This window comes from Bacillus sp. SIMBA_154, from assembly GCF_046536015.1.
GTDB lineage: Bacteria > Bacillota > Bacilli > Bacillales > Bacillaceae > Bacillus > Bacillus pumilus_P.
The window spans coordinates 230,687-288,357 of sequence record NZ_JAWJBV010000002.1 but is presented as its reverse complement, the minus strand read 5'-3'; the positions used below and the strand labels follow the sequence as shown (position 1 = coordinate 288,357).

Here is a 57,671-nt window from a genome sequence, read left to right as displayed (position 1 = left end):
TATCGAAGCCAGAAGTTATTGTAAAAGAAGTGGATGGTGTTCGATGTGAGCCTGTAGAACGCGTTCAAATTGATGTACCAGAAGAGCACACTGGCTCTATCATGGAATCAATGGGCGCAAGAAAAGGTGACATGATTGACATGATCAACAATGGTAACGGTCAAGTTCGCCTGATCTTTACAGTACCATCACGTGGTTTAATCGGATATACAACTGAATTTCTTTCATTAACTCGTGGTTTTGGTATTCTGAACCATACGTTTGACAGCTATCAGCCGATGCAGTCTGGTCAAGTTGGCGGACGCCGTCAAGGTGTACTTGTTTCAATGGAAACAGGCAAAGCAACTTCTTACGGAATCCAAGGCGTTGAAGAGCGCGGTGTGATTTTTGTTGAGCCGGGTACTGAAGTGTATCAAGGAATGATTGTTGGTGAGCATAACCGTGAGAACGACCTTGTTGTCAACGTTAGCCGTATGAAACAACAAACGAACGTACGTTCAGCGACAAAAGATCAAACGGTTAGTATGAAAAAACCACGTATTATGTCACTTGAGGAATCTCTTGAGTACCTTAATGAAGACGAATACTGTGAGGTTACACCAGAATCCATTCGTCTAAGAAAGAAAATTTTAGATAAAAACGAACGTGAGAAAGCGGCGAAGAAGAAAAAGCTAGCAGGATTATCATAATTCCATGAAGAATTAACAAAGATAGAACCCTGAAAGATAAGGGGAGGGAATCTTTTTGAATGATCAGGAAGTAAGTGAGAATCTATCCTTTTTCGCGATGCTGTTTCGTGTCGATGAAAATCCGCAAACAGGGATGTGGCTCCTATATGGCACCATCCTTGTTTTAGCGATTATTGTTTTTAAGCTCGGCTTTGCTAGACGTTTACCGATTTTAAAAGCGCTCGTGATTTATTTGTTTTTGATTTTTGGCTGTACGTTTCTCACATTTCTAGGAATCTTCTTGCCAGTAGCGGAAGGCCTGGTCGTGGCAGCTGCCATTTTGATTATTTATAAAATACGGCTGCATCGTGCGAAAAAAGAAGGAACAGTAAATACGTAAAAAAGACCTGAACATGTGTCAGGTCTTTTTTTATGTTTTTTGTTCTTTTTTTCCTTTTTTCTTCTTTTTCTCTTTCGTCGCAGGATCTTGATAAAGAGAGAATCTGCCAGTTTTGATGCGTGCTTCTGTCTTTACTTTAATTCTTTCTTGGCAGTCATCGCACATATATGTATGAATCGGTCGATTTCTTAACCGCTTAGCAACGAGTGTATCATCATCAATGGTTTCAAGCTTTTCACATAATGAGCACTTCACTCTCATCATTTTCACCTCACTTTATTGCATTCATTATAGCATGTTTTCTGGACCACTTGAAATCAGCGTAGTAAAAGGCTTATATCACAGGAGATATAAGCCTTTCTCATTATTTCTTCTGATTCATATGATGGTTTGATTGATCGTTTTGATTTTTGTCTAACTGCTTTTGATCGTTTTGTTTGAGCTGATCATTCGGATCATTTGTCGGGTCCTTTTCGCTACGATCGATTTCATTTCGCGGCATCTCTGGCATCACACGTCCGACAATGGCAGCTAGTTCATCCATAATACCACTTACAGGACGGCCTGCTTGAATTTCTTTGCCCATTTCTTTTAAACGGCTGACTGTATCTGGGTCAGCGACCACAACAGCATTCGCACCCTCTGGGTCATTTTTCAGCGCTTTTGCGACTGAATATTTAATGGTTTCAACTTTGCTTCTATCTAAATCATCTTTTACATCAATGCCAACAACAGCATAGCGGCCGATAACGATAGCCGTTGCATCATTTACATCTGCTACGTGCTCGGTCACATTGACAAGATGCTGCGCAACATCTGTTGATGGGCGGGCTTGATCGGTATTTTTCTTGGTTGAGTCTGACACCCGTACTAAATGCTGGCGTCCATCTTGCTTGTCCAAAGCCTCTGGCTTTTCCTGCTGCTGGCAAGCGCCCAACAGAAAAATGGTATGAATCATGAATAATGTAACAAATAGTCGCATGTGTATTCCCTCCTTCACAAACTGCATGATTTATTTTATTGTTGAATTAACCTTCTAACTTTATTCATGAAAACATATATTTTAACAATCGTTTTGGGAAAGACAAGGATGAATGAAACCCCGATCAGGAGGCGAAGGACCTGAGTAAAATTTATGTATTAGACACGAATGTGTTATTACAGGATCCGAATTCAATCTTTTCATTTGAAGACAACGAGGTCGTCATTCCGGCCGTTGTGTTAGAAGAAGTAGACTCTAAAAAGAGATATATGGACGAGGTTGGGCAAAATGCTCGGCGCGTTTCACGTTTAATCGACGGTTTGAGATCGAAAGGGAAACTGCATGAAAAAATTACGCTAGAGTCAAAAGGGACGCTGCGCATTGAACTGAATCACCGCTCTTTCCATGAGCTTCAAGAAATTTTCATTGAAAAAACGAACGATAATCGGATTTTGGCTGTCGCGAAGAATTTGAGCTTAGAGGAAGAAACAAAGCCTCATGGGCGGCCTGTCATTTTAGTCAGCAAGGATGTCTTAGTGCGAGTGAAGGCAGATGCTATTGGGCTGCAAGCAGAGGATTTCTTAAGTGATCGTGTGCTGCAAAATGAAGACATTGATAATGGCTACCACGAGCTCTATATTCCGACTGAGCAGTTGAATGCATTTTATAAGCAAAATCAGCTACACGTAAAAGACGTCACCAATGCCTCGTTAAACCCTCATCAATTCGTCATTATGAAGGGAAATGAAGGGGGGGCAGCTATAGGAATGCTTGATCAAAAAGGAGAGCTCGTCAAGCGTCTTATTTATGATCAAGAACATATTTGGGGAATCCGCCCGAAAAATGTCCAGCAGACAATGGCGCTAGAGCTACTTTTACGGCGTGATATCCCGCTCGTGACGCTCATCGGAAAAGCGGGGACAGGCAAAACATTGCTTGCACTTGCTGCTGGATTGATGCAAACAGAGGATTTCGGCATGTTTAAAAAGCTCATCGTGGCCCGCTCAATTGTTCCTGTTGGTAAGGATTTAGGCTACTTGCCAGGCGAGAAGGAAGAAAAGCTCAGGCCGTGGATGCAGCCGATCTATGACAATTTAGAATTTTTATTTAATACAAAAAAACCTGGAGAACTTGATGCGATCTTAGCGGGTATTGGTTCGATTCAAGTGGAAGCTTTAACGTATATCCGTGGAAGAAGTATACCTGATCAATTTATCATCATTGATGAGGCGCAAAATTTAACAAAACACGAAGTGAAAACATTATTAACGCGAGTTGGAGAGGGAAGTAAAATTGTGCTGATGGGGGATCCAGAGCAGATTGATCATCCTTATTTAGATAGCTTAAATAATGGGCTTACGTATGTCATTGAGCGTTTCAAAGGGCAACAAATATCTGGACATGTCAAGCTTGTCAAAGGAGAAAGATCTGGACTTGCACAGCTTGCAGCTGATTTATTATAGTCCAGATCCTCTATCTTATGTAATGATTAGCGCTTTTACACCTTTAATCGGCCGAGTTAAGTTGGACTGATCCTCGAAATAAACGTGGATTGGTCCTTCTTCTGTAATAGGCTTTCCATTTTGGCTGAAATGAGCAATGCTTTCCATTGCCTTAGAAAGCGGCACAGCAATTGTTTCCGTTTCTGTGACAAATTCACACGTTGCCGCCGCATCAAGCGGTTCTGCATTTTTCAGCATGTCGCCAAGCTTCATACCGAAGCTGCCTGTGACGAGTCTTTCTTTTTCGTACTTCTTCTCTGTTTTTAAAGTGGGTGGAAGTGTTTGACCTTCTCTTATGACCCGCTCTTGGTCAAGCTCCTGATCAAGCTGATTCTCTTCACTTGCTGCGCTTTTCTCAAAAAATGAATCCATTAAAAATTTGCGGTCATCAAAAATCCACACACTTGGATCAATGGTGATCTTGTACCGTACGTTCCCCTTAATTTGAATAATGCTCATGTTCAAGACAACCCCTTTCCATCATAAATTATAGAAGTTTTCGCCCGCTTTGTCACTTTCATAAACATGCTTCTTTTTGTACACACTAACTTTACATGAAAGATAGGGAGGATTTTGGGCATGGCGTGTCGTGACAATGAAGAGCTTCAGCGAATTGTAGAAGAAGCAAAAAAAGTCGCCAAAAATGGCAAAGTAGCATCCTATATTCCCGCTCTCGGTAAAGCGGATCAGACAGATTTATCTGTGGCTGTTTATCATGTGAGTAATACTTGCCACTCGGCGGGAGATGTAGATAAACGCTTTACCCTTCAAAGTATTTCAAAAGTATTAGCACTTGCGCTCGTGCTTTCAGAAGAAGGGCCAAAAAAAGTATTTCAATTTGTTGGGCAGGAACCAACAGGCGATCCATTTAATTCGATGATTAAACTTGAAACAGCAAGCCCGAATAAGCCGCTGAATCCAATGATTAATGCAGGAGCGCTCGCAGTCACAAGTTTAATAAAAGGTGCGACGCCGCAAGATCAGCTCAACCGACTACTTGCTTTTATTAGAGAGCTTGCAAATGACACAAGCATTACATACTGCAAAGACACAGCTGCTTCCGAATTTGAGACATCGATGATTAACCGCGCCATGTGCTATTACATGAAGCAATATCATATCATTAGAGGGAATGTAGAAGAGGTCATGGACGTCTATACGAAACAATGTGCCATCATGATGAACAGCTTGGATTTGGCGAAAATCGCTTGTGTTTTTTCATTAGACGGCAGGCATCCAGAGACGGGGAAGCAGATCCTTTCAAAAGATGTCGCTAGAATTTGTAAAACCTTTATGGTGACTTGCGGAATGTACAATGCAAGCGGAGAATTTGCCATTAATATCGGGATTCCTGCCAAAAGCGGTGTCTCCGGCGGGATTATGGGGGCAGCGCCATATGATTTTGGGATTGGCATCTTCGGGCCTGCGCTGGATGAGAAAGGGAATAGTATTGCTGGTATTAAGCTGCTTGAGCTCATGAGTGAAAAATATGAAATGAGTATCTTTTAACAACTCATGCCTTCTTTTTATTTTTACAAAGCGAACTGTACAAATCTGCTTGCAATTTTGGGCGTTTCGCTTTATGATAAATAGAAGAATTAGGTACTCGCCTGGGGAACGGAGGGATACTTTTGGCGTCAGAAATTTTAGTCGATCATCGGCAAAAAGCACTGTCTTTATTAAAATTGGATGCAGATAAAATTTTAAAATTGATCCAAGTGCAAATGGACAACTTAACGATGCCGCAATGTCCTCTTTATGAAGAGGTTTTAGATACTCAAATGTTCGGATTATCGAGAGAAATTGATTTTGCTGTCCGACTTGGATTAGTTGATCAACATGAAGGCAAGAAACTACTCGATAAACTTGAGAGAGAGCTTTCCGCACTTCATGATGCGTTCACAAAAAAATAATGATTGAAAACTCAAACTTCCACAACATAAGTTTGAGTTTTTTTGTCCTCCATTTCTTTTGATTGTTTGAGAAGAAACGGACTTGATTCTTTCATGAATGACGAACAATATAAAAGAGGTAAAACGGGATCAAACGGAGAAAATGTAGTAGAATAAGAACAGCTAAGAGGATATCAAGCAGAAGAAACAGACGTTAGGAAGAGGATTATATGTTAAAGAGAATGCTAAAATCGTATGACCACTCATTATTGTTCGCCATTATATTCATTAGCGCATTCGGTTTGGTGATGGTGTATAGCTCAAGTATGATAACATCTGTCATCAGATATGATGCCGCGCCAGATAATTTTTTTAAGAAACAGCTTTTATTTATGATTGTTGGGGCGGTCATCTTGATCTTTGCAGCCCTGGTTCCGTATCAGCTGTTTTCAAATAAAAAATTCCAGATCGGTATGCTGCTGCTTTCTGTTTTTTCACTCATCTATGTGTACTTTGGCGGTCACATTGCAGGGAATGCTAGAAGCTGGATTAAATTAGGACCTTTTAGTCTTCAGCCAGCAGAATTTGTGAAGATTGTCGTCATCATCTATCTTGCTGCTGTGTATGCAAAAAAGCAGCATTATATTGATCATATTTTAAGAGGAGTCACTCCTCCAATCGTGATTGTCTCCATCTTATGCGGCTTCATCATTTTGCAGCCAGACTATGGGACAGCCTTTATCATTGGCATGATTGCCCTTGCGATGATTTTATGCTCCGGCTTTAGCGGTAAAACGCTTGCGAAGCTGTTAGCACTATTTAGTGCGGTGATGGTTATCGTGACACCGTTTATTATGCTGTTTTGGGATAAAATTTTCACACAAAATCGTCTCGGACGTTTTGAAAGTTTCCAAGATCCATTTAAAGATGCAGGCGCCACTGGGCATCAATTGATTAATTCATATTATGCGATTGGATCAGGTGGTTTTTTTGGTCTTGGACTTGGAGAGAGTGTCCAAAAGTATGGGTATCTTCCAGAGCCGCATACAGATTTTATCATGGCGATCATCTCGGAAGAGCTTGGCTTTTTCGGTGTATTTTTTGTTCTAGCTCTGCTTGGCTTCATCGTCGTGAAAGGTTTTTATATTGCGAGAAAGTGTGAGGATCCGTTTGGAAGTTTGCTTGCAATAGGAATTTCCTCGATGATTGCGATCCAAACATGTATCAATTTGGGTGGTGTTTCAGGTCTTATTCCAATCACTGGGGTGACACTTCCGTTTATCAGCTACGGGGGATCGTCCATCATTTTATTAAGCGGATGTATGGGAATACTGCTGAATATCAGTATGTTCACTGAATATAAAGAGCGTTATAAAAAGAAAAAATCAATCAGTAAACCATCGCTTCAAAAAAATGGATTGCAGAAAACTTTGAATCTTTAGAAAACAAAAGTGTACAGTTTTCATTTCTTCCTTTATTATAGAGTACATATAAAATTTTAAGGGATATGGAGGAGTGAGAATGTCACAGAGAACAATTCAAAAGGTTCTAGTTGCAAACAGAGGGGAAATTGCTATCAGAGTCTTCAGGGCCTGTACAGAGCTTAATTTACGTACAGTGGCCATTTACTCCAAAGAAGACTCGGGCTCTTATCATCGCTATAAAGCAGATGAAGCATATCTAGTTGGAGAAGGGAAAAAACCGATTGATGCCTACCTTGATATCGAGGGGATCATCGAAATTGCAAAACGAAATGAAGTGGATGCGATTCATCCAGGGTACGGATTTTTATCCGAAAACATTCATTTTGCAAGACGATCCGAAGAGGAAGGCATTCAATTTATCGGCCCAACTTCTCAGCATTTAGATATGTTTGGAGATAAAGTAAAGGCGAGAGATGAAGCGAAAAAAGCTGGAATTCCAGTCATTCCAGGAAGTGACGGGCCAGTTGATTCGGTCAAAGAAGTCGAAAAATTCGGTGAAGAATACGGTTACCCGTTTATTATTAAAGCTTCACTTGGCGGCGGCGGCCGAGGTATGCGGATTGTCAGATCAAAAGAGGAGCTGAATGAAGGCTATGACCGTGCAAAGTCAGAGGCGAAAGCTGCTTTTGGAAATGACGAAGTATACGTTGAGAAACTGATTGAAAATCCGAAACATATTGAAGTGCAGGTGATTGGTGACAATCACGGCAATATCATTCATTTATATGAGCGTGACTGCTCTGTCCAAAGGCGTCACCAAAAGGTCATTGAAGTTGCGCCAAGTGTGTCTCTTACAGATCAATTACGTGAAGACATCTGCGAAGCGGCTGTTAAGCTGGCTCGAAATGTGTCGTATATTAACGCTGGGACTGTAGAATTTCTAGTCGCAAATGGTGAGTTTTATTTTATTGAAGTCAATCCTAGGGTACAGGTGGAACACACGATCACAGAAATGATCACAGGTGTCGATATCGTACAAACCCAAATTCTTGTCGCAAAGGGTCATGATCTCCATAGCAATGAAGTCGGAATACCAAAGCAAGAAGGTATCTTCACACATGGATTTGCCATTCAATCAAGGGTCACGACAGAAGATCCTTTGAATAACTTTATGCCGGACACAGGAAAAATTATGGCCTACCGTTCAGGCGGGGGATTTGGTGTACGCTTAGATGCTGGGAACAGCTTCCAAGGTGCGGTCATTACATCTTATTACGATTCATTATTGGTCAAGCTGTCCACATGGGCGCTCACATTTGATCAGGCTGCTGCTAAAATGGTCCGTAATTTACAAGAATTCAGGATTCGCGGCATTAAAACGAATATCCCATTTCTTGAAAACGTGGCAAAGCATGAGAAGTTTCTAAAAGGGGAATACGATACGTCGTTTATCGATTCATCACCAGAGCTATTTAATTTCCCTAAACAAAAAGACCGCGGAACAAAGATGTTGACTTATATTGGTAACGTGACCATTAATGGGTTCCCTGGTATCGCTGAGAAAAAGAAGCCTCATTTTGATAGACCAAATGTACCGAAGCTTCCTGTCCATGAAGAGGTTCCGGCTGGGACAAAACAGTTGTTAGATATGCATGGACCTGAGGGGCTCGCCAATTGGGTAAAAGAACAAAGCGATGTTCTTTTAACAGATACAACCTTTAGAGATGCGCATCAGTCTTTGCTTGCGACACGCTTCAGAACAAATGACTTGAAGAAAATTGCCCAGCCGACAGCAGGGTTATGGCCAGAGCTATTCAGTATGGAAATGTGGGGCGGCGCTACATTTGATGTTGCGTATCGTTTCTTAAAAGAAGATCCTTGGGAAAGACTGAAAGAGCTTCGTCAAGAAGTTCCGAACACGCTGTTCCAAATGCTTTTAAGATCATCAAACGCTGTCGGCTATACAAACTATGCGGATAATGTGATTAAAGCATTTGTCAAGGAATCGGCTGAGGCGGGCATTGACGTGTTCCGTATTTTTGATAGCTTAAACTGGGTCAAAGGCATGACGCTTGCCATTGATTCTGTTCGCGAATCAGGCAAAGTGGCTGAGGCAGCCATTTGTTATACGGGGGATATTCTTGATCCATCTCGTCCGAAATATGACCTTAAATACTATGTATCTCTTGCGAAGGAACTTGAATCCGCAGGCGCTCATATTTTAGGCATTAAAGATATGGCGGGATTATTAAAACCGCAGGCAGCTTACGAGCTTGTATCTGCTTTAAAAGATGAGCTGACCATCCCAATTCATCTTCATACGCATGACACGAGTGGAAATGGACTGTTCACCTATGCAAGAGCGATCGATGCAGGTGTTGATATTGTTGATGTTGCCGTCAGCTCTATGGCGGGGCTTACATCGCAGCCAAGTGCGAGCTCATTATACTATGCTTTAGATGGTCATGAAAGAAAGCCAGAAATGAACGTCAAAGCTTTAGAACGTCTTTCTCAATACTGGGATTCCGTCAGAAAATACTATCATGAGTTCGAAAGCGGCATGAATTCGCCGCATACAGAAATTTATGAGCATGAAATGCCTGGCGGTCAGTATAGTAACTTACAGCAGCAGGCCAAAGGTGTAGGTCTTGACGACCGCTGGAATGAAGTAAAGGAAATGTACAGACGTGTGAATGACATGTTTGGTGATATTGTAAAGGTTACACCATCCTCTAAAGTGGTCGGAGATATGGCACTTTATATGGTGCAAAATGATCTAACAGAAGAGGATGTCTATGAAAAAGGAGCAACACTGGACTTCCCGGATTCTGTTGTTGAATTATTTAAAGGCTACTTAGGTCAGCCGCATGGCGGATTCCCAGAAAAACTGCAAAAGCTGATTTTAAAAGGGGAAGAACCGCTGACTGTCAGACCAGGTGAGAAGTTAGAGCCAGTGGACTTTGAAGAAATTAAAAAACAATTCAAAGAATCACATGACCTGACGTTGACAGAACAAGATGCGATTGCGTATGCCTTATATCCGAAAGTCTTTTCTGAATTTGTCCAAACAGCAGAAAGCTATGGTGACATCTCTGTTCTTGACACACCGACGTTTTTCTATGGGATGAGACTTGGTGAAGAGATTGAGGTGGAAATTGAAAAAGGAAAAACCCTCATTGTCAAACTCGTGTCAATTGGAGAACCGAATCCAGATGCCACAAGAGTTCTTTACTTTGAGCTAAATGGTCAGCCGCGTGAAGTAGTGATTAAGGATGAAAGCATCAAATCCTCCGTTCAAGAAAAAATGAAGGCGGATCGCTCAAATCCAAATCACATTGCCGCATCGATGCCAGGCACCGTAATCAAAGTGCTTGTTGAAAAAGGGCAGAAAATCTCGCAAGGTGAGCATTTGATGATCAATGAAGCCATGAAAATGGAAACAACCGTTCAAGCACCATTTTCTGCGGTCGTAGATGAAATTCATGTTACGAATGGAGAACCGATTCAAACCGGTGATCTGCTGATTGTATTAAAGCCTGAATAATAAGGGAGACACATCCATCGTGATGTGTCTTTTTTGAGCGCATTAAAATGTGCAGCAGCCTGCGAGAGTGATTACACTATAGAGTGAGGTGAAGAAAGTTGGAAATTGTCGTGATTTGGTTTCGCCGAGATATGCGATTGGATGATCATATCGCCTTATCAAAAGCGGTTACATATGCAAAAAAACACGAGTATAAATTATTGGCTCTTTATCATCTAGATCCATTTTTTACTGAAATGGAACTGGATATAAACAACGAACATTTCTTTCAAAACTTGGCGCATTTCGTCAAGGAAGCGAGAGAATCTCAAATGTATGTTCACCTTCTCCATGATGATGTCCTGCGCGCCTTTCAGCAGGTCATGGATGTGTATGACATCAAAGCCGTCTTTTTTAATGAAGATGAAGTGGGTATCGGCCAAAGGCGTGACCAGCAAGTAACCGATTTTTTAGAAAAGAAGGGCATTCATGTATCAAAGTGGCAAGATACACACCTTCATGGGGCGAGAGACATTTTAAAAGCGGATGGGTCTCATTATCAAGTGTTCACTCCATACTATCAATCATGGCGGAAGCAAGAGAAGCAGCCTGTGATAAAAGTTGACAAATCATTTTTCAGTAGTGAGCATACGATTTGTGACGAGTCACTTTCGCAAAAAGGGGATAAAAAGCTACGAGGCATCATCAAGGGATCCTCAAGGAAATTTGATCAAATTGGTTCAGACAAAGCAATAAACACTCTGCACACCTTTATCCAAAAAAGACTGACGCGTTATCATGAGAAACGGGATATTCCGTCTGTTTTTGGAACGAGTAAACTATCGCGGTTCTTAAAAACAGGAACCATTTCTATCCGGACGATCTTTCATGCTATCAATGAAGAAACACTTTATGAAGACGAGGGCCGGGAAACCTTTATCAAAGAGCTGGCGTGGCGTGATTTTTATCATATGATTTTTGCGCACTATCCAGAGATGAAAGAAAAGGAAATCAATTCTGCATTTCAAGGGATGAAATGGAATGAAGATGAGATGCTTTTTGAAGCTTGGTGTAAAGGTGAAACAGGGTTTCCGCTCGTTGATGCAGGGATGAGGCAATTAAATGAAGAAGGCTGGATGCATAACCGCTTGCGAATGGTGACTGCTTCATTTTTAACAAAGGATTATTTGATTGATTGGAGAAAAGGCGAAGCGTATTTCGCAAAAAAACTCGTGGATTATGATGAGGCTTCAAATATCGGGGGATTTCAGTGGGCAGCCTCTGTCGGAACGGATGCTGTTCCTTACTTTCGTATTTTTAATCCAACGACCCAATCGAAACGGTTTGATCCAACCGGGGAATTTATCAGAAGATATGTACCTGAACTAAAACATGTCGAAGAAAAATGGATTCATGAACCAAGTAAAATGCCGATTGATGAACAAATGAAATCGGGATGTGTGCTAGGGGATGCATACCCACTGCCAACAGTCGATCATCAAGAAAGACGCAAAAAAGCCATTTCGCTATTTGAAAAAGCAAAACAACAATAAAAGAAATCCCCTTTCCGCATGGAAAGGGGATACAAACTTTTATCTAAATGGCTCTTTGCTTTCATATTTAAACCGTGCAATGAGTAGGCAGAAGTAGCATAGTACTCCAAACAAACAAGAAATAAAGAATGAATGAGCAAGCGCATAACCAAGTGCAAGGTGAGAATAAACAGACATCACACCTGAAATCGCTTGAAGTGTAATCAGAATGGCTGAAATGATCCATCCATAATACAACTGCTTCTGATCTTTATAATGTTTAATGGCATGGAACATAGCGACAAATATCCATACGAATAAAAGAAGTGCTGCTGCTCGGTGAGACATTTGGACCCACTGATTAAAGTACGCTGGAAGTGCGCCGTCTTTTGAACAAAATGGGAAGACAGAACAAGCAAGGCTTGATTTTGTATGTCTCACATAAGCACCCGTATACACCACGATATACGTATATGTGATCAGGCCATAAATATGGAACTGCATTCTTTTTCCGATATGAAGCGGCTTCACAAGCTTTGTTTCAGATCTGGTTGCCTCAAACACAAGAAGGGCAAGCAGTAAGATTGAAGCAAAAGAAATCAGTGAAATACCGAAGTGCAGTGCCATGACAAGTGCGTTCGAACCAAACACAACAGCGAGTGCCCCTAACAGCGCTTGAAGCAGTAAAAATATAATGGACATGATGACCAAGAATTTGGTTTCACGGAATACTGGACTAATTTTTTTCCAGCATAAGATCGCCAGTGCCAGTACAAGAATCGTGGAAACCCCTGTTGACATGCGGTGACTCCATTCGATGATGGAAGCAGGGGTCATTTCAGGAAAGAAACGACCGTGGCAAAGGGGCCACTGCCGGCCGCAGCCAAGACCCGAGCCGGTTTTTGTAACGAGCGCACCGCCAATCAGAACGATCAGCATCACAAACGTTGTGACAACGCTCAATAGCCTTAAAGCAAATTTCATCAAATTATTTCACCTTCTCTAAAAAACTTCTGATACAAATGAAAACCTCACATGCTCTCAAGTTTAAGCCAAATGCGTGTTCTGTTGCAATTCATAATCATCAAAGTTCACAAAAAAATGATATGTTAGTTCACAAAGTTTACAGATTTAGAGTGCTTGATCTTTCTTTGACAGTCTGATAGAAATAGAGGAGAGAATATTTCATTTTGCACCGCCTTCTGAAACACACATCTATCCTAATAAATTCACGAAAAGTTCACAAATAACTTCAAGTTTGTCGTTTATTATTTAATAGGATGTTTTTTTACAGCTGTTTATCTTGTATGATAGAGTTGTAACGATTTTACGTTTCATTTGTTCGTTTGAAGGTTTGGGCAAGGGAGGTTATACACATTGGCAAATTCCAAAACAGCCGCGGAAGCAGCTATTCATGGACAAATAGAAGAAACAACAGCTTGGAAAGATTTTCTTGCGCTTATTAAAATGGGCATCGTCAATTCCAACTTCATTACAACATTTACTGGAATGTGGCTTGCTTTTTATTTTACAGGTATGAGTTTCCTTGGGAATCTTGATATTGTGCTGTTAACAATGATTGGTTCTTCACTTATTATTGCCGGTTCATGCGCCATTAATAATGCGTTTGACCGTGATATTGATATATTAATGGAAAGAACAAAAACAAGACCGACGGTTACAGGAAAAATTCAGCCGGGGCAAGCGTATGCATTTGGCATATTGCTTGTTGTACTTGGACTCATTATGCTTCTGATGACAACTGTTACATCAGCAGTGATTGGATTTATCGGTGTCTTTACTTATGCCGTCCTTTACACGATGTGGTCTAAACGCCATTACACCATCAATACTGTTATTGGAAGTTTATCTGGTGCGGTTCCGCCATTAATCGGCTGGACATCTGTCACAGGCACAATCGACACTACGGCTTGGGTTTTGTTTATGATTATGTTTATCTGGCAAATCCCGCACTTCCTGTCACTTGCGATTAAGAAAACAGAAGATTACCGCAAGGCAGGCATTCCAATGCTTCCAGTTGTCTATGGCTTTGAAGTTACAAAACGCCAAATTATCATTTGGACAGCATGTCTTCTTCCACTTCCATTTTTCTTAGGTGGATTAGGTTGGCCGATTGTGGCACTTGGCACATTGCTAAACATTGGATGGCTCGTCATTGGCCTCATGGGCTTTAAAATGAAAGACGTCATGAAGTGGTCTACACTGATGTTCGTTTATTCATTAAACTACTTAACCATCTTTTTCGTTGCGATGATTATTATTACACTATTCTAGAGTGAAATACACTTTGATCACATCAAAACAATGGCTATATCTTATAACACAACATTTTCTTACAACTATGAAAGCCGCCTGATATTCAGTTCTATTTAGGCGGCTTTCTGTTTATACATAGATGGTATTTTGAGTAAAAACATCACTTTTTTATGAAAAGAGGAAATGTAAGTGCTTTTATAAGGGGCGGGGGTTATTGATGGGTGAAAAGTGATTTTATAAATAAGAGGTAAAAAGCGAAAGGCAAAGGAGATCAAGCAAAAGGGGTTGGGACAAATTATGATAAGAAAATGGCGTGTTTATTCACTGTTTCTCTTACTGACGCTCGTTTTAGCGGGCTGCGGTGAACCATACTTATCAACACTCAAGCCAGTTGGGGAAGTAGCAGATAAACAGTTTTTCCTAACGGTACTGAGTACACTCATTATGGTTCTTGTCGTCATTGTTGTATCGATCATTTTCTTTTACGTCATCATTAAATTCAAACGTTCTAAAGTGGGAGAAGATACGATTCCAAAACAGGTGGAAGGGAACCGTAACCTAGAAATTACGTGGACAGCGATTCCAATTCTTCTACTCATTATTCTCGTTGTACCTGTTGTGGCATACACGCTTGAGCTAGGGGATACAAGCGCTATGGATAAGAAAAAACGAGATCCTGAAAAGACACTTGTTGTGAATGTTAGAGCCAGCTTATATTGGTGGGAATTTGAATACCCTGATTATGGGATTGTCACAAGTCAGGAATTGATTGTACCGACAGATCAAAAGGTGTACTTTAAGCTGAAAGCATCCGATGTTAAGCACTCTTTCTGGATTCCAGCGGCTGGCGGTAAAATCGATACTAATACTGACAATGAGAACAAATTTTATTTGAAATTTGATTCGAAACGAACGAAAGATGCAGGAGAATATTTCTACGGGAAATGTGCGGAGCTTTGTGGTCCATCACATGCTTTAATGGACTTTAAAGTTAAAACGCTTTCTCAAGATGAGTTTTTAGGGTGGACCAAAAAAATGGCAGATTACAAGAAGCCTACATCCACGTCAGACCTAGCCCTAGAGGGTGAAAAACTATTTAAAGAGAAAAACTGCTTGAGCTGTCACGCAGTAGAGCCTGGGGACGAACGGCCTGAAGCGGCAAGGACTGCTCCAAACCTTGCGACCTTCGGAGAGCGAACGAAAGTTGCTGGAATTAAAGACATGAACAAAGAAAATGTGAAAGCATGGCTGAAAGATCCAGAAAGCTTTAAACCAGGTAATAAGATGACAGGGACGTATCCTAAATTAAATGACTCAGAAGCAGATGCACTCTACGAGTATTTAAAAGGTCTTAAAATAGAGTAATATCTAGAGCGTATGTTCAAATGGATATGTGATCTATGTGAAGTTTTTGTTAAGAGCTCCCGAATATGTCTCTACAACCGAGAAGTAGTCACCTGTCAGACGCAGTCTGTTTGAAAGATCGTTAAGATAGACATCTATATGAAAAGGGGCAAATGGGAGATAAGAGGGGGATTTCATGGTGAGTACAATAGCTAAAAAGCGGGGGTTTGGCGCTGTCTTATGGGATTACTTGACGACGGTTGACCACAAAAAAATTGCCGTACTATATTTAGTGGCAGGGGGATTTTTCTTTTTGGTTGGCGGCCTAGAAGCGATGTTTATCCGTATTCAGCTAGCCATCCCTGAAAATGATTTTGTTAGTGCAGGGGTTTACAATGAAATCATGACGATGCATGGAACGACAATGATTTTCCTTGCAGCAATGCCGCTTTTATTTGCATTAATGAATGCGGTTGTACCAATTCAAATTGGTGCACGTGACGTAGCATTTCCGTTTGTAAATTCACTTGGTTTTTGGCTATTCTTTTTCGGAGGAATTTTCTTAAACCTTGGCTGGTTCTTAGGCGGATCACCTGATGCAGGCTGGACTGCATACGCTTCGCTCACGCTGAATTCAGAAGGGCATGGCATGGATTTCTATATTTTAGGTTTGCAGATAGCGGGGATTGGTACGCTGATTGCAGGTATCAACTTTCTTGTGACGATCATTAATATGAGAGCGCCTGGTATGACGTATATGAGAATGCCGCTCTTCACTTGGACGACATTTGTCGCATCTGCACTCATTTTATTCGCATTCCCGCCGCTCACAGCAGGGCTTGCGATGCTGATGCTTGATAGAATGTTTGATACGAGCTTTTTCAATCCAGAGCTTGGAGGGAATACGATCATCTGGGAGCATTTGTTCTGGATTTTCGGACACCCGGAAGTATATATCTTGATCCTGCCAGCATTCGGAATTTTCTCTGAGATCATTCCAGTGTTTGCAAGAAAAAGATTGTTCGGCTACTCGTCAATGGTGTTCGCCACTGTATTGATTGGTTTCCTAGGGTTCATGGTGTGGGCGCATCACATGTTCACTACGGGGCTTGGACCTATTGCAAATGCGATCTTTGCCGTAGCCACTATGGCGATTGCGGTGCCAACAGGAATTAAAGTATTTAACTGGCTGCTCACCATATGGGGCGGTAACGTGAAGTTTACGACAGCGATGCTGTATTCCGTTGCATTCATTCCGTCATTCTTACTTGGCGGGGTAACCGGTGTCATGCTTGCAGCAGCTGCAGCTGATTATCAGTTCCATGATACGTACTTTGTTGTGGCGCATTTCCACTACGTGATTATCGGTGGTGTGGTATTCGGTATATTAGCAGGTGTGCATTACTGGTGGCCTAAAATGTTTGGAAAAATACTCAATGAGAAGCTTGGGAAAATTGGCTTTGTGCTCTTTTTCATCGGTTTCCATTTAACCTTCTTTATCCAGCATTTCTTGGGGTTATGGGGCATGCCGCGCCGTGTCTTTACGTTCCTGCCAGGGCAGGGCCTTGAGCTTGGGAACTTGATCAGTACAATAGGTGCTTTGTTTATGTTTGTAGCAGTTGTCATCATGCTGATTAACGTCATCTGGACAACAGCAAAAGGGGAGCGTGTATCGAGCGATCCTTGGGGAGATGGAAGAACGCTTGAATGGGCAGTGTCTTCACCTCCGCCAGAATATAACTTTAAACAGCTTCCACTAGTTAGAGGACTTGATCCATTATGGATTGAGAAAATGGATGGTAAAAAAGGAATGACAGCATCTGAACCGCTCGATGATATTCACATGCCGAATAATTCCATCTTACCTGTCATTATCTCATTCGGTCTATTTGTGTCAGCGTTTGGCTTCATGTATCGTCAAGAGCACAGCTGGGGGCTTCCGGTGATCTTCATTGGCCTTGGCATTACGTTTGCGACCATGCTGGTCAGGTCTCTTAAAGATGATCATGGATATCATATTCACAAAGAAGATTTGACCGATGATGATGATAAAGGGGTGAAAGCATAATGGAACCACAAAAAATGACAGCGGAAACCTTTCCGGCTTCGCCTGAGAAAGCCACGTTAGAAGGAAAGAATAAGTTCGTCGGGTTCTGGTTGTTTCTTGGGGGAGAAACTGTTCTGTTTGCATCTTTGTTTGCCACTTACTTGGCGCTGAAAAACTCAAATGCAGGCGGAGCAAAAACCACTGATATGTTTGACATCACAATTGTCTTTATTGCCACAATGCTCCTGTTAACGAGCAGTTTAACGAGTGTGTATGCAATGTATCATATGAAAAACTTTAACTTTAAAAAAATGCAGCTTTGGCTCGGCGTGACCGTTCTATTAGGTGCTGGATTTTTAGGGGTCGAGATTTATGAGTTTTATCACTATGTGCATGCGTACGAATTTACGATTACCAGCTCTGCACTTGGCTCTGCCTTCTATACACTTGTAGGAACTCACGGAGCTCACGTCGCCTTCGGACTTTGCTGGATTACCGCTCTTATGATTCGAAATATGAGACGCGGACTGGATTTATACAATGCGCCAAAATATTATGTGGCAAGTCTTTATTGGCACTTCATTGATGTTGTGTGGGTCTTCATCTTTACCGTTGTATATTTAATGGGAATGGTGGGATAAGAATGGGAAATAAAAACACAAATCAGTCCAAAGTCGATCTTGTATACCGTAAAAAGAAAAATGCCGAAGAAATGAAGCATCAGCTCATTTCTTTCGGCTTGATGATTGGATTAACATTTGTTGCATTTTTAACGATCGCCTCTGAAGACGTCGGGAATTGGTTCGCAGTACCATTTATTTTACTGCTTGCAGGTATTCAGGTGGCCTTTCAGCTTTATTATTTTATGCACATGAACCAAAAAGGGCATGAAACACCCGCGTTGTTTCTTTACTCAGGTGTGTTTGTCGCGTTTATTACCGTTTTAGCCTTTTTGACCATTATTTGGTGGTAAGCCCGCTTTGCCCTTGAAGGAGGCGCAGCAATGGAGAACTTAGAGATATTCGGATTTCGAGCATTATGGAGTCCCTACTATTTGATTTGTATTGTATTAGCAGCTGCTTTTTATCTACTTCTCGTTACAAAGGGAAAGCACCGTGCGACGGTGAAAGAGAAAACGCTATTTCTGACTGGGCTTGTTCTGTTATATGCCGTGAAAGGCAGCCCAATTGATTTAATGGGGCATATTATGTTCAGCGCACATATGGCGCAAATGGCGGTACTATATTTAGTCATCCCGCCACTCCTGATCACAGGTTTACCTGCGGCCATTTGGGAGCGGATCATTCAAACACGAGGCATTCAGGCTATTTTCCGTTTGTTTTCCAAGCCTTTGATTGCTCTGCTTGGGTTTAACGGGTTGTTTTCGCTTTATCACATCCCGCTTGTGTTTGATTTTGTGAAAACAGATCCGTTTTATCATGCGTTGATGACGGTTGTTATTTTTATCGCTGCCTTTTTCATGTGGTGGCCGCTTGTCCATAAAGTCCAAAGTCAGCCGCAGATCACAGGCATTTTAAAGCTTGGTTATATCATGGCAGACGGTATATTGATGACACCTGCCTGCGCACTCATCATGTTTAGTGATGCACCGATCTATGCGACCTATTCAGATGCCGGCGCGTGGATACAAGCTCTGCATCTATGTGTGCCAAGCGATATGCTTGCAGGTCTTGCACTAACTGGCCCTGATATGTTTCATACCTTGCCGCTGCTGGAGGATCAGCAGCTAGGCGCTATTTTGATGAAAATTATTCAGGAGATCGTTTATGGATCTATTCTTGCTGTTGTGTTCTTTGATTGGGCAAGAAAAGAAAGAGCGAAAGATGCCGTGCCAGATGCGCTCATTCCGAAATATGAATAAATCTAAAGCACAGCCATATGGCTGTGCTTTAGATTTGTCTTCTGTTCAGCGCAATAGAAAACCATTGAAGTCTAGGAAGGACGAGTACCGGAGCGAATGAATTTGACATTCGTGAGCACCGTAATGCAGATCTGACAAAGAATGTGAGGGTTTGTCTACACGCAGAAGCACAGCCGCTTGGGCTGTGCTTTGTTTTATGCTTCAGCAGTCATTGATTCTAGTTTTTCTTTCAGTCGGTCAAGCGTTTGTTTGCTTGATTGGATAAGAGATTTAGGGAAATCTTCGCCTTCACCGTATTCTACACCATGCGGATAATAATGTTTTCCAAGTAAAGGTGTCAGAAGCTGAATGTGTGCCTTTTTGGAACCGACATCACCTTCAGTGGCGTAGCCAGAGATCCGTAAATAAAATGTCCCTTCAACCATGCTATACTTTCTGTCATACGTCACACGCTCATAATCCCATTGATCGGCTCGTACAAATCCTTCACTTTCCATGATGAAATCTAATTTATTTAAGTCAGCTGCTACCTTTTCAATCCCCGTACCTTCAAACTTCACCCAAAACCCCTCCTTATAAAAATTCCCTTTACTGACAATCATAGTATGAAAGCGTTAAACTTTCAACTGCGAAAGGTATGTTCTTTTATAAGCTGGTTACAGTAATAAAGAAAATAATAGATGGAGGAATCAACGTGAAAACGAAAAAAATCAAAGATATTATGACAAAAAAAGTAGTGACGTGCCAAAAGGACGACAATTCTTATGAAGCGGCAGTAAAAATGAGAGATGCTGACATCGGTGCCATTCCAGTGGTTGACGGAGATCAGCTTGTTGGAATTGTGACAGACCGTGACCTTGTACTCAGAGGCATTGCTGAGAAAAAGCCAAACTCACAGGAAGTTGGCGCACTCATGACGAAGGAAGTACTGACAGCCGAAGAAGATGCGACGCTTGAAGAAATTGTCCGGTTGATGTCAGAGCACCAGCTCCGCCGCATTCCCGTCGTTAAAAGCGGAGCATTAACGGGGATTGTAGCTCTTGGAGATTTATCAGTTGAAGATTTGTCAAATGATCGTGCGGGAGATGCACTTACTGAAATCTCTCAACAAGATCAAGATCACAGGCAAGGATTTTTTCATTAACAGGGGCATATTTTAAATTCGTGTTAAATAGGCTGTATTGTCGTTGATAAATGGAGCAAGTTTTGTTTAAATGACAGTAGAAGGTACTTTTTGTACCTTGCCAATTTAACGGAGGTGTTTATTTGAAAACTGTGCTCAAAACACTCTTCATCCTCCTGGTTATATCCGGAACGTACGTTCTGTTTATTCAATATGGATCTTCACCAGAAAAAGAAAGCAGCAATGAATCGAAGGTGTCTAATGAAGAAACATCTAGCGATAAGCCGATCAACATCCCAAAAAAGGGCCTCATGTCCTTTATGGGAAAATCATCAAACGAAGTGCTTAAACAGCTGGGAGAACCAGATCGCATTGATCCTTCCGCATATGATTATGACTGGTGGATATACAACCAATCGAAGAAGCACTATATTCAAGTCGGGGTAAAGGATAGTAAAGTGGTGACTTTGTTTGCAACAGGAGACGGGCTGAATGTTGAACCATTTAAAATCGGTCAAGCCACAAGTGAAGTGTTTAAAAAAACACAAATCGCGCCTTACATTCATGTAGAGGATGAACAAAATTCATACCGCTTTGAATTCTCAGAAGATGATATGAATACAAGGCCAACCGTGAAAGTGGGAGATGATGTCTATGTCCAGCTATACATGGATAAGTTTGAAAGCACCCTTTCGAGTATCAGGGCCTTTAACGCAGATACATTTGTGAAACAAAAGCCGTATGAGGTTGTTTATCGAGGTCAATTGATAGAACCTGAGTCGATATCAGGCGAAAAGTGGAAGGATATCGAAGCTTCCAGTCAAAAACAAATTTTTGATATGACCAATATTATCCGCCATAAGTACAACCTGCCGACCTTAAAGTGGGACGATGAAACTTCCGAAGTGGCATTCATGCATAGTGAGGACATGAAAGAGAATCATTATTTCTCCCATGAGTCTAAAAAATACGGTACACTGAAAGACCGATTAGAAAGAGGCGAGGTCGCATTTCAGCTCGCAGGTGAAAACATTGCATATAACTATGTAGATGGACCAGCAGCTGTAGAAGGCTGGCTCAATAGCGAAGGTCACCGGAAGGCGTTATTAAATGGAGATTACACACACCTTGGCGTAGGTGTGAAAGAAAAATACTATACTCAAAACTTCATCAAGAAAACATCTTAAAACAAAGCAGCTGCACAACCGCAGCTGTTTTTTTATGAAAAAAGAGGCTCACCAAAACAGATGCTGGTGTATATAGTATAGTAGGCATTTGTATGGGGGTGAGGATATGACAAATAAGCAAAAACAAACATCCATTGATGAATTTAAACAATTCGTCAGACGCCATCCGAAGTTAATTCAAGAAGTGCAAGCGCAAGAAAAAAGCTGGCAAAGTTTATATGAAAATTGGGTCATGTTTGGTGAGGAAGATGAGATGTGGTCTCCTTATCGGCAAGCGCAATCTAAAGAAGCAAAAGACGAAAAAGACTCTAAGACAAGTGAACCGGGAAAAGCAGATTTCATGTCTAAAATGGTTTCTGCTGTGAAAAAAATGGACGCTGATCAAATGAATGAACAGATTAACAAAATGAGCCAGTCTATTTCCTCTTTACAAAGCTTACTCGGTCAATTTTCATCAAATGGCTCAAAAAAAGGTTCATCTGGAGGCAGTCAGCACCCATTCTCCTTCAGGAAAGATTAATTGAAAGGGGATGTTTTTGGTGCGGAAAGAAGTACAGGAGTTTGTCATGGCCGAGGAGGATCGAATCAAATTCATTAGACAGCGTCCTCTTTGGTACAGACAGCTGACTCGACATCCTGAAAATCTATCTTCCTTTGAATTAGATAAAATGAACTTTTACGAAAAAACCATTCCTCATCGTGTGAGTCAGTTGAGCAATAGTGTCCAAATGGCTGAAATGATGATTCAAATGTTCCAAGCAATGCGCAATCAAAATGGAGCCGGGTGAGGCTTTTTTGAGTTGATTAAGATGTCTATTTCATGAGCATCCTATGAAAGTAGACGAAAGGAGAATCAGATGATGAAATGGATGCTGTCAATATGCGCATTGCTTTTTCTTGTCACTGGGTGTCAAAGTCAACATGAAGAAGAGCAAGTGATCAAGCAAGATCCAGCTGTACCAGTGATGCAGCAAGCTCAAAGTGAAATGAAGCAGCAAGGCTTTTTAAAATACAAAGTGCAGGGATCGGCTGTCTATATAGAAAGTACACTTCAAGATTTCCATCTTGAGCCTTCACTTGGGAAGAAGGATGAGAAGGCGGGATATTTTACAGTGTATGTAGATGGGAAACGTGCGGGCAATGAGTATACTGCTGCGTTTGTGGTCAAGCACCTTTCAAAAGGAAAGCATAAAATGACCGTTGTGCTGAATTCCCGTCATCCAGATTATAAACAAAAAAGGGAAACGTGGGATGTATTTGTCACGTAAAAGCATTTTCTGATCCATAGGTTTCGTGGTAAACTATGAATTGGAGGTGCAACATTTATGTATGCGACAATCGAATCTGTGGAGCTCCAAGAGGAAGCGAATCAATTGGCTGCCATGATTCTTCAGTCGGAGGAGGCTGAACATTACCGCAACTGCTTTAAGCGTCTCCAGCAAGACGAAGAAGCCCAACAAATTATTGCCCACTTTACAAAAGTAAAAGAGCAATATGAGGATGTGCAGCGGTTCGGCAAATACCATCCGGACTATAGAACGATCTCAAAGGAAATGCGTGAGGTCAAAAGAAAGCTAGATCTTCACGATACAGTGGTTGATTTCAAAAAAGCAGAAACAGCGGTTCAATCCATCTTAGATGAGATTAGTATTGAAATCGGTCAAGCTGTATCAGCATATATTAAAGTTCCAACAGGGAACCCATATTTTGATGGTCTATCATCATGCGGCGGTGGCTGTGGATCAGGAGGCAGCTGTGGCTGTAAAGTATCTTGACGAGACTTGAACGTCTCGTCTTTTACATAATGAATGGAAAGAATTGAAAAGCGGCAGGTGAAAAGATGGAAACCAAACGTCAAGGGATGGTCGTTTGGCTGCATTCGTTAAAGCAGTCAAAAGCGCTAAGGAAATTTGGGAATGTTCACTATATTTCAAGGAAAATGAAATATGCAGTGATTTATTGTGATATGGATGATCTCGAGCGCCATATGGCAAAGCTGAGCTCATTGCCATTTGTAAAACGTGTTGAGCCTTCATATAAACCTTTTATTAAATTAGAGTACGAATCCAAATTGGACAAAGCAAAAGAATATGATTATAAGGTGGGCTTTTAAAGACACAAAAAAACCCCCGCGGCATCACCCGCGGGGTCCTTCTATTCTTAATGATTCATTAAGGAGAAGGCAAAGGGAGAGGAGAAACCGGAGGAAGAACTTATGGGGAAACGTAAGTCTTCTCCGCGGTTGGCAACAGCACCACATCAGATGCTGTTACAAGTAGTATGGCCCCGCTTCCCGTCATCTATACATAGAAAATGAATGAAATTACGCGCATTGTCCCATGCCGAATGGATGTGGTAAGATAATGTTGAATTTTTTGTCATAAGACAGTGACCAATAGAAGCAAGCAGAAAAAGTGGTGGGAAAATGAGAGTCATCTCTGGAACGAGAAAAGGCCGCACGCTTAAAGCGGTACCAGGTCAATCAACAAGACCGACGACAGATAAAGTGAAAGAATCCATTTTTAATATGATTGGACCGTATTTTGATGGCGGAAGGGCCCTTGATTTATTTGCGGGAAGCGGTGGTTTAGGAATTGAAGCGCTCTCTAGAGGATTCGATCATTGCATTTTCGTTGATCGAGATATGAAGGCGATTCAGACAATTAAAGGAAACCTGAATCAATTGTCGCTGATGGATCAAAGTGAAGTATTTCGAAATGATGCAAAGCGTGCTCTCACAGCCGTTGTAAAACGAGAGGAATCCTTTCAAGCGATCTTTCTTGATCCGCCGTATAAAGATCAAAAGCTGAAGGCACTTCTTGAAATGATTGATGAGCACTCCTTATTAACAGATGATGGCGTGATCGTATGTGAGCATGATAAAGACGTCGCGCTGCCTGAGGAAGCTGGACAGCTCCACATATCAAGGCGGGAACTGTACGGAATGACTGGCATTACGATCTATAGAAAGCGGGGAAATTAAAGCATGGGGAACATAGCCGTTTGTCCGGGTAGCTTCGATCCAGTCACATTGGGCCATTTGGATATTATTAAAAGAGGAGCAAACATCTTTGATGAAGTGTATGTATGTGTACTAAATAACTCATCAAAAAAACCGTTGTTTACAGTTGAAGAACGGTGTGAGCTCATTAGGCAAGCGACAAAGGATTTGCCAAATATCAAAGTTGAATCCTTTCATGGCTTGCTTGTTGATTATGCGAAACAAAAAGAGGCCAAAGTCATTTTGCGTGGGTTAAGAGCCGTGACGGACTTTGAATATGAGATGCAAGGCACATCGATGAATAAAGTCTTAGATGATGAAATTGAAACGTTTTTCATGATGACCAATAATCAATACTCCTTCTTAAGCTCAAGCATTGTCAAAGAAGTAGCGAAATACAATGGATCTGTCAAAGAGCTTGTTCCAAAAGAAGTAGAAGCAGCGCTGAAAGAAAAATTTAATGGATGAGTGCCTCGTGCACTCATCCATTTTTTACTTTCTGGTAATATAGAGCAATATACACGATCAGGCTGAACAAAGTGATCAAAGGGCCAGCTGTCACAAGCTGATTCCAGAACACACTGCTAAACATGACGACTTGCTCGCTTGCTTCAAAGGCTCCTGCTGGAAGAGTCATGTCTGATCGAGATACATAAAGAGGTTTGAATAATAAAAAGGCAAAGACAGCTGCATAAATCCCGTGGAGCAAACGGGCGAAGAAAAACGGTTTAAAGCGTATATCGGTTGCCGCCAAAATGCCGGCTACCTGGGCTTGAACAGAGAACCCGCTGAATCCTAAAATAAAGCTGACCACAATGGTTTTAGCGAGCAGGGTGACCTCTTGTGACCCCGTTAGCTGACTTCCTAATGTGATTTCAAATAAACCGGCAATCATGGCTAGATCTAATTCTGGCGGAAGGTGCATCGTTTGCAGCATATATACGATTCCTATGGAGAGCAGGTCTGTCACATGAACAACTGCCAGCATTTTGCTAAAGACAGAAAATAAGATAATAAAGCCGCCAATCATAAAAAGTGTTTGAATGGACGACATGACAGCATCGCTTAAAATTTGGCCGAGCGGTCTTTTCTCTGCGAGTCTTGCTGTATGAAGGGCGCTGAATGCCTCTTTAAGCGGTGGAAATAAAAATCCCTTCCGGCTTCTAAGATGCGCATCATGCCGCGCTTTATACCCCCGCATCGTCACACCAACAGCGAGATTCCCTAAATAATGTGCGCAGGCTAAAACAATCCCTAAAGCTGGGTGATGAAAAAAACCAACAGCCACCGCTCCGAAAATAAACAATGGGTTCGATGAATTTGTAAATGAAACAAGGCGCTCTGCTTCGATTCTCGTCAGCTGTCCTTCCTGTCTGAGTCTTGTCGTTAATTTAGCGCCAGAAGGAAAGCCTGAGGCCATTCCCATAGCTAGTACAAATCCGCCTACACCAGGTACTCGAAAGATGGGGCGCATAAATGGTTCTAATAACACCCCGACAAATCTGACAATCCCGAAACTAATTAATAGCTCGGACAAAATAAAAAAAGGAAGCAATGATGGAAATACAACCTCCCACCACATTGCAAGTCCATTTTTTGACGCTTGCAAAGAGGCTTGTGGATGTGTAATCACAGTGGCTGTTAAAAAGATAAAAAAAGCAGCGATGAACAGAGTGTTCCATTTTTTCATGAAGATTTCGCCCCTTGCCGTTATGATCTATTGGCGAGCTCGTGATCAAAGAAAAAGAAAAAGAAAAAAACTAGCCGAGCCTGTCTTCTATTACTATACGAGCAGAAGGGGCATGTTTAGACCTATAGATTCGTATATATGCATAGAAAGAGGAGGGTGGATTTTCATGAAGCGACCGGTCATCGGGCTTGCGCTAGGCTCTGGGGGTGCTAGGGGAATGGCGCATATCGGAGTTTTATCTAGTCTTGAGAAACAAGGAATTCAGGTGGATATGATTGCTGGAAGCAGTATTGGCGCACTTGTTGGGAGCTTTTATGCGGCGGGACAAGACGTAGAAAAAATGAAAAAACTTGCACTTGTCTTCAGAAGAAAGTATTATGCTGACTATACACTGCCAAAAATCGGTCTTTTAAAAGGAAATCGAATTTTGCAGCTGATCCACACGTTTACATATGGGAAAAAAATCGAGGAATTGCGAATGCCTCTTGCGATTGTCGCCTGTAACCTCGAGACAGGGGAGAAGGTTGTGTTCAAAGAAGGGTCTGTCTCACAAGCAGTCAGAGCGAGCATTAGCATTCCGGGTGTGTTTGTTCCGCACGAAATGGGCGGCAGACAATTAGTAGATGGAGCGGTTGTTGACCGCATTCCTGTGTCTGTTTTAAAAGAAATGGGGGCAGACCTCATTATCGCCTCTGATGTATCAAGGGTGAAAAAAACAGAAAAGGCGACGAGATTATCGGATGTGATTATGCAAAGTTTGGACATCCTTCAAAATGAATTGGTTCGTCATCAAACCATTCACGCAGATCTCATGATCCGGCCGAGGCTTGAAACATATAGCTCTAGTGCGTTTACACAGGTTCAAGAGATGATTGAAGCAGGTGAGCTCGCCGCAGACCAACTAAAAGGGAAACTGAAAGATGTCATTGATAAATGGGAGTGTTAATCGAATGAAAAAATTGAATATTCGCTGGCTCAGCTTTTTTGTGGTTGTCCTTGTATTATTTGGCTTAACCTTTGTTAAACTGCCGTATTACGTGACAAAGCCTGGTGATGCAACAGAGATTGCTCCGCACATTAAAGTAGACGGAGCATATGGCGAGAAGGGCAGCTTCTCTCTTATGACCATTAAAGTAGGTCCAGCAAACCCATATACGTATTTGCTTGCAAAAATGAACAAGTATGACGAGATCGTCCCGGAAGAAAACATTAAAGCGGACGGAGAATCGGATGAAGATTATATGAAACGACAGCTTCAACTGATGAAAAGCTCTCAAGAAAATGCCATGATTGCAGCATATACAAAAGCAGGAAAAAAAGTAGATTATACGTTTAACGGGGTATATGCGAGCTACGTGATGAAAGGGATGCCTGCTTACGGAAAAATTGAAGTTGGCGACCGGATCAAAAGCGTTGATGGCAAGACCTATGATTCAGCTGATAAAATGGTTTCATATATCAGCAGTAAAAAAGCAGGCACATCTGTGCGCTTTGTCCTTGAACGAAACGGTAAAGAAATCACACAGCAAGTGACGTTAAAACCATTTAAAGAAGAGCCGAAACGAGTCGGAATAGGTGTGTCATTGTTTACAGACCGTCATGTGAAAGTGTCACCTGCGATTAAAGTAGATATTGAAAATATCGGCGGTCCATCAGCAGGCTTAATGATGTCGCTTGAAATTTATAACCAGCTGACAAAAGAAGACGAAACACATGGCTATGCGATTGCGGGGACTGGAACGATTGACGCCGATGGAACGGTCGGCCCAATTGGTGGGATCGATCAAAAGGTTGTGGCAGCAGATAAAGCAGGAAAAGACATATTCTTTGCGCCAAACGATAAAGGCGATCCAAACTCAGACTACCAAAATGCAGTCAAAACAGTGAAAGATATTAAAAGTGATATGAAAATTGTCCCTGTAGATACAATGCAAGATGCACTGAACTATTTAAACAAATTAAAAGAGAAAGCGTCATAAGAAAAGAGCAGCCCTCATCAAGGCTGCTCTTTTCTTATCGAGAGAGAAAGAGATCAGTCTCTTCATCATATCTGATCGGTGAGGTTTTAAACTCTGCTTCCGTTAGTTCCGTTTGCATTGGCTCACAGATGGGAAGGCTGAAGACGCGGGAAGCGCGTATATCAAGATCAAGTGCGGGATGTGAAAAGGAAGACAGCTTGCTCACAAGCGGTACGTCCAATTCTTTTTTCACAAGAGATAAGTATTGCTGCCCTCTCTTTGACATACCGAGTAAACGAATATAGGGCGCTTTTTTCTCTTTCAGCAGCTCATGCATTGCGGTTTTTTTCACTCTCATTAAGAGGTGCGTATTCATTCGCTGTAACCTTGTCCACGTATATCGTTTTGTTTTCACAAGTGATAGATATTCTTCATAGGAGGACGCGTGTGTGATCGCCTTTTGCATGCGGTGTTCGATGCCTTCTTCGATTTCATAGATGTCTTCTAGTTCAGCCGTTTCCATTGTGTGAAAGACATGTTTTAAGAAGCTAAAATAAGCTTCTTGCGTATGTAAAAGACCGTATGAAGAATGATAGTTGTGTAATTGCTTTAAAGTAGCGTCCGGGAGATAGGGTGTGACCGCTTCAAATGAGCCGTGCTCTTTTAATGCTTTTCGAATACTTGTTGCGCTTGCGATTTTCTGATTTACAGGAAGTTCTTCATCATGATAATCAGATGCCATTCTCACAGAGGTAAAAGGCTGCATGTGAGGGGATCGCTCTAAGATGGCCTTTACATAATGGAAGCCTAAAATGTTATTCGGTTTAGACAAATCCAGTAAGTGGTCAAGGGAAATGGCCTCTTGAAACGCAGCAGCCGCCGCCGCCGGATAACTAAGACCTTCTTTGACCTTCTCTTTTGTTAAAAGGTCAATCTCTGCCTTTTTCTCATGCCAAGCATGAGCTGTGCGCTCAAATACGTTGATGTCCCCATCCTCACTTCCGAAAAAAAGAGTGCGGCATTTTAAAGCGTCTAGGATGGACACAGCACCATTTGCAAAGGTTTCTGCCTTTTGCACAGCGTATATGTATGGAAGCTCACATACAATGTCTACACCGTTTTGCAGTGCCATTTTTGTACGTGCCCATTTTGAGACGATTGCAGGCTCACCGCGCTGGAGGAAGGAACCGCTCATGACGGCAATGGCAACATCTGAGGAGGTTTGTTTTTTCGCCTGACGAACATGATAGGCATGTCCATAATGAAATGGATTGTACTCTACAACGACTCCCACTGATTTCAATAGATGTTCCGCCTTTCTTGCTATGGTTAAATGGTCTATGCTACAGTAGCATAAGGGAAAAATGAAGCCCATTTTTTTCAGTGTAGGCATTCCGAGAACTGATGTCAAACAACCCTCTGACATCACAAAGGACTGTAAAGAAAAAATATTGACAAATAGCATGATGAAAGCTATAATCATGTTTGTTGCTCTTAGAGGTGATACAATTGAAATGGACAGTTTATCAGTTACATCAAAAAGCTAAAAACAGCTTCGATTTTCATGAGACGGTTGACTTAAATGAACTTACTAGCCTTCATTCAGATATACGTCGCATTTCACCAGTAGAGGTGAAAGGGACTGGAGTGATCGAATCAAAGCAAGTCGCATTTGATTTAACCATCACAGGTGAAATGACATTGCCTTGTTCAAGAACGCTTGTTGATGTAAATTATCCATTTGCGATTTCAACGAAAGAACTATTTGTACTTCATAAGACAGACGATATAGAAGATGAAGACGTTTCCGTTGTAGAAGACGATATCATCGACTTAACGCCTATCGTCAAGGAAGAAATACTTCTTGAAGTGCCGATGCAAATCTTTTGCGACCAAACAGACGTAAAAGGTGCTGCACCACAAGAAGGTAATGACTGGGCGGTCATTTCGGAAGATGCACATCAAAACCGAATCGATCCGCGTCTGGAAGGCTTGAAGAAGCTCTTAGAAGAAAATAATGAATCTTAACTTAACTCTTTAAGGAGGTGGGAATAATGGCTGTACCTTTTAGAAGAACTTCTAAAATGAAAAAAAGATTGCGTCGTACGCATTTCAAACTACAAGTACCTGGTATGGTAGCTTGCCCAGAATGCGGTGAAATGAAAATTTCTCATCGTGTCTGCAAATCTTGCGGAACATACAAAGGCAAAGACGTAAAAAGCAACTAATGTATAAAAAAGCGTGAGGGAATCTTCCCTTGCGTTTTTTTATTTGTCTATTTTTTAGGTTTCTCTCCTGCAAATAGTCTATCTACTCTAGTAGGCGCATATGATGTGGTATTCAGATTCAGGGGGGATGATTAATTGACGATTACAAGGCAGGACGCATGGACACAAGATGAAGATTTACTATTAGCAGAAGTCGTCTTAAGACATATTCGAGATGGAGGGACCCAGCTTTCCGCATTTGAGGAAGTCGGGAAAGCACTGTCAAGAACAGCTGCAGCATGTGGATTCAGGTGGAATTCTTACGTCAGAAAACAGTATCAAGCAGGCATTGAACTGGCGAAAAAACAGCGGAAAGAACTGCGTAAAAAGATCGGTATTCATTCCTCAGGTTTACCACAGCATGCGTTAACAATAGAGGAGAAGACATCTTCAGATCATGCTGAATTGACCCTTCGAGAAGTGATTCAGTTTTTAGAGCAGCTTGAGAAAGAGCCTTCTGGTCCCGCCTATTTACGCGAGGAGCTAAAGGATGCACATCATCAATTAAAGGCGCTCACAGAAGAAAATGAACACTTGAAGCGCCAATTGAAAATGACAGAAGAAGATTACCGGGCACTCATTGGTATTGTTGAAAGAGTCAAACAGAATATCAGCTTAAAAGACTACGCAAAATAAGAAAACGCCCCTCACAGATGAAAGGAGGGGCGTTTTGTCATCAACCATTAAGCTGATTCACCTGTATTCTTTTTGATATGTGCGGGCTCCCAAATGAGTGGATTTTCACCTTTATCGCGTTCCATATCATATTTTACCGCTTCAAAACCCATTTTATCCCAAAAACCAGCAGATTTGACGCGTGGATTCGTTCGAATCGGCAATCCGAAAGATTTGGCGAATTCGACAAGTGCTTCGCCGTACCCTTTGCGCTGATACCCAGGAAGCACTTCTAGCTTCCACAGCTCTAAATAATCATGGTTGTGGTCAAAATACGTAGTCGTCGAGCCATCCACTTGATATAGGCTCATACGTGCCACAAGCTTATCTCCAAAATAAATCCCGTAAAATGGAGAGTTGCTGTCATTTTCAATCATATTGCTTTCAAGGTCTTCAAGCATTGAAAGTTCTTGTATGCCGTATTCCTTAAATTGTTTAAATTCCTCTAATGTTTTGTAATTAATTAGAAGACGTTTTACTTGTGTCATGTGATCTACCCCCTTACACACATAATGTCGACAGTGATGTCTTTGAAGGCGTTTTCATCCCATCCGCCTAAAAAAGTTTTTACACTTATTATTATAGTTTTTAAATTAAAAAAATTCAATCATAGTGCGTCATCTGCTTTTTGCATCATGACATGAAACTGTTAAAATAGTGGATATGATGAAGTAAACAGAAAAAGGGAAGTGCGGCAGTTGAAAATTGGAATCATTGGCGGAGGTGCGATTGGTCTGCTTTGTGCCAGTTATTTATCACAGCATCATGACATTACCGTATTCACAAGAAGAAACGAACAGGCAGAAGAGATTCGAGCGTCAGGAATTGAACGAATGGTGAGAGGAGAAACGTTTAGGGCAGTTGTCCATGCACAGACAGGGGTAAAAGAGGTATTTGATCTACTCATTGTGACAGTGAAATATCATCATTTGCAAGATGTACTGGACGAACTATCGGCATTACCTCATCAGAGGATCTTATTTTTGCAGAACGGAATGGCCCACCTATTAGACTTAGAGAACTGGAAAACGGCACATCAATTATATATAGGTGTGGTAGAGCATGGCGCAATGAAGGTGTCAGATCATGCAGTCGCTCATACAGGTATTGGTGTCATAAAGTGGGGGGCATTTCATCATAAGGAAGCAGCAGATGTGAAGAATGAATTGAATGAGACATCAGCCCATTTTCAGATGGTCTATACAGATGAATGGAAAAAGGTGCTGGAGGAAAAACTGCTTGTCAATGTCTGTATTAATCCGCTGACGGCTTTATTACATGTGAAAAATGGGGAACTGATCGCAAATTCCTCATATGAATACATGATGAAATGTGCATTTGAAGAAGCTGTTTCCATTTTAGGCTTGTCTGAAAAGGGGCGGCTCTGGTCTCATGTGGTCTCTATTTGTGATAAAACGGCCGCTAATCAATCGTCGATGCTTCAAGATATCGTAAAAGGCCGCCAAACCGAAAGAAAAGCCATCGTTGGCTATCTTTTAAAACAGGCCCAGGCTCAAGAGATTCTGGCGCCATATCTTGCTTTCTTCAATAGAAGCTTGGAAGTATTGGAAAAAAAGCAAACAAAATCTTTTGAGTGAGCTCATTTACATGCTATACTTTTTTCGGGAAACTAACTATTTATTGAAGAAAGGAAGTTCTAAACATGCAATTGACTGAACTTTCCATCCGAAGTCAGAATTTATTCATACGTGATTATATAGAAGAAAAAAAAGAGATGACTGCTTTTTTTGATTATGATATACATTCTGAGCACACATGGAAAAAGAGATACGACGATCTCATGGGAAGGAGCTTCCCGCGCGAGGCTTTAGCGGATTATATGAGCGCATATCACGCAAAGTTTGAATCGGCAGCGATGCGTCAGAACATTGAAAAAATCCGTGATGAACGGAGTGTCATGGTGGTTGGAGGGCAGCAGGCAGGCCTATTAACAGGACCGCTTTATACCATACATAAAATCATATCGATTATTCAGTTTTCAAAAGAAAAAGAATCAGAGCTTGGCGTTCCTGTGATTCCGGTCTTTTGGGTAGCTGGTGAGGATCATGACGTAGATGAAATTAATTTTGTGTACACGTCTGGCGAAAAAGGTCCAGTCAAACAAAAGCTGCCATTACATAGTATCAAAAAAGCTGCTGCGAAAAGAACACCGCTGCATCAGGAGAAAACAGAGAAATGGCTTCGTGATGTGTTTTCAACCTATGAAGAATCTGCTTACACAAATGATTTGCTTGATCAGCTTCTTCGATGTTTACGCAAATCACAAACGTTTACTGATTTCTTTGAATGGATTGTGTGCGACCTCTTTGAAGAAGATGGACTGCTGCTATTTAATTCAGGAGACTTAGGCGTCAAACCACTCGAGCGTATGTTATTTAAGCACATTGTCGAGACAAATGATACGATCACAGCTCGCCTGAATGAAACGCAGGCTGCCATGAAGCGAGCGGGATATCAGCCGATCATTGAAGCTGGTGACCACCAGGCAAACCTGTTTTACGAATATGATGAAGAGCGTTTCCTCATTGAAAAAGAGCAGCATCAGTTTTCTGTATCAGAAGTGGGGCTTACGTGGACAAAGGAAGAGCTTTTGAAGGAAGTCGAGGAGCACCCAGAAAGGTTTAGCAACAATGTGGTGACGCGCCCCTTGATGCAAGAGACCCTTCTCCCAACACTTGCTTTTATGGCAGGACACGGTGAAGTCAACTATTGGGGAGAACTAAAAGGAATTTTTGAACATTTTGAATTAAAGATGGCACCTGTTCTTCCAAGACTGCACGTCACCATTCTTGAAAGGCATATTGACAAAAAACTGCCGGTCAGAGAACTGTCGGTAGAAGAAGTGCTGACAAACGGAGTAAAAGAAAAGAAGGACGCGCACTTTCAGCAAAGTCTTCCAAACAGCTTCGTTCAAGCGGTTCAACATGCGAAACGTGAATTAGCAAATGTTCATGGTGCGATGAGACAAGAAGCGCTGGAGATTGAACCGAGCTTTGAGCAGCTTCTAGAGAAAAATGCCAAATTTATTGAAGACCAACTTCAATTTGTTTATCAAAAGGTGGCTCAGCGCGTGGAAGAGAAGGAAGGATATATCCTTCGCGACTTTGAACGGATTGAAAATAGTTTAAAACCACTTGATGCCGCGCAAGAAAGAATTTGGAATATCATGTATTTTTTAAACAAATATGGTCCAGAATTCTTCAAAACATTCAAAAATATGCCATTTTCATTTCAAAACAAGCAACAAATTGTCAAACTTTGAAATAAAGTTTTAATGAACCCTGACTAGTTCAGGGTTTTTTTTTATGTAGAAACAGTGTAAAATAAGTTTTGTGGAGAGAAGTGGTGGATAGTGGAGAGTAAAGGTGAGAAAGTGGGGCTCTGATGATCATGTTCATGGGTGAATACCAACATACGATTGATACAAAAGGGCGCATGATCATCCCTGCTAAATTTAGAGACGGTCTCGGAGAACAGTTTGTGCTGACGAGAGGGCTTGATCAATGTTTATTTGGCTACCCTATGAGTGAGTGGAAACTAATCGAAGAGAAACTCAAAGCACTTCCGCTAACGAAAAAAGATGCACGTGCGTTTACCCGGTTCTTCTTTTCTGGCGCAGTCGAATGCGATCTGGACAAGCAGGGGCGCATTAACATCGCATCAAACCTACTCCAATATGCAAAACTCGAAAAAGAATGTGTGGTCATCGGCGTTTCAAATCGAATTGAGTTGTGGAGTAAGTCGATCTGGGAACAATATACAGAAGAGCAAGAAGATTCTTTTGCTGAAATTGCTGAAAACATGATTGGATTTGATATATAATAATCCCTTGTGCAGCAAGCTTTCTACACATTCATTTCTATTTGAAAAAGGTGGGACCATAACATCATGTTTCAACATGAGACAGTATTATTAAAAGAAACAGTTGACGGTTTAAACGTCAAAGAAGACGGTACATATGTGGACTGCACGCTAGGCGGCGCAGGTCATAGCTCATATTTACTATCTCAATTATCAGAAAAAGGTACATTGATTGGATTTGACCAAGACGATGCTGCACTGGATCATGCACGAGAGAAGCTCGCAGATTCAAAAGCGAACATTCTTTTCATAAAAAGCAACTTCCGATATTTAAAAGAACGTCTGAATGAACAAGGCATTACAAGCGTAGACGGTGTGATCTTTGACCTTGGTGTGTCGTCTCCTCAGCTCGACACACCAGAGAGAGGCTTTAGTTATCATCATGATGCACCTCTTGACATGAGAATGGATCAATCAGCCGTATTGTCGGCAAAACAAGTGGTGAATGAATGGCCATTTGAAGATCTAGTTCGGATTTTCTACAAATATGGGGAAGAGAAATTCAGCAAGCAAATCGCACGCAAAATTGAAGAAGCTAGAAAAAAAGCGCCAATTGAAACAACGGGGGAGCTTGTAGACATTATCAAAGAAGGAATTCCCGCACCTGCAAGACGAACTGGCGGACATCCAGCGAAAAGAGTGTTTCAAGCGATCCGAATTGCCGTAAATGACGAATTGAAAGTATTTGAAGAAGCACTAGAACAAGCAATAGAGTTACTCAATCCGAAGGGGAGAATTTCTGTCATTACATTCCATTCACTTGAAGATCGGATTTGTAAAAGTACATTTAAAGAGATGTCTTCTCTTCCAGAACTTCCGCACGGATTACCAGTGATTCCAGAAGGACTTGAACCAAAACTGAAGCTGATCACGAGAAAACCGATCGTCGCATCAGAACAAGAGCTGGAACATAACAACCGTGCCCGTTCAGCGAAGCTCCGAATTGCAGAAAAAAAGTAAACGACACCATAGATGATGATAAAAAGGAGGTTTCTTATGAGTAATTTGGCTTACCAAAGAGAAGTAAAGCAACATCAAACAGAGCAGCAAGGCCAATCGGTTGTCATTAGAAGAAGAGGTTCTATTACACTTGGTGAAAAAATCTTACTTGTCATGTTTGTCATGGCTCTTATGTGCAGCTCCATTCTCATCATTTCTAAAGCCTTTGCTGTGTATCACGCAAATATTGAAGTGCAGAAATTAGAACAGCAAGTATCTTTAGAATCGAAGAAGATCACTGAGCTGCAAAAGGAAAAAGACTTGCTGAGTGAACCAGAAAGAATCATCGAAGCCGCTAAAAAAGCAGGCTTAAGCATATCGAAAGATGTTAAGAAGGTCGATTAACATGGCGATGCCTAAAAAGAATAAAATGATGAACAGAGGCGCGGCAATTGCGAGTATTTGCTTCGCCCTGTTTTTCTTTATCATCCTTGCACGTTTTATTTATATTCAGATTACAGGAACGGTTGATGGACAAGTTCTAGCCGCCAAGGCAAATGAGCAATATCAATCGAAGAAAACACTTGAAGCCAAAAGAGGTTCAATTTTAGACCGAAATGGAAATGTGATTGCAGAGGATACTTCTGTGTATAAACTCATTGCCATTATGAGCAAGAAAATGACGGTCGATCCAAAGCATCCGATGCATGTCGTCGACAAAGAAAAGACGGCAAAAGAGCTGTCAAAAGTCATTGATATGAGCGAAAGCGAAATTTTAAAGCGTTTGAATACAAAGGATGCGTTCCAAGTCGAGTTTGGTAAAGCTGGGAAGGATATTAGTTTTTCAACAAAGGAAAAAATTGAAAAGCTAAAGCTTCCTGGGATCGCATTTGAAAAAGACACGAAGCGGTATTATCCAAACGGCATGTTTGCTTCTAATTTAATTGGTTATGCAAGATTAGATGAGGCAACCAAGGACATGTCAGGTGCAATGGGGCTTGAGAAGGCGCTAAATAAATTCTTAAAAGAAAAAGATGGCTATGTGACGTATAATAGTGACAGAAGCGGGTGGGCTCTTCCGAATAGTAAAGAAGACATTGTCGCCCCAAAGGATGGGAAAAACGTCACGCTGACCATTGACCAAAAAATTCAGGCGTTTCTTGAAGAAAGTATGACGCAGGTCGCCAAAAAATATAAGCCAAAGAAAATCATTGCGACAGTCGTTGATCCGAAAACAGGAAAAGTTCTTGCGATGGGACAGCGCCCAAGCTTTAATTTAAATGAACTCGACATTACGAACTATAACAATGATGTCATTTCATATGCGTTTGAACCTGGTTCAACGATGAAGATCTTTACACTCGCTGCAGCGATCCAAGAAGGGGTATATCAAGGCAGTGCCAAGTATCAATCTGGAACTTATAAAGTAGGCGGAGGTCTTGTAAGAGACCATAACAACGGAAATGGCTGGGGGAAAATTGATTTTCATGAGGGTGTTCTCCGTTCTTCAAATGTGGCCTTTGCAAAGCTGGCAAAGGAAAAGCTAGGCTTCACGCGATACGAACAATATTTGCAAAAATTCCATTTCTATGACAAAACGGGAATAGACTTGCCGAACGAAGCGTCTAGTAAAATCAATTTCAGATACGAATATGACAAAGCATCGACGGCTTATGGTCAAGCGTCTGCCATTACACCAATTCAACAAATCGAAGCAGCGACAGCGATTGCAAACGGCGGAACGATGATGAAACCATATGTCATTGACCATATTACAGACCCGAACACAAACAAAACGATTTTGCAGCACGAACCAACAGTAGCTGGAAAGCCGATTTCATCTAATACAGCGAAGCAAGTCCGTGATATTTTAGGTGAGGTTGTTTCCTCGAAAATTGGTACAGGTCAGCCTTATCAAATCAAGGGCTTTGACGTCGCTGGGAAAACAGGAACAGGACAAATTGGCGGTGCCGGCGGTTACCTCCAGGGAAGAAACGATTACGTCTTTTCATTTATGGGGATGGCGCCAAAAGATGATCCGAAGCTGCTCGTTTATGTGGCAGTACAGCAGCCGCAGTTGTCTGAAACAGAAACAGGCTCTGCCCCAGTTTCACAAATCTTTAACCCTGTCATGAAAAATAGTCTGCTATATTTAAATATCGCACCAACAAAAACAGACGATAAAAAATCAGGCGAACAAAAGGTGAAACAAGAAACAATGCCTTCATTCCTTGATTTAGAAGTGAAGCAGGCAGAAACGGAAGCCAAAAACAAAAACGTAACACCTGTTGTCATCGGCGACGGTCTATCCATTAAACGCCAGTGGCCTAGTGCGGGCTCTGAATTCACTGAAAGCCAGAAAGTCTTCTTGAAAACAGCAGGAAAAACCATTAAGATGCCTGATATGACAGGCTGGTCCAGAAGGGAAGTACTTCAATATGCGTCCATTTCGGGTGTGCACATTGAAACAAATGGACAAGGATATGCTGTCAAACAAAGTGTCAAAAGTGGAGCGGAGATTTCAGATAAAGTTGTCACTGTGACATTTAAAAGTCCAAATTAACTTTAAAACCTAGCAAACCATTTGCAAGGTTTTTTCTTTTGCTTTAGAGGGATGGACTAGACCGTTCTACAAAAGGACGGGCCTGCATATGATGGAAACAAGCCATATGTAAGGAGTGAACCAGGCGTGCGAGTGTCAAGTGTAACAGTGAGAAAACGATTGCTTTTCGTGCTGCTGTTTGGGGTGGTCATTTTTTTCATCATAGATACTAGATTAGGATATGTGCAGTTTATTATGGGCGAAAAGCTGACAAGCTTAGCAAAAGATTCATGGAGCCGTAACCTCCCGTTCGAACCGGAACGGGGAGATATTCTGGACCGGAATGGGGTAGAGCTGGCGACGAACAAAAGTGCTCCATCCATTTTGGTCGTCCCGCGGCAAATTAAAGATCCCGCAGAAACAAGCAAGAAACTGGCGGCAGTGCTTAATATGTCTGAGGAGAAAGCGTACAAGCACGTCACGAAGAAAACATCAATTGAGCGAATTTCTCCTGAGGGCAGAAAAGTATCTCATGAAAAAGCAAAAGAAGTAAGAGAGCTTGATTTAGATGGGGTTTATGTAGCAGAAGACAGCATCAGACATTATCCATTTGGCAGTTTCCTGTCCCATGTACTGGGTTTTGCTGGAATTGATAATCAAGGTTTACTTGGGCTGGAAGCCTACTACGATGATGACCTAAAAGGTGAAAAAGGCTCTGTGAAATTCTATTCCGATGCAAAAGGACAGAAAATGCCAGATGAAGCAGATGATTATACACCGCCTAAAGATGGTCTTGATATGAAATTAACGGTCGATTCGAAAGTACAAACCATCATTGAACGAGAATTAGACAATGCGGAGGCAAAATATAATCCAGATGGCATGATCGCCATTGCCATGAACCCCAAAAATGGTGAAGTGCTGGGGATGTCAAGTAGACCAGATTTTGATCCAGCTGACTATCAATCAGTTGATCCAAAAGTATTTAACCGAAATTTACCGGTGTGGAGCACATATGAGCCGGGATCGACGTTTAAAATTATTACACTTGCAGCAGCATTAGAAGAAAAGAAAGTGAATTTAAAACGCGATCAATTTTTTGACAGCGGATCTGTGACGGTCGATGGAGCAAGGCTCAGATGCTGGAAAAAAGGCGGGCATGGATCACAGTCATTTTTAGAAGTGGTGCAAAACTCCTGTAACCCAGGCTTTGTAGAGCTAGGCGACCGTCTTGGAAAAGATAAATTATTTTCCTATATTAAAAATTTCGGTTTTGGTCAGAAAACAGGAATCGATCTTCAAGGGGAAGGGAGAGGAATTTTGTTCCCGCTTGATCGAGTAGGTCCAGTAGAGCAGGCAACAACTGCCTTTGGTCAAGGTGTCTCCGTTACGCCGATTCAACAAGTAGCCGCAGTGGCTGCCGCGGTAAATGGCGGGACACTTTACACGCCCTATATTGCGAAAGAATGGATAGATCCGGTCACAAAAGGGGTCGTGAAAAAGCAATCACCGATTGCCAAGAAGAAAGTGATTTCAGCTGAAACATCAAAAGAAATCAGATATGCACTTGAAAGTGTAGTCGCTCAAGGAACTGGCCGAAATGCATTTGTTGAAGGGTATCGGGTTGGTGGAAAAACCGGAACAGCACAGAAGGTAAAGGACGGAAAATACATGGAAAATAACCATATTGTGTCGTTTATCGGATTTGCGCCTGCTGATGATCCAAGCATCGTTGTATATGTAGCCGTTGATAACCCAAAAGGCACCATTCAATTTGGTGGTACAGTAGCGGCACCAATTGTTGGTCATATTATGCGAGACAGCCTGCCTGAGATGGGTGTGAAAAAAAGAAAAGGACAAATTGAAAAGAAGTACCAGTGGCTGGACACAAAAACCATTGAGGTACCGAATCTTGTAGGGGGATCTGTTTCTGACCTTGAATCACTCCTCATTAACCTGAAGATCGATGCCTCAGGCACTGGCAGTAAAGTGGTGAAGCAGTCTCCTGCTGCTGGGACAAAAGTGAAAGAGGGCTCAACGATCAGATTATACTTAAACGATGAATAATAAAGAATGAACAGAGGGTAGCCGCACTCATTCGGCTGCCTCTTTTTGTTGAAAGAGAAGGGCAGTTTTAAAAAAAGAGCGCAAAGTGTGTTTTTTCCAAGAGAAACTTAAGGAATACGCTGGATGTATCCTTTTTTTTACGATAAAATATAGACTGTGTGTTTTTTTCACAAGACATGCACGTGAACGAATTTGAGAGGTTTGATATGATAATGAAATTACAAGAACTCCTTACATACTTTAAAAGTGAAAACAACGAATTGATAAACGAAAATCCCGATATTACTTCCATTGAAATGGATTCAAGAGAGGTGAGAAAAGGGAGCCTGTTTGTCTGCATAAAAGGTTATACAGTAGATGGACATGATTACGCTGAAAAAGCGGTGAAAAGCGGGGCTGCAGCAATTGTAGCAGAACACCCTCTTAACATAACAGATGTACCAGTCATTATTGTGAAACACTCTCAAAGAGCACTTGCAAGAATTGCTGATGCGTTTTACAGGCAGCCAACCCATAAGCTAAATCTTATCGGTATCACAGGAACAAACGGAAAAACATCAACAACACACATGATCGAACAAATGATGAGAAAAGCCGAGAAGAAAACAGGCTTAATCGGTACGATGTATATGAAGGTGAATGATGAAATTCTCGACGTGAAAAACACAACACCTGAGAGTGTCACACTTCAAAAAACCTTTAAACAGATGCTTGATCAAGAAGTAGACACGGCAATTATGGAAGTATCATCACATGCATTGCATCTTGGCCGGGTTCATGGATGTGATTATGATATGGCCGTTTTCACAAATCTTACGCAAGATCATCTTGACTACCACAACACCATGGAAGAATATAAACACGCGAAAAGCTTGCTATTCTCCCAGCTTGGAAGTGCCTTTCATCACGATAAGCCGAAGTACGCGATTTTAAATGCAGATGATGAAGCTTCTAGTTATTTTGAAAAAGTCACAGCTGCTGAAATCATGACGTATGGCTTAGAGCAAAAAGCAGATGTCATGGCAAAGAATATTCAAATCAAGCCTAAGGGAACTCAATTTGATTTGATCACTCCAATCGGCACAAAAAATGTGACGGTGGCCCTCATCGGAAAGTTCAATGTGTATAACATCCTGGCTGCTGTATCAGTAGGGATCGTATCCGGCTTATCGTTTGATACGATCGCTAGTGCAATGGAAGAGCTGGAGGGAGTCAAAGGAAGGTTTGAACTTGTGAACTGTGATCAAGACTTCCCTGTCATCATTGATTACGCGCATACACCTGACAGCTTAGAAAATGTCCTCACAACGTGTAGAGAATTAACTGAGGGCAAAATTTTCTGTGTGATAGGCTGCGGCGGAGACCGTGATAAAACAAAGCGCCCTCAAATGGCTCAAATCGCTGTGAAATATGCAGATGAGCCTGTATTTACATCAGACAACCCAAGAAGTGAAGATCCATCAGCTATTTTAAAAGATATGGAAAATGGTGTGCCTGAGGCATATTATCATAGCTTTGTGAATCGTAAACAAGCCATCTTCTTTGCGATTGCCAATGCGAAAAAAGGCGATACCGTCTTAATAGCGGGAAAAGGCCACGAGACGTACCAAATCATTGGCGATCAAGTCTACGACTTTGATGATGCAAAAGTTGCAGTGGACGCTATTTTAGATCTAAACAAATCTTAAAAATGATGAAAAGAGTGTAATGAAATGAAGCATTTTGTACAAAAACAACATATGAAAGACTCGAATGAATATCATAATAATGAATGCTATTTTCTGATGGAAAACGGCTTTGGAAATTCGGAAGGAGTAAAGAACGATGCTTGAACAGGTGATATTGTTTACAATCATAATGGGATTTTTAATCAGTGTTCTTTTATCCCCGATTTTTATTCCGTTTTTAAGAAGACTTAAATTTGGTCAGAGTATTAGAGAAGAAGGCCCGCAGTCTCACCAAAAGAAATCAGGTACTCCGACAATGGGCGGAATTATGATTATCTTTTCTATCACAATTACAACAATTGTGATGATCAACAAATTCTCTGAGATTAGTCCAGAAATGTTTTTACTGTTATTTGTCACACTTGGCTACGGCTTATTAGGATTTTTAGATGATTATATTAAAGTAGCGATGAGACGAAATCTTGGATTAACATCGAAACAGAAATTGATCGGTCAAATTGTGATCGCAGTGATTTTTTATGCAGTCTTCCATTATTATCAGTTTGCAACGACGATTCGTATTCCAGGAACGGATGTCAGCTTTGATTTAGGATGGGCTTACTTTATCCTCGTCATTTTCATGCTTGTCGGTGGTTCTAATGCGGTGAACTTAACAGATGGACTTGATGGTTTATTGTCTGGAACAGCTGCCATTGCTTTCGGAGCTTTTGCCATACTTGCTTGGAATCAATCCCAGTATGATGTGGCCATCTTTTCAGTAGCTGTTGCTGGAGCCGTCCTTGGTTTCCTTGTGTTTAATGCGCACCCTGCAAAAGTATTTATGGGTGATACAGGGTCACTAGCTTTAGGCGGAGCCATTGTAGCGATTGCCATTTTAACGAAGCTTGAAATTTTACTCGTGATTATTGGAGGAGTATTTGTTGTTGAAACGTTATCGGTTATCCTTCAAGTCATCTCCTTTAAAACAACTGGAAAAAGAATCTTTAAAATGAGCCCGCTTCACCACCACTATGAGTTAGTTGGCTGGTCTGAGTGGAGAGTGGTTGTCACCTTCTGGACAGCTGGTTTATTACTTGCTGTTTTAGGAATTTACATCGAGGTGTGGTTGTAATTGAATAAGATGCAAATGTTAAAAAACGAACATGTACTAGTATTAGGTCTTGCAAAAAGCGGATATGCGGCCGCCTCAATTCTTCACGAACACGGAGTAAACGTGACAGTAAATGATCAAAAACCGTTTGAAGAAAATGAGCCAGCTCAGCTACTTTCTGAAAAGGGGATTGATGTCATTTGTGGCAGTCATCCTCTTCGTATGTTCGATGATAAAGAAATTACGATTTTAATTAAAAACCCTGGAATTCCATATGAGAATGTGATGGTTCAAGAGGCGCTTCGACGCCAAATTCCAGTTTGGACTGAAATAGAATTAGCTTATCATTTGACCTCATCTCCTTTTATTGGGATTACCGGATCGAATGGGAAAACCACTACCACTACATTGATTTATGAAATGCTGAAAAAAGACAGTCAAAAAACTTTAGTGGCAGGTAATATTGGAACAGTTGCCAGCGAAGTCGCTGCAAATGCAGCTGGCGATGAATGGATTGTAACTGAGCTCTCTTCTTTTCAGTTAATGGGAACAGTTGAATTCAGGCCCAAAATCAGCTTGATTTTAAATATTTTTGACGCACATTTAGACTATCACCACACTCGTGAAGAATACGAAAAAGCAAAGCAGAAAGTATACGCACATCAACATGAAAATGACACAGCCGTGATCAACCTAGATGATCCATCTGTCGTTAAGCTAGCAGAAGGATCAAAAGCGAAAAAGGTGTTTTTCTCCGTGAAAGAGCCAGTAGAGCATGGAGCCTTTATTAAAAATGGCGCTATCTACTATATGGATGAACGTGTCATTGATCTAAAGGATGTTGTTCTTCCTGGTGAGCATAACCAAGAAAATATTCTGGCAGCCATTTGTGTTGTGAAAAATGCAGGCTGTTCAAATGAAGCGATCACACACGTACTCACAACATTCAGTGGCGTGAAGCATCGTTTGCAGTTTGTGGATACGATTCAAAGTAGAAAATTTTATAACGATAGCAAAGCGACCAATATACTGGCAACAAGTAAAGCTTTGTCAGCCTTCGAACAGCCGACCATTTTACTAGCAGGCGGACTAGATCGGGGTAATGAATTTGATGAATTGAAACCTTTCATGAAAAATGTGAAAGGAATTATCACATTTGGTGAGACTGCACCTAAGTTTGTGAAGCTTGGTGAAGAGCTGGGAATACATCACGTAAAACATGTCGATAATGTTGAACAAGCAGTACCTGCGGCGTTTAGCATATCTGAAGAAGAAGACGTGATTTTATTATCTCCAGCTTGTGCAAGCTGGGATCAACATAAAACATTTGAAGAACGTGGAGACATGTTTGTAAACGCCGTGCATATGCTTAAATAAGGGCTTGTCTCTCATATGACTGACAGCCCAAATGAAATGATGCTTGGGGTGTCGGTCTCTTGACGAATAAGAAAACTTCTCCGGATTTTTTGCTTGTTGTCATTACGTTACTTTTATTGACGATTGGTTTAATTATGGTGTACAGCGCAAGCGCTGTGTGGGCATCGTATAAATTTGATGATTCGTTTTATTTTGCAAAAAGACAGCTTTTGTTTGCTGGAATCGGAGTTATCGCGATGTTTTTCATTATGCGAGTCGATTATTGGACGTGGCGGACTTGGTCAAAGATATTGATTGCTGTTTGTTTTCTCCTCTTGCTACTTGTACTGATTCCTGGTATCGGTATGGAGAGAAATGGATCAAGAAGCTGGATCGGTGTCGGTGCGTTTAGTATTCAGCCCTCTGAATTCATGAAGCTTGCGATGATTGCGTTTCTCGCAAAATTCTTATCTGAAAAGCAAAAAAATATCACGTCCTTCCGTAAAGGTTTCGCGCCAGCGTTGGGTATTGTGTTTTCGGCATTTGCCATCATTATGCTGCAGCCGGACCTGGGGACAGGAACGGTTATGGTTGGAACTTGTATTATTATGATTTTTGTTTCAGGTGCGAGAATTGCTCACTTTATATTTCTCGGTCTTATAGGGCTAAGCGGTTTTGCTGCACTTGTCTTATCAGCACCCTATCGAATAAAACGAATAACGTCTTATTTAAACCCTTGGGAGGATCCACTAGGCAGCGGGTTTCAAATTATTCAATCCTTATACGCTGTTGGCCCAGGCGGTCTGTTCGGAATGGGTCTAGGTCAAAGTAGACAAAAATTCTTCTATTTACCTGAGCCTCAAACGGACTTTATCTTTGCCATATTGTCTGAAGAGCTTGGCTTTATAGGCGGATCACTCATTTTATTGCTCTTTAGTGTTCTGTTATGGAGAGGCATACGAATAGCACTTGGGGCACCAGATTTATACGGAAGTTTCTTAGCAGTTGGCATCATTTCAATGGTTGCCATTCAAGTGATGATTAATATCGCAGTTGTCACTGGACTTATTCCTGTGACAGGTATCACGCTCCCATTCCTAAGTTATGGCGGCTCATCACTGACACTAATGCTCATGGCAATTGGCGTACTTTTGAATGTAAGCAGGTACGCTAGATATTAATGTGCTGCTAGTTCATGAAACCATGTCGACGTTTATTTTGCAAAAATACAAAAAAATGATTTGAAGAGTGAAAATGACAGTTTTTGTTTCGAAAACATGATTTTCGACTCTTCTTTACAGGTTTTAACGGAGCCCTGTTGTTTAAAACAGGGTTTATACTTTGTTCAGAGCAGAAAAAAAATGAGGGGAAATGGTATAATGCGTATAGCAATCAGTGGAGGCGGAACAGGTGGACATATTTATCCAGCCTTAGCTTTTATTAAAGAAGTAAAAAGACTGCATCCTGATGTGGAATTTTTATATATTGGCACTGAAAATGGACTTGAAAAGAAAATTGTAGAAAGAGAAAATATCCCTTTCAAGTCAATAGAGATTTCAGGTTTTAAAAGAAAGCTTTCCTTTGATAATGTAAAAACGGTGATGAGATTTCTAAAAGGCGTTCAAAAAAGCAAATCTTATTTAAAAGAATTTAAGCCAGATGCTGTCATTGGAACAGGCGGTTATGTGTGTGGCCCTGTCGTTTATGCGGCTTCTAAGCTGAAAATCCCGACCATTATTCACGAACAAAACAGCCTGCCTGGTATCACAAATAAGTTCCTTGCGAGATATGTTCATAAGGTAGCCATCTGCTTTGAAGAAGCAAAGGCACATTTTCCTTCTGAAAAGGTTGTTTTTACGGGAAACCCAAGAGCCTCTGAAGTCGTCTCTATAAAAGAGGGGAAATCTCTTAAAGAGTTTGGACTAGATGAAAAGAAAAAAACGGTTCTTATTTTTGGCGGGAGCAGAGGTGCAGCTCCGATCAATAGAGCAGTCATTGACATGCAAGATGAATTAAAGGCGAAGAACTACCAGCTTTTATATATTACTGGTGAGGTTCATTATGAAAAAGTGCTGAACGAACTAAAGGACAAAGGTGCAGCACCAAATATGATCACAAAGCCTTTCTTACATCAAATGCCGGAGTATCTGAAATCGATTGATGTGATTGTTGCAAGAGCTGGAGCAACAACGATTGCTGAAGTGACAGCTCTTGGAATTCCAACAATTTTCATTCCGAGCCCATACGTGACGGCAAATCATCAGGAAATCAATGCTAGATCACTTGAAAAGCATGATGCTGCTATCGTTTTAAGAGAATCAGAGCTTTCTGGAGATCGCTTGCTGCATGCAATTGATGAAATTGCCGGTAATGAAGAGAAATTAAATCAAATGAGCCGTTTAACGAAAGAACTCGGAGTACCAGATGCGGCTACACGTTTATATAATGTGTTAAAAGAAATTACGACTACATGATTGAATGATATTAGGTAAGGCGGAGGGTAATATGGAGAACTTGAAGAATGAATTATTAGAAGCGCAAGTTGGTAAAGTGCTTGAAAATGAGCCGCTTGCAAATCATACGACAATGAAAATAGGCGGACCAGCAGATCTATTGATCATTCCAAAAGATGTCGACGCAGTCAAAACGATCATGGATCAGGTAAAAAAACACCATACTGATTGGACGGTCATTGGAAGAGGGTCTAATTTACTTGTACTTGATAAAGGAATACGTGGTGTAGTTCTAAAGTTAGGTACTGGACTTGATCATTTAAATGTGAATGATGAAGAAGTTACAGTTGGCGGCGGCTACTCTGTTGTACGTCTCGCAACGTCTCTTAGTAAGAAGGGCCTTTCAGGATTGGAATTCGCAGCTGGTATTCCAGGGTCTATCGGTGGCGCTGTTTATATGAACGCAGGGGCACATGGATCAGATATCAGCAACATTCTTGTGAAAGCTAGAATCTTATTTGAAGATGGAAGCATCGAGTGGGTAACAAATGAGGAAATGAACTTTAGCTATCGAACCTCTGTACTTCAAAAAGAACGTCCGGGCATTGTCCTCGAAGCCGTGTTTAAGCTCAAACAGGATGATCGCGAGAAAATCACAAAGAAAATGCAGCAAAATAAAGACTATCGTAAGGAAACGCAACCTTATAATCGACCGTGTGCAGGCAGTATTTTTCGAAATCCGCTACCTGAATATGCAGGACAGCTTGTAGAAAAGGCGAATTTAAAAGGATACCAGATTGGCGGGGCAAGAATTTCTGATATGCATGGGAACTTTATTGTCAATGCTGGTGGTGCTACTGCTCAAGATGTGCTGGACTTAATTCAGTACATCCAAAAGAAAATTAAAGAAGACCACAATGTAGATATGCATACAGAAGTAGAAATTATCGGTGAAGCAAATTAAAAGCTAGTTTTTATGAATGATGGCATCGCAGGAAAACAAACGGCATTCTTTCATGCCGTTTGTTTTCTAATCAAAATGAAGACCCAAAGGTGTGGACAAGCAGCTTTGAATGAGGTGAAGAGTATATATGCGGCCTGATCATGAAAATGAAAAGATCGTCAATATAGAAGAGCGAATTCCTAAAATTAAAGAACAAAGAAAGCAGAAAGCAAATCGGAGACTGATCTCTTTTATTCTGCTGTTTTTTATCATGGTTTTAATTGTTATTTATTTGCAAACACCAATCAGTAAAATTTCTTCTTTAACCATCACGGGTAACGAGCATGTATCAACAAAACAGCTTGTTAAACTTTCACAAATTAAAGAAGGCGAGACAGAGTTTTGGAACTTAAATAAAGATATGACAGCAGACCATATTAAACAAAATAAACTGATTAAAAGTGTCAGTATTAAAAAACATTTCCCGAATAAGGTCAGTATTGCTGTAAAAGAATATGCAAATATTGCATATCTTCAAAAGGGAAATCTATATTATGAGCTTCTTGAAAATGGGACAGCTTTACCAGATGAAGTAACGCCTAATCATGCAGGACCTATTTTTGTCGATTGGGACAATAAAGAGAAACTGAAGCAAACAGTTAAATCTTTAAATCAGCTCCCAGCCTCTATTCAGGAACTCATCTCAGAAGTATATTATGTCCCGACAAGTTCAAACCAGTGGCTCGTTAAATTTTATATGAATGACGGGAACACCGTGATCGCATCAATTAAAACATTCGCTGATAAAATGAAAACCTATCCAGCTATTGTAAAAGAACTTTCGTCATCTGAGAAAGGCACGATTCATATGGAAGTCGCAACGTATTTTGAAGCTTTCAAATCTAAGAAAAAGGAAGATGAACGTTGAGAGGCAGAACAGTTATATTCTCAATTGTGATGCTTGTTCTTGGGTTTCTGATTTCTTTTTCATACCAATATACAAAGCAGCATCAGGCAGATGTCAATCGAACCGAACAATGGAAAAAAGAATACTCTTTGAAAAGTCAGCTGACAAAGCAAGAAAAGGCGAATCAGAAACTTGAAAAAGAGCTATATAGCCTTCAATCAAAGGTTCAAGCGACAGAGTCCAGTTTGAAAAATGAAAAAGAGCAGTATTTTAATGTGTTGGAAGATGTTGAGAAATACAGAATGTTTACAGGGGAGATAGGTGTAAAAGGGAAAGGGGTAAAAGTATCTCTTGAAGATGCATCTTATATCCCGAGTGGACAAAATGTCAATAATTACATTGTTCATGAGAGTCACATTTTTCATGTGATAAACGAACTATTTATATCAGGGGCATCTGCTGTATCTATTAACGGACAAAGAATCACACACCAATCATACATACATTGTAATGGCCCAGTCGTCACAGTTGACGGAGTTCAGCATCCAGCGCCATTTGTCATTTCTGCTATTGGGGATCCTGCTGTGTTAATACCTGCTTTAAATATTGCTGGCGGGGTGGTTGATCAGCTGACAAGTGATCACATTTCAATGACGATTGAAAAAAAGGATATTCGTATGAATCCTCTTTTAAGAAACAAAGATTAAAAGTGAAAAGGTGAGTGGTGTTGAGGAAAAAGAAGCCTTTACTTAGTTTGACAGTTTTGATGGTGATATTTGGCATCATGGTCTCCATCCAATTTAACTCTTTGCAAAAACCGAAAATTCGTGATACTCGCGATGTTTGGGAATTAAGAGAGGATTTATCTGCATCTAAAAGTAAAGAATTGGATTTGCTGAAAGAAATTGATAAATATGATGAGATGCTGAAAAAGTATGATAATCAAGGAGATCAATCAAAAGAAGTTCAATTAACAAAAACGCTAAAAGATTTAAAAGAAAAGGCTGGTTTTACAGAGGTAACGGGGGAGGGGATTGAAGTTGAGATTTCTCAGCTTTTTTCCAAGGATCTGACCGGGGAAGAAGTGAAAAATATCCCGCCTGATCTTCTGAAAAAGTTAATCAACGAAGCCAACATGTTTGGGGCAAAACATATTTCCATTAATGACCACCGTGTGATTAATACAAGTGTGATTCGAGATATTAATGGGACGACGAAAATGGATGGCTACAGCTTAGATGATGATGCAGTTACCATTAAGATGATTAGCCAGCAGGCAGACAAATTATCCAGCCGTTTAAATGTATCAGATATTGGCGATTTGTTCGCTCAGGAAAATTTCAGCTTGAGTATTAGCCAGCCGAAGAAAAAAATTCATTTGAAGGCATATGACGGTGCAATTCAGATAAACGAATTGAAGCCTCTTGACGATGTAAAGGAGGGAAAATCTTAATGTGGCTTCCTGTTCTTGGCTTAATCATAGGAGTTGCAATCGGTTTTTTAACAAATTTTACGATACCGAATGAGTATTCTAACTACCTTTCCCTCGCTGTACTTGCTGCGCTTGATACTTTGATTGGTGGAATACGAGCACATCTGCAAGGGGCATACGATGAACTGGTGTTTGTATCAGGCTTCTTCTTTAATATTATACTCGCAATAAGTTTAGCTTTTCTGGGCGTCCATCTTGGTGTAGACTTGTATTTAGTCGGAATGTTTGCGTTCGGCGTTAGATTGTTTCAAAATATAGCAGTTATTCGAAGAATCCTACTAACAAAATGGACAATTTCTAGAGAAAAAAAGAAAAAAAGTGAGTCATAAAAAAGGATATACATATGATGTAACGAATATTTTCAGTAATCCTAATAAAAAATGTTGATTTTTTAAGTTTTGTTACACACTTGTAAAAACACATTCATTGTATTGTTGTTCAGCTAATAATAGAATAGAAAGTATTGATATGTGAGGAGGTGCCATAGAATGAACAACAATGAAATTTACGTCAGCCTTGACATCGGTACATCCAATATAAAAGTCATCGTCGGAGAAATGGCGGATGATTCGCTTAACATAATAGGTGTTGGAAATGTCCCTTCAGAGGGGTTAAAAAAAGGATCGATTGTTGATATAGATGAGACAGTTCATTCTATTAGACAAGCATTTGAACAGGCTGAGAGAATGGTAGGTTTTCCTTTACAAAAGGCGATTGTCGGAATTAACGGAAACCACATTCATATTCAGAATACGAGCGGCGTGGTCGCAGTATCTAGTGAAAACAAAGAAATACATGCTGAAGATGTGAGACGTGTCTTAGATGCTGCACAGGTAGTATCTATTCCTCAAGAACATCTCGTCATAGACGTGATTCCGAGACAATTTATCGTCGACGGAAGGGATGAGATCACAGATCCGAAAAAAATGCTTGGTGTTCGGTTAGAGGTGGAAGGATCGTTAATTACAGGCTCTAAAACGATTCTACATAACTGGCTCCGATGTGTAGAACGAGCTGGGATTGAAATTATGGATATTTGCTTGCAGCCACTCGCATCGGGCTCAGCAGCATTATCGAAAGATGAAAAAAATCTAGGGGTAGCTCTTGTCGATATTGGCGGCGGATCTACTACGATATCCGTATTTGAAAACGGGCATCTCTATTCTACTCACAGTATCCCTTTGGGCGGAGAGAACATTACAAAAGATTTGTCTATAGGACTTAGAACTTCCACTGAAGAAGCTGAACGAATCAAAAAACAATTTGGACATGCGTTCTATGATGAGGCATCGTCTGAGGAAACATTTGAAGTTTCCGTCATCGGTACCGATCAAAAACAGACGTATACACAACTTGAAGCGGCCAATATCATCGAAGCACGACTGGAAGAAATCCTGTTGTTTGTGGCAGAGGAATTAAGAAATATGGGTGTTCATGATTTGCCTGGCGGATTCGTTCTAACAGGTGGGCAGGCAGCCATACCAGGTATCCTTTCTCTTGCACAAACGGTCTTACAAAACAATGTAAGAATTGCAAGTCCTAATTATATCGGGGTGAGAGAGCCTCAATATATGACAGGAGTGGGTCTGATCCATTTTGCTTACCGCAATGCAAAGATCCAGGGCAGACAGGTTGGATTCCAAATGCCGGATGAAGCGTTTCATGAAGTAGGCGCGTCCATGGAGCCGGTTTCTGCTACATCACAAGTGAAAGAAGCTCAGCCAAGACCGAAAGTAAAGCAAAAAGCACAACAAGAGACAAATAAAAAACCGGGCAAAATGAAAAAACTATTTAATATGTTCTGGGAATAGAATTAGATTTTCGACGGATTAGGAGGATTCAGCATGTTGGAGTTTGAAACAAATATAGACGGCCTAGCATCAATTAAAGTAATCGGAGTAGGTGGGGGCGGAAATAACGCTGTCAACCGAATGATCGAAAATGACGTACAAGGTGTCGATTTTATTGCAGTTAATACAGATGCACAGGCGTTAAATCTATCAAAAGCAGAAACAAAAATGCAAATCGGTGCTAAGCTGACAAGAGGGCTTGGAGCAGGTGCGAATCCTGAAGTCGGTAAAAAGGCAGCTGAGGAAAGCAAAGAACAAATTGAAGAAGTATTAAAAGGCGCTGACATGGTCTTTGTTACAGCTGGTATGGGCGGTGGAACTGGTACTGGTGCTGCACCTGTAATTGCAAAAATTGCAAAAGATTCTGGGGCATTGACAGTTGGTGTCGTCACTCGTCCTTTCACATTTGAAGGAAGAAAGCGTCAGCTTCAAGCAGTTGAAGGAATTGCTTCTATGAAGGAAGCGGTTGATACATTAATCGTGATTCCAAACGATCGATTGCTTGAAATTGTCGATAAAAACACGCCAATGCTTGAAGCATTCCGTGCAGCAGATAACGTGTTAAGACAAGGTGTTCAAGGAATTTCAGATTTAATTGCAACACCAGGTTTGATTAACCTTGACTTTGCTGACGTGAAAACAATCATGTCCAATAAAGGTTCAGCCCTTATGGGAATCGGTGTTGCAACAGGTGAAAACCGTGCCGCTGAAGCAGCGAAGAAAGCCATCTCTTCACCACTTCTTGAAACGGCGATTGACGGTGCACAAGGCGTCATCATGAATATTACGGGTGGTACAAACTTAAGTCTTTATGAGGTGCAAGAAGCAGCTGATATTGTTGCATCAGCATCTGATGAAGATGTAAACATGATTTTCGGATCTGTTATTAATGATAACTTGAAGGATGAAATTGTGGTGACAGTGATCGCAACTGGATTTATTGAGCAGGAGCCAGAAGTGACAAAATCACAAAGAAATCCATTAGGTCAAGGATTAAAGCAAAATCAATCCATTCCACAAAAGCGTGAAGTAAAACGCGAGGAACATCAGCAAACATCATCTCAGCCAAGACAAAATACACAACAATCAAGCGATGATACGCTCGATATCCCAACGTTCTTGCGTAACCGCAACAAACGCTAATTGAGCATAGCTCGTCCCCTTCCATTGGAAGGGGATTTTTTAATGCCTAAAAAGGATAAAAGGACCTGTTGTTCTTCTAATAAAAAAGTCTTGAACATGCAAGAATCACTCAATCCAACCTATGTATTTTGACTTATGTGAATTAAGGCAAAAGAATCATTTTTGATACCTGTTACAAAAAACGACAAAATGATGAACTTTATTTGACTACATTAAATAGAACACCATGAATCTTGTCATAAACAAAAAGGAAGGGAGAAGTGAGGACTACACGCTGCTTGACCATTTGAGGAGGAGGGATTTGATTGAAAGTGAAGTTTCACAAAACCGCCGGCTATCGTTTGATGAGTCTATTGGTGATGGGTACTTTAGCGATGACAAGCTTTGGGATGGTTCAGGCAAAATCGACTTCTACCTCATATCAGGAGGAAGCTGTTTCCTCTAAGACAACAAAAGCAAAGATTTCATCTAGATTAATGAAGCAGTTTCAACAGGAAGACAAGGTGACCTTTTTAGTCAAAATGAAGGAACAAACAAACGCGCAAAAAGTAGCGAAGGAAGCTGTGTCGAAAGCCAAAAAGCAGAAACTAACAGCTGCGAAAACGCAGTACACAAAAAGATCAGCTGTTGTATCTGAGCTAAGAGCAACGTCAGATGAGACACAACAAGCACTGCTTGCGTATTTACAAAAGGAAAAAAAGAAAAAGCAAGTGAAGGATATTCGTTCGTACTATATTGTAAATGGTCTAGCTGTGACGGGAACGAAAGAAGTCATGGAAAAGGTCGCTTCCTTTCCAGAAGTAGATCAAGTGCTGCCGAATGAAACACGTCAAATTCATCGTCCTGTTGATTTGAAGAGTTCTCAACAGAAAAAACAAATCAAAGCAGTAGATGGAATCGAGTGGAATATTTCTCAGGTTCATGCCCCAGAAGCGTGGGCTTTAGGCTATGACGGTACTGGTACAGTTGTTGCAAGTATTGATACAGGTGTGGAATGGGATCACCCTGCTTTAAAAGAAAAATATCGCGGGTTTGATCCGGCTCGTCCGAATGAACCATCTCATGAATTCAATTGGTATGATGCAACGACAGGATCTGATTCACCTTACGATGACTTAGAGCATGGGTCACATGTGACTGGAACAATGGTTGGTTCTGAGCCAGATGGAACGAATCAAATCGGGGTCGCACCAGGTGCAAAATGGATCGCAGTGAAAGCTTTCTCAGAAGATGGAGGAACAGATGCTGATCTGCTAGATGCAGGTGAGTGGATTTTGGCACCGAAGGATGAGAACGGAAACCCGCATCCAGAAAAGGCACCAGATGTCGTCAATAATTCTTGGGGTGGTGGGCCTGGGCTTGATGATTGGTATAAAGATGTGGTCAATGCTTGGAGAGCAGCAGACATCTTTCCAGAGTTTTCAGCTGGCAATACCGATTTATTTAATCCTGGGGGTGAGGGATCGATTGCAAATCCCGCAAACTACCAAGAATCCTTTGCTACGGGTGCAACGGATCAAGACAATAAATTAGGGTCTTTCTCACTGCAAGGTCCGTCTCCATATGGCGTTATGAAACCAGATATTGCTGCTCCAGGGGTAAACATTCGTTCTTCAATCCCAGGGAAAGGGTATGAGGATGGGTGGAATGGCACGTCGATGGCAGGTCCGCATGTTTCAGCTGTTGTCGCTCTTCTTCGCCAAGTACAATCAGATCTTTCTGTTGAAGAGATTGAGCAAATTCTCATTGATACAGCGAAGCCGCTGACAGACGAGCAATTTCCTGAATCGCCTAACAATGGCTATGGGGCAGGTTTAGTTGATGCAAGAGAGGCGATTACATCATTAACCGACGGAATTGGCACGATTGAAGGACAGGTCACCACAGAAGGGGAAGATACAGAACCACCTGTTTTTTCTCATAAAGGACCGAACGAGATCTTTGCTTCTACGCCAACACCTCTCACAATTACAGCGGAAGATGAAGTAGCTGTGACAAATGTATCCTTGACCTACCAAGTGGATCAAGGTGAATGGGAGACGCTGCAAGCAAGTCGTACGAATGGAAATCATTTAAAAGGAACCTATGTTGTCCAGCTTCCTGAACTTGAGGGCGAGAACGTCACGTATCGATGGATTGTGAAAGATTTTGGAGAAAATGAAGCGGCATCAGAGCCGTACACCCTACCGGTTAAGACATCCGTCACCACGGGCTACTCGCAAGATTTTGAAGCATGGCCAAGTGGATGGTTCAGTGGTGGAATAAAAGATCCGTGGCAGTGGGGGAAACCGTCCACAGGTCCGAAACAAGCCTTTACAGGAGAACGTGTCTATGCCACAAACTTAGACAGTCCTTATGAAAATCAAATGGATGCCAATTTATCAATGCCGATGATTGCGGTACCAGAGTCAGGCTCCTCCTTTTTGCAATATCATTACTGGCATGATCTCGAAGCAAACTATGACTATGTGCATGTACATGTGCAGCCTGAGGGCGAAGATGCTGTTCAAGTGGCAGCCTATACAGGAAAAACAAATGCATGGACAGCAGGTGAAGTCGATTTATCTGCCTATAAAGGTCAAAAGGTGAGAGTGGTTTTTCAGCTGAGAACAGATGGCAGTGTCACAAAAGACGGCTTTTATTTAGATGATGTGAAAATAACAGATCAAGCATTGCCTCAAAAAGCAAAAAAACAACTTGGCGTGATCAAAAAGGAAAAGTCTACAACGCAAAATAAGAAATCAGTCAATCCGAAAAGTGCAACACCTGCTAAAGTAAAAGAAAAACATGTGCAGATGAAAAAGGAAAAAGGTCGAGATGTCCCGTCCATTCAAGCCCTTCCTATGAAGGCACAAATCAGTGTCCTTGAAAGCGGAAAATCAACGTACACTGATGAAGCGACAGGAAGATATCAGCTTGCTCATGGAGCAGGAGAATTTACAGTAAAAGCTGAAGCTTACGGCTTTGAATCACGCACCCAAAAAGTCAATGTTTCCTCAAACGAAAAGGCAGAAGCGAATTTCTCCTTACAGCCACTTGAGAAACGAACGATATCCGGCACAGTTGTCAATGAAACAACGGGTGAAAAAGTAAAGGATGCCACTGTTTATCTTGTAGAGGATGCCAACATTGAGCCGGTGAAAACAGATGAATCCGGCGAGTTTTCTTTAGAGGCATTGAGCGGCGTTTATACAGTCAAAGTATTTGCGAAAGGTTTTAAAGGCTATTCGTTTACGGCGGATGTCACAGAAAAGCCGCTGGCAAAAGCGATCAAGCTTGAACCTTTTATCGGCTTTGCTGGTGAAATTGGCTACGATGACGGGACAGCTGAAAATGCGCGGGCTTTCTATGATCCTGGCAATGGCTGGGCTGTGAAGTTTTCACTAGAAAAGGGAAAGAAACAAGCACAAGTCACAGGCGGACTTTTCCGTTTCTGGACATCAGAATGGCCAGCTCCTGGCGGTAATGAATTTGCGGTTGAAGTGTATGACGCTTCCGGGAAAGACGGAGCACCAGGTGAGAAAATTGCAGGACCTTTGAAGGCGAATGCACTGCGTAATGGTGAATGGACAAAAGTAGATTTAGAAGATCAAGCAATCACTGTGGAGGGAGATTTTTATCTCGTCTACATTCAAACGAAAAAGAATACGGAATCTCCCGGGCTTGCAACAGATGAAGATGGGCCAAATACTGAAAGAAGCTGGCAGCTGACGAGCGGTGCTTTTTCTCCTTCTCCAAAAGAAGAGGGGAATTATATGATTCGCGCGCTTGTTAACTATGAAGCAGATGTGCCAGAGATTACATCTCCAAAGGCAGGAACCATCACAAATAAAGGTGAATTGGAGGTTGAAGGCACAGCCTCTCCTGGGCTTGATGTAGCGATCTATCAAAACGACAAAGAGGTCGCCGAAGTCAAAGCAGATCAGTCGGGCACCTTCAAAGAGA

General features: G+C 41.3%; 56 protein-coding genes (2 of these 56 running past the window's edge). 48 read left to right on the top strand and 8 right to left on the bottom strand.

Features of this window, described 5'->3' with window-relative positions:
* Together typA and R0K30_RS04865 are read left to right on the top strand one after the other, a co-directional pair.
* Positions 1-689: the final stretch of a translational GTPase TypA gene (gene typA / locus R0K30_RS04870; protein WP_034318093.1), read on the top strand. It extends 1,150 nt beyond the left edge of the window; only the last 689 of its 1,839 coding nucleotides appear in the window; its start codon lies off the left edge, out of view; its stop codon occupies positions 687-689.
* 97 nt (positions 690-786) lie between these two features.
* Positions 787-1,068: a YlaH-like family protein gene (locus R0K30_RS04865; protein WP_044334035.1), complete on the top strand. Its 282-nt coding sequence runs from the start codon at positions 787-789 to the stop codon at positions 1,066-1,068.
* A gap of 30 nt (positions 1,069-1,098) precedes the next feature.
* On the opposite strand, the gene R0K30_RS04860 is transcribed toward R0K30_RS04865, so the two are convergent.
* Together R0K30_RS04860 and R0K30_RS04855 are read right to left on the bottom strand one after the other, a co-directional pair.
* Complete coding sequence (locus R0K30_RS04860) at positions 1,099-1,329, bottom strand: YlaI family protein (protein ID WP_012009835.1); 231 nt, start codon at positions 1,327-1,329, stop codon at positions 1,099-1,101.
* A gap of 103 nt (positions 1,330-1,432) precedes the next feature.
* Positions 1,433-2,050 carry a YhcN/YlaJ family sporulation lipoprotein gene (locus tag R0K30_RS04855; protein WP_099725976.1) on the bottom strand — a complete coding sequence of 206 codons (618 nt, stop codon included), beginning with the start codon at positions 2,048-2,050 and terminating at the stop codon, positions 1,433-1,435.
* A 140-nt stretch (positions 2,051-2,190) separates the two neighbouring features.
* Between R0K30_RS04855 and R0K30_RS04850 the strand changes: the two genes are divergently transcribed.
* Positions 2,191-3,513: a PhoH family protein gene (locus R0K30_RS04850; RefSeq protein WP_410609664.1), complete on the top strand. Its 1,323-nt coding sequence runs from the start codon at positions 2,191-2,193 to the stop codon at positions 3,511-3,513.
* Between the two features lie 15 nt (positions 3,514-3,528).
* On the opposite strand, the gene R0K30_RS04845 is transcribed toward R0K30_RS04850, so the two are convergent.
* On the bottom strand, positions 3,529-4,011 hold the full coding sequence (locus R0K30_RS04845; protein WP_099725974.1) for a hypothetical protein: 483 nt from the start codon (positions 4,009-4,011) through the stop codon (positions 3,529-3,531).
* A gap of 120 nt (positions 4,012-4,131) precedes the next feature.
* On the opposite strand from R0K30_RS04845, the gene glsA reads away from it, so the two are divergent.
* From glsA to R0K30_RS04820, 5 genes are all read left to right on the top strand, one after another.
* Complete coding sequence (glsA, locus tag R0K30_RS04840; RefSeq protein ID WP_230031438.1) at positions 4,132-5,061, top strand: glutaminase A; 930 nt, start codon at positions 4,132-4,134, stop codon at positions 5,059-5,061.
* A 122-nt stretch (positions 5,062-5,183) separates the two neighbouring features.
* Positions 5,184-5,465, top strand: coding sequence for an Fpa/YlaN family protein (locus R0K30_RS04835; RefSeq protein ID WP_034318078.1), 282 nt, complete (start codon positions 5,184-5,186; stop codon positions 5,463-5,465).
* A gap of 209 nt (positions 5,466-5,674) precedes the next feature.
* Positions 5,675-6,886 carry a putative lipid II flippase FtsW gene (gene ftsW / locus R0K30_RS04830; RefSeq protein ID WP_410609418.1) on the top strand — a complete coding sequence of 404 codons (1,212 nt, stop codon included), beginning with the start codon at positions 5,675-5,677 and terminating at the stop codon, positions 6,884-6,886.
* A gap of 79 nt (positions 6,887-6,965) precedes the next feature.
* Positions 6,966-10,412, top strand: a complete 3,447-nt coding sequence (pyc, locus tag R0K30_RS04825) for a pyruvate carboxylase (protein ID WP_410609416.1) — start codon at positions 6,966-6,968, stop codon at positions 10,410-10,412.
* 98 nt (positions 10,413-10,510) lie between these two features.
* Complete coding sequence (locus tag R0K30_RS04820; protein ID WP_410609414.1) at positions 10,511-11,944, top strand: cryptochrome/photolyase family protein; 1,434 nt, start codon at positions 10,511-10,513, stop codon at positions 11,942-11,944.
* Positions 11,945-11,983: 39 nt separating this feature from the next.
* On the opposite strand, the gene R0K30_RS04815 is transcribed toward R0K30_RS04820, so the two are convergent.
* Positions 11,984-12,907 carry a COX15/CtaA family protein gene (locus R0K30_RS04815; protein WP_410609412.1) on the bottom strand — a complete coding sequence of 308 codons (924 nt, stop codon included), beginning with the start codon at positions 12,905-12,907 and terminating at the stop codon, positions 11,984-11,986.
* 393 nt (positions 12,908-13,300) lie between these two features.
* Between R0K30_RS04815 and cyoE the strand changes: the two genes are divergently transcribed.
* The 6 genes from cyoE to ctaG all read left to right on the top strand — a co-directional run bounded on the left by cyoE (position 13,301) and on the right by ctaG (position 19,473).
* A complete protein-coding gene (cyoE, locus tag R0K30_RS04810; protein ID WP_410609410.1) occupies positions 13,301-14,218 on the top strand; it encodes a heme o synthase in 918 nt (305 codons plus the stop codon).
* Positions 14,219-14,497: 279 nt separating this feature from the next.
* Positions 14,498-15,565, top strand: a complete 1,068-nt coding sequence (gene coxB, locus R0K30_RS04805; RefSeq protein ID WP_230031441.1) for a cytochrome c oxidase subunit II — start codon at positions 14,498-14,500, stop codon at positions 15,563-15,565.
* Between the two features lie 175 nt (positions 15,566-15,740).
* Positions 15,741-17,612, top strand: coding sequence for a cytochrome c oxidase subunit I (gene ctaD / locus R0K30_RS04800; protein WP_230031442.1), 1,872 nt, complete (start codon positions 15,741-15,743; stop codon positions 17,610-17,612).
* A complete protein-coding gene (gene ctaE, locus R0K30_RS04795) occupies positions 17,612-18,232 on the top strand; it encodes a cytochrome c oxidase subunit III (RefSeq protein ID WP_268254863.1) in 621 nt (206 codons plus the stop codon). The genes ctaD and ctaE overlap by 1 nt, the downstream gene beginning before the upstream one ends.
* 2 nt (positions 18,233-18,234) lie before the next feature.
* A complete protein-coding gene (gene ctaF / locus R0K30_RS04790) occupies positions 18,235-18,564 on the top strand; it encodes a cytochrome c oxidase subunit IVB (RefSeq protein WP_024426910.1) in 330 nt (109 codons plus the stop codon).
* 30 nt (positions 18,565-18,594) lie between these two features.
* On the top strand, positions 18,595-19,473 hold the full coding sequence (gene ctaG, locus R0K30_RS04785; protein ID WP_099725966.1) for a cytochrome c oxidase assembly factor CtaG: 879 nt from the start codon (positions 18,595-18,597) through the stop codon (positions 19,471-19,473).
* Between the two features lie 194 nt (positions 19,474-19,667).
* Here ctaG and R0K30_RS04780 read toward each other — a convergent pair whose 3' ends face one another.
* On the bottom strand, positions 19,668-20,033 hold the full coding sequence (locus R0K30_RS04780) for a YugN family protein (RefSeq protein ID WP_099725965.1): 366 nt from the start codon (positions 20,031-20,033) through the stop codon (positions 19,668-19,670).
* Positions 20,034-20,194: 161 nt separating this feature from the next.
* On the opposite strand from R0K30_RS04780, the gene R0K30_RS04775 reads away from it, so the two are divergent.
* From R0K30_RS04775 to coaD, 9 genes are all read left to right on the top strand, one after another.
* Entirely contained in the window at positions 20,195-20,617 is a 423-nt protein-coding gene (locus R0K30_RS04775) for a CBS domain-containing protein (RefSeq protein WP_230031484.1), read from the top strand.
* A 122-nt stretch (positions 20,618-20,739) separates the two neighbouring features.
* Complete coding sequence (locus R0K30_RS04770) at positions 20,740-21,783, top strand: CAP domain-containing protein (protein ID WP_410609406.1); 1,044 nt, start codon at positions 20,740-20,742, stop codon at positions 21,781-21,783.
* Between the two features lie 106 nt (positions 21,784-21,889).
* Positions 21,890-22,303 carry a YlbD family protein gene (locus R0K30_RS04765; RefSeq protein WP_099725962.1) on the top strand — a complete coding sequence of 138 codons (414 nt, stop codon included), beginning with the start codon at positions 21,890-21,892 and terminating at the stop codon, positions 22,301-22,303.
* A 19-nt stretch (positions 22,304-22,322) separates the two neighbouring features.
* Positions 22,323-22,571, top strand: a complete 249-nt coding sequence (locus R0K30_RS04760) for a YlbE-like family protein (RefSeq protein ID WP_039178297.1) — start codon at positions 22,323-22,325, stop codon at positions 22,569-22,571.
* Positions 22,572-22,643: 72 nt separating this feature from the next.
* Positions 22,644-23,051, top strand: a complete 408-nt coding sequence (locus tag R0K30_RS04755) for a hypothetical protein (RefSeq protein ID WP_410609403.1) — start codon at positions 22,644-22,646, stop codon at positions 23,049-23,051.
* A 57-nt stretch (positions 23,052-23,108) separates the two neighbouring features.
* Entirely contained in the window at positions 23,109-23,558 is a 450-nt protein-coding gene (gene ricF, locus R0K30_RS04750; RefSeq protein WP_034318038.1) for a regulatory iron-sulfur-containing complex subunit RicF, read from the top strand.
* Positions 23,559-23,623: 65 nt separating this feature from the next.
* Complete coding sequence (locus R0K30_RS04745; protein ID WP_024424276.1) at positions 23,624-23,896, top strand: YlbG family protein; 273 nt, start codon at positions 23,624-23,626, stop codon at positions 23,894-23,896.
* A gap of 282 nt (positions 23,897-24,178) precedes the next feature.
* Entirely contained in the window at positions 24,179-24,766 is a 588-nt protein-coding gene (gene rsmD / locus R0K30_RS04740; RefSeq protein WP_257213600.1) for a 16S rRNA (guanine(966)-N(2))-methyltransferase RsmD, read from the top strand.
* A gap of 3 nt (positions 24,767-24,769) precedes the next feature.
* Entirely contained in the window at positions 24,770-25,252 is a 483-nt protein-coding gene (coaD, locus tag R0K30_RS04735) for a pantetheine-phosphate adenylyltransferase (protein ID WP_099725959.1), read from the top strand.
* Positions 25,253-25,265: 13 nt separating this feature from the next.
* Here coaD and ylbJ read toward each other — a convergent pair whose 3' ends face one another.
* The gene (ylbJ, locus tag R0K30_RS04730) at positions 25,266-26,474 is read right to left on the bottom strand and encodes a sporulation integral membrane protein YlbJ (protein WP_410609400.1); all 1,209 of its coding nucleotides are present in this window, start codon (positions 26,472-26,474) and stop codon (positions 25,266-25,268) included.
* 166 nt (positions 26,475-26,640) lie between these two features.
* On the opposite strand from ylbJ, the gene R0K30_RS04725 reads away from it, so the two are divergent.
* Together R0K30_RS04725 and R0K30_RS04720 are read left to right on the top strand one after the other, a co-directional pair.
* Entirely contained in the window at positions 26,641-27,420 is a 780-nt protein-coding gene (locus R0K30_RS04725) for a patatin-like phospholipase family protein (RefSeq protein WP_256499528.1), read from the top strand.
* Positions 27,421-27,424: 4 nt separating this feature from the next.
* On the top strand, positions 27,425-28,453 hold the full coding sequence (locus R0K30_RS04720; protein ID WP_099725956.1) for a SepM family pheromone-processing serine protease: 1,029 nt from the start codon (positions 27,425-27,427) through the stop codon (positions 28,451-28,453).
* A 34-nt stretch (positions 28,454-28,487) separates the two neighbouring features.
* Here R0K30_RS04720 and R0K30_RS04715 read toward each other — a convergent pair whose 3' ends face one another.
* Entirely contained in the window at positions 28,488-29,735 is a 1,248-nt protein-coding gene (locus R0K30_RS04715; protein WP_410609397.1) for a nucleotidyltransferase, read from the bottom strand.
* A gap of 206 nt (positions 29,736-29,941) precedes the next feature.
* Between R0K30_RS04715 and R0K30_RS04710 the strand changes: the two genes are divergently transcribed.
* The 3 genes from R0K30_RS04710 to gerR all read left to right on the top strand — a co-directional run bounded on the left by R0K30_RS04710 (position 29,942) and on the right by gerR (position 31,335).
* Positions 29,942-30,460 (top strand): YceD family protein, encoded by a 519-nt coding sequence (locus tag R0K30_RS04710; RefSeq protein WP_019743276.1) that lies wholly within the window; start codon positions 29,942-29,944, stop codon positions 30,458-30,460.
* Between the two features lie 26 nt (positions 30,461-30,486).
* Entirely contained in the window at positions 30,487-30,660 is a 174-nt protein-coding gene (rpmF, locus tag R0K30_RS04705) for a 50S ribosomal protein L32 (protein WP_008354700.1), read from the top strand.
* Positions 30,661-30,795: 135 nt separating this feature from the next.
* Positions 30,796-31,335, top strand: a complete 540-nt coding sequence (gene gerR, locus R0K30_RS04700; protein ID WP_099725953.1) for a sporulation-specific transcriptional regulator GerR — start codon at positions 30,796-30,798, stop codon at positions 31,333-31,335.
* A 47-nt stretch (positions 31,336-31,382) separates the two neighbouring features.
* Here gerR and R0K30_RS04695 read toward each other — a convergent pair whose 3' ends face one another.
* Complete coding sequence (locus R0K30_RS04695; protein ID WP_099725952.1) at positions 31,383-31,862, bottom strand: N-acetyltransferase; 480 nt, start codon at positions 31,860-31,862, stop codon at positions 31,383-31,385.
* Positions 31,863-32,072: 210 nt separating this feature from the next.
* Between R0K30_RS04695 and R0K30_RS04690 the strand changes: the two genes are divergently transcribed.
* The 20 genes from R0K30_RS04690 to R0K30_RS04595 form a co-directional block, all read left to right on the top strand.
* Entirely contained in the window at positions 32,073-32,972 is a 900-nt protein-coding gene (locus R0K30_RS04690) for a 2-dehydropantoate 2-reductase (protein ID WP_410609394.1), read from the top strand.
* A 65-nt stretch (positions 32,973-33,037) separates the two neighbouring features.
* Complete coding sequence (gene bshC / locus R0K30_RS04685; RefSeq protein ID WP_410609392.1) at positions 33,038-34,657, top strand: bacillithiol biosynthesis cysteine-adding enzyme BshC; 1,620 nt, start codon at positions 33,038-33,040, stop codon at positions 34,655-34,657.
* A 128-nt stretch (positions 34,658-34,785) separates the two neighbouring features.
* Positions 34,786-35,217: a division/cell wall cluster transcriptional repressor MraZ gene (gene mraZ, locus R0K30_RS04680; RefSeq protein WP_003211163.1), complete on the top strand. Its 432-nt coding sequence runs from the start codon at positions 34,786-34,788 to the stop codon at positions 35,215-35,217.
* 66 nt (positions 35,218-35,283) lie between these two features.
* Positions 35,284-36,216 carry a 16S rRNA (cytosine(1402)-N(4))-methyltransferase RsmH gene (gene rsmH / locus R0K30_RS04675; RefSeq protein WP_099725949.1) on the top strand — a complete coding sequence of 311 codons (933 nt, stop codon included), beginning with the start codon at positions 35,284-35,286 and terminating at the stop codon, positions 36,214-36,216.
* A 36-nt stretch (positions 36,217-36,252) separates the two neighbouring features.
* Positions 36,253-36,600, top strand: coding sequence for a cell division protein FtsL (gene ftsL / locus R0K30_RS04670; RefSeq protein WP_008344998.1), 348 nt, complete (start codon positions 36,253-36,255; stop codon positions 36,598-36,600).
* A 7-nt stretch (positions 36,601-36,607) separates the two neighbouring features.
* Positions 36,608-38,758, top strand: a complete 2,151-nt coding sequence (locus R0K30_RS04665; RefSeq protein ID WP_256499663.1) for a penicillin-binding protein — start codon at positions 36,608-36,610, stop codon at positions 38,756-38,758.
* 126 nt (positions 38,759-38,884) lie between these two features.
* A complete protein-coding gene (locus R0K30_RS04660; RefSeq protein WP_099725947.1) occupies positions 38,885-40,804 on the top strand; it encodes a stage V sporulation protein D in 1,920 nt (639 codons plus the stop codon).
* Between the two features lie 212 nt (positions 40,805-41,016).
* Positions 41,017-42,492, top strand: coding sequence for a UDP-N-acetylmuramoyl-L-alanyl-D-glutamate--2,6-diaminopimelate ligase (locus tag R0K30_RS04655; RefSeq protein WP_249705514.1), 1,476 nt, complete (start codon positions 41,017-41,019; stop codon positions 42,490-42,492).
* A gap of 136 nt (positions 42,493-42,628) precedes the next feature.
* On the top strand, positions 42,629-43,603 hold the full coding sequence (gene mraY, locus R0K30_RS04650; protein ID WP_099725946.1) for a phospho-N-acetylmuramoyl-pentapeptide-transferase: 975 nt from the start codon (positions 42,629-42,631) through the stop codon (positions 43,601-43,603).
* 9 nt (positions 43,604-43,612) lie between these two features.
* On the top strand, positions 43,613-44,959 hold the full coding sequence (murD, locus tag R0K30_RS04645) for a UDP-N-acetylmuramoyl-L-alanine--D-glutamate ligase (RefSeq protein WP_410609661.1): 1,347 nt from the start codon (positions 43,613-43,615) through the stop codon (positions 44,957-44,959).
* A 59-nt stretch (positions 44,960-45,018) separates the two neighbouring features.
* A complete protein-coding gene (spoVE, locus tag R0K30_RS04640) occupies positions 45,019-46,119 on the top strand; it encodes a stage V sporulation protein E (RefSeq protein ID WP_003212197.1) in 1,101 nt (366 codons plus the stop codon).
* A gap of 198 nt (positions 46,120-46,317) precedes the next feature.
* Positions 46,318-47,412 (top strand): undecaprenyldiphospho-muramoylpentapeptide beta-N-acetylglucosaminyltransferase, encoded by a 1,095-nt coding sequence (murG, locus tag R0K30_RS04635; RefSeq protein ID WP_099725944.1) that lies wholly within the window; start codon positions 46,318-46,320, stop codon positions 47,410-47,412.
* A 31-nt stretch (positions 47,413-47,443) separates the two neighbouring features.
* A complete protein-coding gene (gene murB, locus R0K30_RS04630) occupies positions 47,444-48,355 on the top strand; it encodes a UDP-N-acetylmuramate dehydrogenase (protein ID WP_099725943.1) in 912 nt (303 codons plus the stop codon).
* 127 nt (positions 48,356-48,482) lie between these two features.
* Positions 48,483-49,262 carry a cell division protein FtsQ/DivIB gene (locus R0K30_RS04625; RefSeq protein WP_099725942.1) on the top strand — a complete coding sequence of 260 codons (780 nt, stop codon included), beginning with the start codon at positions 48,483-48,485 and terminating at the stop codon, positions 49,260-49,262.
* A complete protein-coding gene (locus R0K30_RS04620) occupies positions 49,259-49,948 on the top strand; it encodes a DUF881 domain-containing protein (RefSeq protein WP_410609387.1) in 690 nt (229 codons plus the stop codon). The genes R0K30_RS04625 and R0K30_RS04620 overlap by 4 nt, the downstream gene beginning before the upstream one ends.
* A 20-nt stretch (positions 49,949-49,968) precedes the next feature.
* Complete coding sequence (locus R0K30_RS04615; protein WP_099725940.1) at positions 49,969-50,694, top strand: DUF881 domain-containing protein; 726 nt, start codon at positions 49,969-49,971, stop codon at positions 50,692-50,694.
* Positions 50,694-51,062: a small basic family protein gene (locus tag R0K30_RS04610; protein ID WP_003210988.1), complete on the top strand. Its 369-nt coding sequence runs from the start codon at positions 50,694-50,696 to the stop codon at positions 51,060-51,062. Before R0K30_RS04615 ends, R0K30_RS04610 begins: the two co-directional genes overlap by 1 nt.
* 159 nt (positions 51,063-51,221) lie before the next feature.
* Entirely contained in the window at positions 51,222-52,544 is a 1,323-nt protein-coding gene (gene ftsA, locus R0K30_RS04605) for a cell division protein FtsA (protein WP_099725939.1), read from the top strand.
* A gap of 33 nt (positions 52,545-52,577) precedes the next feature.
* Complete coding sequence (gene ftsZ / locus R0K30_RS04600; protein ID WP_034317972.1) at positions 52,578-53,726, top strand: cell division protein FtsZ; 1,149 nt, start codon at positions 52,578-52,580, stop codon at positions 53,724-53,726.
* Between the two features lie 305 nt (positions 53,727-54,031).
* A protein-coding gene (locus R0K30_RS04595) for a S8 family serine peptidase (RefSeq protein ID WP_410609384.1) crosses the window boundary here: on the top strand, positions 54,032-57,671 show its 5' portion. It continues 677 nt past the right edge of the window; only the first 3,640 of its 4,317 coding nucleotides appear in the window; the start codon lies at positions 54,032-54,034; its stop codon lies off the right edge, out of view.

What these genes read in the sequence shown, in the direction of transcription:
- R0K30_RS04725 (WP_256499528.1), top strand. Translation starts at nt 26,641, where the DNA reads ATGAAGCGACCGGTCATCGGGCTTGCGCTAGGCTCTGGGGGTGCTAGG.
- R0K30_RS04695 (WP_099725952.1), bottom strand. Translation starts at nt 31,862, where the DNA reads ATGACACAAGTAAAACGTCTTCTAATTAATTACAAAACATTAGAGGAA.
- ricF (WP_034318038.1), top strand. Translation starts at nt 23,109, where the DNA reads ATGTATGCGACAATCGAATCTGTGGAGCTCCAAGAGGAAGCGAATCAA.
- R0K30_RS04855 (WP_099725976.1), bottom strand. Translation starts at nt 2,050, where the DNA reads ATGCGACTATTTGTTACATTATTCATGATTCATACCATTTTTCTGTTG.
- R0K30_RS04815 (WP_410609412.1), bottom strand. Translation starts at nt 12,907, where the DNA reads ATGAAATTTGCTTTAAGGCTATTGAGCGTTGTCACAACGTTTGTGATG.
- R0K30_RS04745 (WP_024424276.1), top strand. Translation starts at nt 23,624, where the DNA reads ATGGAAACCAAACGTCAAGGGATGGTCGTTTGGCTGCATTCGTTAAAG.
- ftsZ (WP_034317972.1), top strand. Translation starts at nt 52,578, where the DNA reads ATGTTGGAGTTTGAAACAAATATAGACGGCCTAGCATCAATTAAAGTA.
- ftsL (WP_008344998.1), top strand. Translation starts at nt 36,253, where the DNA reads ATGAGTAATTTGGCTTACCAAAGAGAAGTAAAGCAACATCAAACAGAG.
- coxB (WP_230031441.1), top strand. Translation starts at nt 14,498, where the DNA reads ATGATAAGAAAATGGCGTGTTTATTCACTGTTTCTCTTACTGACGCTC.
- R0K30_RS04625 (WP_099725942.1), top strand. Translation starts at nt 48,483, where the DNA reads ATGCGGCCTGATCATGAAAATGAAAAGATCGTCAATATAGAAGAGCGA.
- ftsW (WP_410609418.1), top strand. Translation starts at nt 5,675, where the DNA reads ATGTTAAAGAGAATGCTAAAATCGTATGACCACTCATTATTGTTCGCC.
- murB (WP_099725943.1), top strand. Translation starts at nt 47,444, where the DNA reads ATGGAGAACTTGAAGAATGAATTATTAGAAGCGCAAGTTGGTAAAGTG.
- coaD (WP_099725959.1), top strand. Translation starts at nt 24,770, where the DNA reads ATGGGGAACATAGCCGTTTGTCCGGGTAGCTTCGATCCAGTCACATTG.
- ctaG (WP_099725966.1), top strand. Translation starts at nt 18,595, where the DNA reads ATGGAGAACTTAGAGATATTCGGATTTCGAGCATTATGGAGTCCCTAC.
- R0K30_RS04865 (WP_044334035.1), top strand. Translation starts at nt 787, where the DNA reads ATGCTGTTTCGTGTCGATGAAAATCCGCAAACAGGGATGTGGCTCCTA.
- ylbJ (WP_410609400.1), bottom strand. Translation starts at nt 26,474, where the DNA reads ATGAAAAAATGGAACACTCTGTTCATCGCTGCTTTTTTTATCTTTTTA.
- R0K30_RS04720 (WP_099725956.1), top strand. Translation starts at nt 27,425, where the DNA reads ATGAAAAAATTGAATATTCGCTGGCTCAGCTTTTTTGTGGTTGTCCTT.
- mraY (WP_099725946.1), top strand. Translation starts at nt 42,629, where the DNA reads ATGCTTGAACAGGTGATATTGTTTACAATCATAATGGGATTTTTAATC.
- R0K30_RS04665 (WP_256499663.1), top strand. Translation starts at nt 36,608, where the DNA reads ATGCCTAAAAAGAATAAAATGATGAACAGAGGCGCGGCAATTGCGAGT.
- murD (WP_410609661.1), top strand. Translation starts at nt 43,613, where the DNA reads ATGCAAATGTTAAAAAACGAACATGTACTAGTATTAGGTCTTGCAAAA.
- bshC (WP_410609392.1), top strand. Translation starts at nt 33,038, where the DNA reads ATGCAATTGACTGAACTTTCCATCCGAAGTCAGAATTTATTCATACGT.
- R0K30_RS04775 (WP_230031484.1), top strand. Translation starts at nt 20,195, where the DNA reads ATGACAAAAAAAGTAGTGACGTGCCAAAAGGACGACAATTCTTATGAA.
- pyc (WP_410609416.1), top strand. Translation starts at nt 6,966, where the DNA reads ATGTCACAGAGAACAATTCAAAAGGTTCTAGTTGCAAACAGAGGGGAA.
- R0K30_RS04610 (WP_003210988.1), top strand. Translation starts at nt 50,694, where the DNA reads ATGTGGCTTCCTGTTCTTGGCTTAATCATAGGAGTTGCAATCGGTTTT.
- ctaF (WP_024426910.1), top strand. Translation starts at nt 18,235, where the DNA reads ATGGGAAATAAAAACACAAATCAGTCCAAAGTCGATCTTGTATACCGT.
- R0K30_RS04655 (WP_249705514.1), top strand. Translation starts at nt 41,017, where the DNA reads ATGAAATTACAAGAACTCCTTACATACTTTAAAAGTGAAAACAACGAA.
- R0K30_RS04755 (WP_410609403.1), top strand. Translation starts at nt 22,644, where the DNA reads ATGAAATGGATGCTGTCAATATGCGCATTGCTTTTTCTTGTCACTGGG.
- ctaE (WP_268254863.1), top strand. Translation starts at nt 17,612, where the DNA reads ATGGAACCACAAAAAATGACAGCGGAAACCTTTCCGGCTTCGCCTGAG.
- ftsA (WP_099725939.1), top strand. Translation starts at nt 51,222, where the DNA reads ATGAACAACAATGAAATTTACGTCAGCCTTGACATCGGTACATCCAAT.
- rsmH (WP_099725949.1), top strand. Translation starts at nt 35,284, where the DNA reads ATGTTTCAACATGAGACAGTATTATTAAAAGAAACAGTTGACGGTTTA.
- ctaD (WP_230031442.1), top strand. Translation starts at nt 15,741, where the DNA reads ATGGTGAGTACAATAGCTAAAAAGCGGGGGTTTGGCGCTGTCTTATGG.
- R0K30_RS04845 (WP_099725974.1), bottom strand. Translation starts at nt 4,011, where the DNA reads ATGAGCATTATTCAAATTAAGGGGAACGTACGGTACAAGATCACCATT.
- R0K30_RS04860 (WP_012009835.1), bottom strand. Translation starts at nt 1,329, where the DNA reads ATGAGAGTGAAGTGCTCATTATGTGAAAAGCTTGAAACCATTGATGAT.
- murG (WP_099725944.1), top strand. Translation starts at nt 46,318, where the DNA reads ATGCGTATAGCAATCAGTGGAGGCGGAACAGGTGGACATATTTATCCA.
- R0K30_RS04765 (WP_099725962.1), top strand. Translation starts at nt 21,890, where the DNA reads ATGACAAATAAGCAAAAACAAACATCCATTGATGAATTTAAACAATTC.
- rpmF (WP_008354700.1), top strand. Translation starts at nt 30,487, where the DNA reads ATGGCTGTACCTTTTAGAAGAACTTCTAAAATGAAAAAAAGATTGCGT.
- mraZ (WP_003211163.1), top strand. Translation starts at nt 34,786, where the DNA reads ATGTTCATGGGTGAATACCAACATACGATTGATACAAAAGGGCGCATG.
- glsA (WP_230031438.1), top strand. Translation starts at nt 4,132, where the DNA reads ATGGCGTGTCGTGACAATGAAGAGCTTCAGCGAATTGTAGAAGAAGCA.